This is a genomic window from Streptomyces sp. NBC_00209, from assembly GCF_045206345.1.
Classification (GTDB): Bacteria; Actinomycetota; Actinomycetes; order Streptomycetales; family Streptomycetaceae; genus Streptomyces.
Window position 1 is genome coordinate 2115767 of record NZ_CP108121.1, and the last position, 57671, is coordinate 2173437.

Below are 57671 nucleotides of genomic sequence, written 5' to 3' on the forward strand. Positions count from 1 at the left end.
CTCCGTGGTGAGCGGTCCCTGCGTCACGTGCGCCTCCTGCGTCGTTTCCGCACGTCATGCCGTCATGCCGTGCCCGCGTCCGGCCTTCCTGTCCTCCGGCCGACGCCGTAAGCGATCCTACATTGGACAAAGTCCAAGTCAACTAAGCATCCAAAGTCGCACCTATTCAAGACCTGGCCCGTGCGCTGCTAGAATGGCGCCCATGAGTGACCTGCTGGAACGACTTCGAGGACGCGGCTGGCGCATGACCGCGCAGCGGCGCGTCGTGGCCGAGGTCCTCGACGGGGACCATGTGCACCTGACCGCCGACGAGGTCCATGCCCGGGCGGTGGCCAAGCTGCCCGAGATCTCCCGCGCCACCGTCTACAACACGCTGGGCGAGATGGTGAGCCTCGGCGAGGTCATCGAGGTCTCCACCGACCGCCGCGCCAAGCGCTACGACCCCAACGCGCACCGCGCCCACCACCACCTGGTGTGCGCGCAGTGCGGCGCCATCCGCGACGTGCACCCGTCGGGCGACCCGCTGGCGGACCTGCCGGCCGGCGAGCGCTTCGGCTTCACGATCTCCGGCGTCGAACTGACCTACCGGGGCGTCTGCCCGGACTGCGCCGCGGCGGCCTGAACGCCGAACCGCCCCCTGCCGGGGGCGGTTTTTTTGCGCGCGCATACGACTGAGGGCCGGATCTTCGAAAAGATCCGGCCCTCGGCCTTCAGTAGCGGGGACAGGATTTGAACCTGCGACCTCTGGGTTATGAGCCCAGCGAGCTACCGAGCTGCTCCACCCCGCGTCGTTGTGTTCACAACCTTACGGGACGGCTCCGACCAGTGCAAATCCGTTCGGGCGGCCCCGGTCGCCCCGGGCTCACGCCGTCAGCTCCTGGTGCAGCGCCTCGCGCAGACGGGCCGCGCGTTCCGCGACCTCCGCCGGGCCCAGCTCGACCGCCCGGGCGCACCAGCGCTGCCCCTCCGCCAGCTCACCGCGGCGCGCGGCGAGCAGGGCAAGGCGCAGCGCCGCCCGCCCGTGGCCGTCGGCGGCGGCGCGAGTCCACCACAGGGCGGCCTCGCGCTCACTGCCCTCGCGGGCCAGGAGCAGCCCAAGGTTGAACGCGCCGTTGCGGCTGCCGGACTCGGCCGCCGCCCGATACCAGTGGCCGGCGCTCTCCACGTCGCCCCGGGAGGCGGCGAGCATGCCGACGCGGACCTGGGAGCGGCGGTGCCCCTGCTCGGCGGCCCGCTCGTACCACTCCTCGCACTCCGTCTTCTCGGGCAGCTGCTCGCCCAGCGCCGGCGGCCCGGGCGGCGGCTGCCGGGCGTCCAGCAGCCCGGCCAGCCGGAAGGCCGCCTCCGCACTGCCGCCGCCCGCCGCGCAGCGCAGGTGGCGCTCCGCCTCCTGCTCCTCGCCGTGGTGCAGGAGCGCCATGCCGACCTGGAGCGCCGCCTCGGTGTGCCCGGCCGCTGCGGCCCGCTCGTACCAGAGCAGGGCGGTGCGGTCCTCGTCGCGCCCGGCGTAGAGGATGCCGAGGTTGAAGGCCGCGTCGACGCTGCCCGCCTCGGCCGCCTTGGAGAACCAGGGCTCGGCGCCGGCCGGGTCGCCGGCCTGGAGCAGGAGCACGGCGAGCGCGTTGGCGGCCTCGCGGTGGCCCGCGTAGGCGGCGCGGCGGTACCACTGCTCGGCCTGGGCAGTGCGGTCCTGGGCGGCGCAGAGCAGCCCGAGGTTGTACGCGCCGTTGACGTCGCCCGCGTCCATGGCCGCGCGGTACCAGCGCTCGGCGGTCTGCTGCTCGCCCCGGGCCGCGTGCAGCGCGCCGAGGGCGTTCGCGGCGTTGCCGTCGCCGTCCTGGGCGGCGCGCAGCCACCACACGGCGGCGCTCTCCCGGTCGCCCGCGTCGCGCAGCAGGAAGCCGAGCGCGCAGGCGGCACGGGCCTCGCCCGCCTTGGCCGACATGAGGTACCAGCGCCCGGCCTCCTTGAGCTCGCCGCGCTGTTCGAGGATCGCGCCGAGGTGCAGGGCGGCGCGCCGGTGACCGCGCGCGGCGGCCTGCCGGTACCACTGCTCGGCCTCGCCGCCGCGCGCGTGGTCGGGGCCGGCGACCGGTCCGTCGCCCTCGGCGGTGCGGCGGGGCGCGACGGGCTCCACAGGCTCGGCGCCGGTGCGCGGGCCCAGGCCGGGGCGAACGAACACCTCGTGCGCGGCGTCGGTGGCATGGCGCTCCACGAGGCGCGCCAGCCGGTAGGCCGCCTCGCGGTGGCCCTGTTCGGCGGCGGCGCGCAGCCAGCGCTCGGCGCCGACGTCGCTGCGGTGCTCCAGGAGGTCGGCGAGGGCGTAGGCGCCGAGCGCGTGGCCCTGCTCGGCGGACTGGCGGAGCCAGTACTCGGCGGCGGGCTCGTCCCCGCGCTCGCGGAAGTGCCGGCCCAGGGCGTGCGCGGCCGCGGCGGAGCCGGCCACGGCGGCGGTGCGCCACCAGCCGGCCGCCTCGTCGGGGTAGCCGCGCTGGTGCAGCAGGACGCCCAGGTTGTTGGCGGCGGCCCGGTCGCCGTCGGCGGTGGCGCCCCGAAGGTAGGGTTCGGCGCCGGCGAGGTCGCCCCGGCGCAGGAGCAGCGCGCCGAGCACGCTCATCGACGCGGTGTCACCGGCGTCGGCCGCGCGGCGGTGGCGTGCCTCGCTCTCCGCTCCGTCCGCGCTCGCCTCGGCCTCCGCCCGCTCGGCGTTCTCCACGCCGTCGGCGGTTTCGATGGTCTCTGCGGTCTCGGCGGTCGCGGCACTCTCCGCGTTCTTGGCGATCTGGGCGGTCTCGGAAGTCTCGGCGCTCTCGATGGTGTCTTTGTACTGCTCGGCGGCAGCGGCAAACACCTCATCCACCAACTTTTCCGCCGGATGGACGTGCCCCCGCGCAAACCGCCCTGTCTTCAACAGAGTTGACCTGTCCCCCATAAATACCATCGTCGCACCACCTGTAACCCGCGTACACCTGGTATATCGCGGTCAGTGACGTCACTTCAGCGTTTTGTCGACATGCCCACAGAGAGACAAGTCAAACACGTCCCCGGCCAACTCGTGCCCCCCGAACCGCACTTCACGCCCACCTCGCGAAACGGGCCGCCACGGCACGACGAAGGCCCGGATCCCCTGGAGGATCCGGGCCTTCGTCTTTCAGTAGCGGGGACAGGATTTGAACCTGCGACCTCTGGGTTATGAGCCCAGCGAGCTACCGAGCTGCTCCACCCCGCGTCGTTGTGTTCAAACCGTACCACGACGCGGAGGTGGAGCTTTACCGGGTTACTCAGCCCCCGCCCTCATCGCCCGCCTTGTCCGAAGCGCTGGCTTGGCTGGCCTTGTCGGCCTTGTCGGCCTTGTCGGGCTTGGCCGCCTTGTCGGGCTTGGCCGCCTTGCCGTCGTCGGACTTGTCGGCCTTGCCGTCGTCGGCCGCCTTGGACTGGGCCGCGGCGGCCCGCTCCAGCGCGTCCTGGAGATCGGTCTGCGCCTTGCCGTAGGCCGTCCAGTCCTGCTTCTTCAGGGCCGCCTCGCCTTCCGTGTACGCCTTCTGGGCGTCGGCGATGGCCTTCTTGAGCGCGGCGTCACCGGTGGCCGGCGGCTGGCTGGTGTCCGGCGGCTCGGTGGTGTCGCCCGGTGGCTCGCTCGTATCGGAACCCTCGGCGCCGAACACGGCGTTCAGGGCCTCGCCGAGGCTGTTCTCGAAGACGATCTTCGAGCCGTACGAGGCGGCGACCTTGCGCAGCAGCGGGTAGTTCTGCGTGCCACCGCGCGTGTAGACCGGCTCGATGTAGAGGAAGCCCCCTTCGAGCGGCACGGTCAGCAGGTTGCCGTACTCGATGTCGGAGTCGGTGCCCTTGAGGTTTCTCACGAACTCGGCGACGTCGTCGTTGCCGTTGAGCTCACTCTGCACCTGCCCCGGGCCCTTCACCGCACCGGTGACTCTCAGGAGCCTTATGGTGCCGTAGTCCTTGCTGGCCGCATCGGCGTCCACCGCCATGAACGCCCCGAGGTCGGGCCGCCCCTTCGGGGTGAACGTCGTGGTGAGCGAGAACTTCTGAGCCGTCTGACCCGGCATCTTTATGCTCAGGTAGTACGGCGGGACGGAGCCGGACTCCTTGTTGGTCGGGTCGTCCGGGACCTGCCAGGCGTCACTGCCGCTGTAGAACTGGGCGGGGCTCGTGACGTGGTAGCGGGTCAGCAGCTCGCGCTGCACCTTGAACAGGTCCTGCGGGTAGCGCAGGTGGTCCATCAGGTCCTGCGGGATGTCCGCCCTGGGCTTCACGGTCCCGGGGAACGCCTTGCGCCAGGTCTTCAGGACCGGGTCCTTGGTGTCCCACTCGTACAGCGTGACCGTGCCGTCGTACGCGTCGACGGTGGCCTTCACCGAGTTGCGGATGTAGTTGACCTGGTTCTGCTGGGCGACGACCGCGCGCTGGTTGGTGGTCAGCGAGTCGGCCGTGGTGTCACCGAGCGTGGTGCGCGAGGCGTACGGGTAGCCGTTGGTCGTCGTGTAGGCGTCGACCACCCACTGGATGCGCTTGTTGACCACGGCCGGGTAGGCGTCGCCGTCGATGGTGAGCCAGGGGGCCACCGCCTCGACGCGCTCCTTGGGCGTGCGGTTGTAGAGGATCCGCGAACCGTCGCCGATGGCACCCGAGTACAGGATCTGCGGCTCGCTGAACGCCACGGCGTACGCGGCGCGGTTGAACGTGCTGGAGAGACTGACCCCACTGTCGCCCTTGTAGCTGGTGGTCTTCTCGCCGTCCTCCTCGTAGTCGAGCTCCTTCTGGGGCCCGCCGACGATGGAGTACTGCTCGGTCTTCTCGCCGTAGTAGATCTCCTGCTTGTACGTGCCCAGGTCGCCGGTGGTCGGCAGTCCGGACTCGGTGAAGTCGGGAGATCCCTTCGGGTTCTTACCGGTCGTGGTCCCCCGGGCGGCGATGGCGCCGTAGCCGTGGGTGTAGGTGAAGTGGTCGTTGATCCAGTTGCGCTTGGGGATGCCCTGGATGTTGAGCTCGCGCAGACCGATGACCGTGTCCTGCTCCTTGCCGGCGGCGTCCTTGTACCGGTCGACGTCCAGCGTCTTGGGGAACTGGTAGTAGTTCCTCTTCTGCTGGAGCTGCTGGAAGGCCGGCGAGACGACGTTGGGGTCCATCACCCGGTAGCTGGCCGCGTCGTTCGCCGCGGCCCGGAGCTTGGCGTCGTCGTCCTCGGTGGACTTGCCCGTGTAGTCCGAGACCTGCGCGTCATCGATGTCGTACGCGTTGCGCGTGGCCTCGATGTTCTTCCGGATGAACGGGGCTTCCTTGGCCTGCTCGTTCGGCTGGACCTGGAACTTCTGCACGATCGCCGGGTAGAGGCCGCCGATCAGGATGGCCGAGAGCACCATGAGCCCGAAGCCGATGACCGGGAGCTGCCAGGTGCGCCGCCAGAGCGTCGCGAAGAACAGCACGGCGCAGATCGCGGCGATGCAGAACAGGATCGTCTTCGCCGGAAGGTACGCGTTGGCGTCGACGTACCGCAGACCCGTCCAGTTGTCCGTGGCCTTGAAGTCACTGGACTTCACCGCCAGGCCGTACCGGTCGAGCCAGTACGCCACGGCCTTCAGCGTGACGAAGACCCCGAGCAGGACCGACAGGTGGCCGGTGGCCGCGCCCGTCGCCCGCGCGCCGGGGCTGGTGACACGCAGCCCGCCGTACAGGTAGTGGGTCAGTGCGGCGGCGATCAGCGAGAGCACCGTGGCCGCGAAGCCGAAGCCCAGCAGGAAGCGGTACCAGGGCAGGTCGAAGGCGTAGAACGACACGTCCAGATGGAACTGGGGGTCCTTCTGGCCGAACGACACGCCGTTCACGTACATCAGCCACGTCCGCCACTGACCCGAGGCGGAGGCGCCTGCGATCAGCCCGACCAGCGCGGTGACCGCGAGCAGCACCCACTTCTTGTACGGGGCGAGGCTCATCCGGTAGCGGTCCAGGCTCTGCTGCTCCAGCGACATCGCGCTCAGCGGCGGCCGGAGCCGGTGCGCGAGCCAGATGTTCAGGCCGACGGCCAGGGCCATCAGCAGTCCGAAGACGAGGAACAGCCCGATCTTGGTCCACAGGGTGGTGGTGAAGACGGACGAATACGCGACCGACCGATACCAGAGCCAGTCCGTCCAGAACCCGGCGAACATGACGAACGCCATGGCGAGAATCGCCAGGACGCCCAGTGTCATGAGCAGGGTTCGGGCGCGCCGGGACGGGCGGCCGACTCTGATCCGTGGCCCGGTCGGGCCTCCGCCGCGGTCCGGCATCTGGAAAGCCAACGTGCGCACCTCGAAGTTCGCGGGTCGTGTGGAGCGGGCCCAGCGATCGTAGAGCCCTTCCCTTCAACTTACTGATGCTTTACCTAGTTCCCGTTCCGGGGGCGGAAGGAGGCAGGATGTTGCCCATGTCCAACGTTTCCCCCTCAGGCCCTCCGATGGCCGCGAGCCCGCTCACCGTCGCGGTGCTCGAAATCGATGAGTACGTTTCCACCCTCGGCTGGGACCAGCCGGCCCGCCTCTTCGCCCTGGTCGACACCGCGCGGCTGCGGGCCCAGGAACCCGGCCTCGCCACCCAGCTCGGCCTTGACGACAGCGGGGCGAAGGCCGCCGCGCTGACCCCCGTCGAGCAGGAGGAGCTGCCCCCGGGCACGGCGCTGGACGAGTTCCTCGCCACGATCGCCTGGCCCGGCGCGGTCGCCGGGTGCGCCATGACGGTGGAGCGCCTGATGCTGCCGCCGTCCGCCGAGGCGTCCGTGCCGGACGGGCTGGACGACAAGCGGCTGACCAAGTGGGTCGCCGAGCACCCCGACCGGCAGGAGGTGCGGATGACCGTGGCCGTCCTGCGGGACGGGGCGCGCGAGTCCGCCGTACGCCTGCGGGAGAAGGACTCGGCCAGCGAGGTGCTGACCGGTGCCGGTCTCGTGCCGGGGCTGGCCGAGGCGCTGGCGGCCACCTTCGAGTCCTGACCGTCCGCAGTGAGTCGCGGGGGCGCGGTCAGCCTGCCGAGCAGCTCGGCAGCCCGGCCGTGTCCCCCGCCCGGAGCTTGTCCAGCGACTTCTTGGCGTCGTCGATGTTCTTGACCCGGATCAGGGTGAGCCCGTCGGGGGTGTCCGCCGCGGCGGACTCGCAGTTGTCGTCGGGGGTCAGGAAGTAGCGTGCGCCCGCGTCGCGCGCGCCGACCAGCTTCATGGTGATCCCGCCGATCGGGCCGACCTTGCCGTCGTCGTCGATGGTGCCGGTGCCGGCGATGAACTTGCCGCCCGTCAGCTGCCCCGGGGTCAGCTTGTCCACGATGCCCAGGGAGAACATCAGCCCCGCACTCGGGCCGCCCACATCGGCGAGCTTGATGTCGATCGCGAAGGGGAAGGTGTGGTCGGTCCCCGCCTGGATGCCGACGATCGCGCGATTCTCCTTGGGGGCCTTCACGGTGGTGAGGGTGACCTTCTCGGTGCCCCGGGGCTCCTTGCCGGCCTTCTCGGCCGCCGCCGCGGTCTTGGCCGGGATCACGGTGAAGGTGACGTCCTGGCCGGGCTTGTGCTTGGTGACCAGCTTCGCGACGTCCTCGGGCTTCTCGACCGCGGTGCCGTCGACGTTCTTGATGAGGTCGCCCGCGTGCAGCTTGCCCTGCGAGGGGCTGTCCTTGACGACGCTGGAGACCACGACGCGTGAGGTGACCGGGATCTTCAGCTCCTTGAGCGCCGCGACCTTGGCGCTCTCCTGGGACTGGCTGAACTCCTCGGCGTTCTCCTGCGTCGACTGCTCCTCGGTCTTGCCGTCCGGGTAGAGGGTGTCGTGCGGTACGACGACGCTGTCATGGCCCAGCCATCCGGAGACGGCCTCGACCAGATTCATGCTGTAGTCGGCGCCGGTGACACGGACCGTCGTCATGTTGAGGTTGCCGGACGTCTTGTACGTCTTGTGGCCGGTGATCCGCAGGACGGGGTCGCCCTCGACGTCACCGAGCGTGTTCACCGTCGGACCGGGAGACATCTCCGCGTACGGCACTTTGATCAGCACGCCCGCGCAGAGCAGCGCGATCAGGATCAGCGTGGAGGCGAGCATCGTCGCGGTGCGGCGTGGCATGGAACGACAGTACGGGAAGGGTCTGTCAGTGCACCGCCGGGGCCGGTCCGTACGGGGCCAGGGGCGGGCGGGGTGAGGACGCGGGACGCGGCCTCAGACGTTCGATATCTGCTCCACCGGTTCGGAACCGGAGTGGGACTTCTCCATGGCTTCGCGGAACCTCGCGTACCCGGCGAGCTCGGTGACGTCACCGGTGGTGCGGTTGCGGGCGGCCCAGCCCCCCCATATCGCCGCGCCGAACGCGGCGAAAACCGGAATCAACAACCAGGCGAGCGCTGCCATGCCGACCTCCCTACCCCCTGATGCGGCCGACTGGCCGATCAGCAGATTAACCATCTGGAAAACCAACGCTCGTGGCAGGGGTGCGGTTACGCAAATCGGGGCGGATGCCCGCCGTTCCGGTTTGCGCTCAGCAGGCGCCGACCCACTCCTCCGTGCCGTCCGAGAAGTGCTGGTGCTTCCAGATCGGAACCTCGTGCTTGAGGTCGTCGATGAGCTTGCGGGAGGCCGCGAACGCCTCCGCGCGGTGGGGGCAGGAGACCGCCACGACGACCGCGATGTCGCCCACCCGCAGTTCACCCACCCGGTGGACGGCGGCCAGTGCCCGGACCGGGAAGTCGGCGACGACCTTCTCCGCCACCCGGCGCAGCTCCTCGGCGGCCGAGGGGTGGCACGAGTAGCCGAGGCCGTCGACGTCCTGTCCGCCGTCGTGGTCACGCACGGTGCCGACGAAGAGGGTGGTGCCACCCGCGGCGTCGTCACCGACCGCCCGGAAGACCTCGTCCACCGACAGCGGCGTGTCACGGATGTCCAGCAGCCGGATCGGGTCCCGCGCCGTCTGCTCACCGGGGTGGTCGTACGTGAGTGCCATGACCCCCATCGTGCCGTACCGCACCGACAAGACGGAATTGCCGATTCACCCGGCGGGCCGCGCCCCGTCTTGGAGTCTCCTACAGGCTGCTCAGATGCGGCGGCGGGCCTTGCGGGCGCGGCGCACCAGGGCCGCGGTGCCGAGGAGCGCGACGGTCGCCCCGGCGGCTCCGGCGGCGGTGGCGTCCTTGCGGCCGAGGCGGCGGCCGGCGACGGTATGGCGTCCCTCCACCTCTTCCAGAAGCGCGGCGAGCACCTCCTCGTTGGTCCAGGCCGGGCGCCAGCCCGCGTCGTGCAGCCGGCTCACACTGACCACCCAGGGGTGCATGGTGTACGCCAGGTCGCCCGCGGGCGAGGGGGTGAGGCCGATCCGGTGCAGCCGGGCGGCGGCGCCCAGCGCGACGGCGGAGGGGAGCTCCATCCGGCGCACTCCGCTCAGCTCCTCGACCTCCTCCTGTTCCAGCCAGCCGTCGCAGCCGACCGCGAACTCCCCGTCGATCTTCTCCAGGGCGGCGTACTCCAGCGCCGTGACCAGGTCCTCCACGTGGCAGAACTGCCAGGCGGGCCGGGAACCGGCGACGACGAGCAGCCGGGGCGACTCGAAGTAGCGGGTCAGCGCGGTGTCCGTGCCGCCGACGAGCACGGCCGGGCGTACGACGGTGACGAGCAGCCCGGGATGAGCGCGCGGGGCGCGGCGGCCGAGCCGTTCGATCTCCAGCAGGTCGCCGACGCCGGTGGCCTCGGCGGTGGCCCGCAGCTCGGCGTCCTCGGCGAGTGGGAGGTCGTTGTCGGGCAGCGCCCCGTAGACCATGGCGGAGGTGCACAGGACGACGCGGTGGACGCCCGCGGCCGCGGCCGCGGTCAGCACGGTCTGGGTGCCGCGCACGTTGTAGGCGCTGCGCGCGGCGGGGTCGGTCTCCAGGTCGAGATCGAGCGCCAGGTGGACGACGACGTCCGCGCCGCGCAGCTTGTCGGCGATGGCGGGGTCGCGGACGTCGAGAAGGTGCCAGGTCGCGTCGGAGACCTCGCCCCGGCGCTCGTCGATGGCGATGACCTGCTTGATCTCCTCGGAGGCGGCGAGGCGCGCGGTGAGCAGCTCACCGACGCCCGTCGCGGCTCCGGTGACGGCCACGACCGGACCGCGGCCTCTGGGGCGGCCGGGGACGGATTTCTTCTCGGGTGACGGGTCGGCCAGGTTTCGCGCTGCGCGAACCTGCGGATCTGGGGAACTCACCGGGCGTCTCCAGCGGTTGTCTTCAGTACGTACCCGCGTGACACGTACGTACCAGGTGACGTCCATCCTGCCGCAGGGCCGGACCGGGCGGAGCACTGAGGCCCTGAGCGGACTTGGTGTCTACGCTGGATGGTGATGTCGGGCAGTCGCCGTCGGTTCCCCCGGCGGCCCTACGAGCCGAGGAAACCCGTGAGTGACACCCCATTCGGATTCGGCCTTCCGCCGGAGGAGCCGGACGACGGCGACCAGGGCAAGAAGAACGACCCCACCGGAGGTGGGCAGGGTTCGGGCGGTCCGGCGAACCCGTTCGGCTTCGGCCCCGGCGCGGGCGGTGACAACCCCTTCGCCGCCATGTTCGGCTCGATGAACCCCAACGACCTGGGCGCCGCCTTCCAGCAGCTCGGCCAGATGCTGAGCTACGAGGGCGGACCGGTCAACTGGGACATGGCCAAGCAGATCGCCCGGCAGACGGTGTCGCAGGGCACGCCGGACGGCTCCAAGGACGCGAGCGTGGGCCCCGCCGAGCGCTCGGCGGTCGACGAGGCGCTGCGCCTGGCCGACCTCTGGCTGGACGGGGTGACGTCGATGCCGTCCGGTGCCATCTCCAGCGTGGCGTGGAGCCGCGCGGAGTGGGTCGAGGCGACGCTCCCGGCCTGGCAGCAGCTGGTGGACCCGGTCGCCGAGCGGGTGGGCCTCGCCATGGGCGATGTGCTGCCCGAGGAGATGCAGGCGATGGCGGGCCCGCTGATCGGCATGATGCGGTCGATGGGCGGCGCGATGTTCGGCCAGCAGATCGGGCAGGCCGTCGGCGTGCTGGCGGGCGAGGTGGTCGGCTCGACCGACATCGGGCTGCCGCTGGGCCCGGCGGGCCGCGCCGCGCTCCTTCCGCTGAACGTGGAGCGGTTCGGCAAGGACCTGTCGGTCCCGCAGGACGAGGTCCGGCTGTATCTGGCCCTGCGCGAGGCCGCCCACCAGCGGCTCTTCGCCCATGTCCCGTGGCTCCGCTCGCATCTGTTCGGCGCCGTCGAGGGGTACGCGCGCGGCATCAAGGTCGACACCAGCAAGCTGGAGGACGTGGTCGGCCAGTTCGACCCCTCGCAGCCCGAGCAGTTGCAGGAGGCCCTTCAGCAGGGCATGTTCCAGCCGGAGGAGACGCCGGAGCAGAAGGCGGCCCTGGCCCGCCTGGAGACGGCCCTCGCGCTGGTCGAGGGCTGGGTGGACGCGGTGGTGCACGCCGCCGCGAAGTCCCGGCTGACCTCGGCCGACGCGCTGCGCGAGACGATGCGCCGGCGCCGGGCGTCCGGCGGCCCCGCCGAGCAGACCTTCGCCACGCTGATCGGCCTCCAGCTGCGTCCGCGCCGACTGCGGGACGCCTCGCGGCTGTGGGCCTCGCTCACGGACGCCCGCGGTCTTGAGGGGCGCGACGCGCTGTGGGAGCACCCCGACATGCTCCCGACCGCTCACGACCTGGACGACCCGGACGGCTTCGTCCACCACGAGCAGCTGGACTTCTCCGAGCTGGACAAGATGCTCGGCGAGGCGGCGAACGGCCCGAAGAAGCCCGAGCCGGGTGCGGACGCCCAGGACGACGCCACGGACGAGGGCGACGGCGACGGCAAGGACGACACCGACAAGTGAGCCTGCACGATGACGCCGTCCTCGTACTCAAGGGTCACGGAGCGGGGGCCGGCACTGCCCAGGAGGAGCTGCGCGACGCTTATCTGGAGCACCTCGCGCGCCATCCGGACGGCATGTGGAAGTCCTGCGGGGCCGGGCATCTGACGGCCAGCGCCCTGGTCGTGGACCCGGGGCGCGGCCGGGTGCTGCTCACGCTGCACCGGAAGCTGCGGATGTGGCTGCAGATGGGCGGCCACTGCGAGCCCGGTGACGCCACGCTGGCGGCGGCCGCGCTGCGGGAGGCCGCGGAGGAGTCCGGGATCGCCGGGCTGACGCTGCTGCCGGGCGGGCCCGTGGTCCTGGACCGGCATCCGATCCCCGCGCCGTGCCACTGGCACTTGGACGTGCAGTACGCGGCGGTGGCGCCGGCGGGCGCGACGGAGAGCATCAGCGACGAATCCCTGGACCTGCGCTGGTTCGCCTACGACGAGGTGGCCGGGGTCGCCGACGCCTCGGTGATCCGGCTGGTGGAGCATACGCGCGCGGTGCTGGACGGCGGCCGGTAGGCACCCGTACGACGTGACAACGGTAAGGGGCGGCCTCCTGAGAGGCCGCCCCTTACCTTCGCTGTGTGGCTCAGTTCCAGGCGTTGTTCTGGTTCTGGCCGTGCGCACCCTGCTGGCCCATGCCGTACTGGGCGGCGAGGCCCTGTCCGATCTGGGCGTTCTGCGGCGGCATCAGCTCGCTCGGCTGGACCAGGGCGAAGCCCTGCCCGAGGAAGCTGAGCTCCCAGCCCTCGCCGGTGTTGCCGCGCCGGCGGAAGACGCCCGAGGAGTGCGTCTGGGCCTGCATCTGCACCCGCAGCGAGGTCGACCAGGCGACGATCGCGTCGGCGTCCGCGCTGACGTACTTGTCGGGCGTGACCTGCATCATCAGCGGCTGGCCGGACGTCATCAGGGCGACCTTGCCGGTGCCGGAGATGTTGAGCTGGTACTTGCCGGTGCCCGAGATGCCGTACTGGCTGTCCACCGCGATGACCTCGGTGTGCAGCGAGGAGTCGAGCGCGAGGACGTAGGAGCTGTCCACCGTCAGGCCGTCGCGGTCGACGTCCACGACGTGGACGTACTGCGCCAGGTTGGCGAGGTAGACGGTGCCCTGCCCGGAGCAGCGCATCAGGTCCAGGCCCTCACCGGTGTGGGCGCGGGAACGGCGCTGGGCGTTCGACTGGTACTCGCCGTCGAACTCCATGAGCCCCTGGTAGGCGACCATGGCGCCCTTGCGGGCGAGGACGTCGTCGTGGCCGGTCAGCGCGACCCGCAGAAGCTGCGGGTTCTGGATGGTGTAGCGCTCCTGGGACTGCTGTTCCGTGAGGCCGAAAAGCGAACTCTGCATGGTGTGTTCTCCCTCCCCGTCAGTGCCGGACGCGCAGCCGGTCGGTGCTGTCCTCGCTCGGCTGGACGACGACGATCCCCTGGCCGGAGAAGGCCATCTGGAACGCCTCGCCGCTGCCCCGCCCGATGAGCGAGGACGCCTTGAAGCTGCGCTTGCCCTTCACCTTGAGGTTCGGGGACCAGGCGACCAGCGCGTCCGGGTCGACGTACGTCTCGTCCTCGCCGCGTCCGCAGTCGACCACGAGCGGCGTGCCGCGCGAGGTGATCGCGACCCAGCCGGTCCCCGAGATGCAGACGTTCCACAGGCCCTGGCCGGCGAACTTGGCGAGGCCCTTGACCCGCTCGACCCCCCAGGTGAGGTGGCCGTCGAAGGCGAGCACGTTGGTGCCGTTGACCGAGATCGAGTCGTTGTTGAGGTTGATGACGACGACGTCGGCGCCGTAGTCGGCGAGGTAGAGCAGCCCGTCGCCGGTGCACTTCATGAGGGGCGCGCCCTCGCCGGTGATCCACTGCGAGGCGATCTGGCGGACGGCGGGCGGGTTGGGCTCGTACTGGATGAAGCCCTCGTACGCGACCATCGATCCGGTGCGCGCGTAGAGGTCCTGGCCGGTCGCCATGGCGACCTTCAGCATGGAATGGCCGTGGTTCTCCATCCGTGCCGTGACGGGGGTCGGGGCGTAGCCCGCGAGTTGCTGATTCATGACGGGCTCCCTCAGACCTCGTAGGGCTGGACGACGATGAAGTTGCCGGGCGCGCCCCGGAACTGGAGGTTCACGGTCTCCCCGCTGTGTCCGGGATACGCGTTGCGGCGCAGCCGGACCTGGCTGGAGATGATCACCTGGGACGCGGACGACCACGCCACGACGGCGTTGCAGTCGGCGAAGGTGGTCGGGGTGACCGGCAGCACGACGGGCACACCGTGCGTCTTGACGACGAGGGTGCCGGTGCCCTGGAACTGCATCGTGAACAGGGCGCCGCCGGGGATGCCGTGGCCCTCGATGCGGCGGACCTCGTACTGGAGCGACTCGTCGAAGGCGAGCACGTTCTCGGCGGAGACGCAGACCCCGTCGCCCTGGAGCTCGATGGAGTGCAGATGGGCGCCTTCCTCGGCGAGGAAGACCTGGCCACGGCCGGTACAGCGCATGAGCTGCATCTCCTGGCCGGTGGCGTTGCCCACCATGCGGCCGGCGAAACCCGCGCCCTTGTAACTGAAGTCGACCTTGCCCTGGTACATCACCATGCTGCCCTGCCGGGCGAGCACTCCCGTACCGCCCATGGTCAGGTCGACCCGCATGAGCTGCTGGTTCTGCGGGGTCCAGCGCTGTCCGGTCGCGGTCTCCTTGTACGGCTGGAGCGCCGCCTGCAGACCGGCGCCGGCGGCCTGCGGAACACCGCCGGGCATGCCGTGCCCGCCGGGCGGCATGCCCGGCGGCTGCTGGCCGTACGGGGACGGGGCCTGCTGTCCGTAGGGCGCGGATGCCTGTCCGGGGACCTGCCCGAACTGCTGCTGGGGCTGGTGGGGCTGCTGCCCGAAGTGCTGCTGCGGCTGCTGGCCGGGCTGTCCGTACGGGGCCGGAGCGGGCGGCGGGGGCACGGTGCCGCCGGGCGGCGTCATCGGGGCGACGATCGTCGGCGCGGCGTGCATCTGCTGCTGCGGGGTCGGCGCCGGGCCGGGTGCGGGCGGCGGGGTCCCGAAGGACGGCGCGGGCTGCGGGGCCTGAGGCGCCTGCGGGGCCGCCGGGGCGCCGAAGGACGGGGCCGGGGCGGCCTGGGCGGGCGGAGCGAACGACGGGGCGGCGCCCTGCGGCGGCGCCGCGGCGGGCGTCTCCTCGGCGACCTCGCCGCCGAAGTTCTTCAGCAGCGCGTCCAGACCGCCGTCGAAGCCCTGGCCGACCGCGGCGAAGCGCCAGACGTCCTTGAGGTAGAAGTCGCCCAGCATGACGGCGCGCTCGGTGCTGAACTCCGAGCCGTTGAACGCGTACCGGACGACTTCCTCGCCGCCGGCCACGATCCGGATGTACCCGGGCCCGACCTGCGACATCTGCCCGGAACCGTCCACGGTCGCGGTGAACGACAGCTTGTGGATGTTCGCCGGAATGCGGTCCAGGGTGACACGGAACGACTCGGTGTCACCGCTCTGGGCACCGAGGAGCTGAATGGACTCCTCGGGGGATTTCGGCTGATTGAAGAAGATGAAATACCGGTCGTCGGAGAGCTGCTCATTGGCATCGAGCCCGAAGCAGCTGATGTCAAAGCTCAGCCCCGGGCCGGCGATCTGCACACCTACGTACAGGTCCGTCCCCGGCGTGAGATCACTGATCTTGGCCTTGTGGCCGCGTTGGAATTCCCTGGCCATGCGTAACGACCGTCCCCCATCCGGAAGGTGAATGCGTCGCGTCAGGCTATCCGCAAACTCCGGCATCGGGCGAAGCCGGTACAGACCCGGTACAGAAACACCCGACTCCGCTCACCCGGCGGCACCACCAGTCACTCGCCGCGTGCGGCCGGCAGGTGCGGCAGCCGGTCGGCGGCCACCACACCCTCCAGATAGCCGCGGGCCCGCTCGGTACGGGGATAAGCGTCCAGCAGCCGCCAGAACCGCGGCCCGTGCCCGGGCACCAGGAGGTGGGCGAGTTCGTGGACGAGCACGTAGTCCACGACGTACTCCGGCATGCCCTGCAACCGGTGCGACAGCCGGATGCTGCCCTCGGACGGGGTGCACGAGCCCCACCGGGTGTTCTGGTTGGTCACCCACCGCACGGATGCGGGCCTGGCCCGGGCGTCGAAGTACTGGGCGGACAGGCGCTCCGCCCGCTCGGCGAGCTCGGTGTCGCCGAGGACGCGCCTGCTCTCCTGGGCGGCGAGCTTGTCGAGCATCACATCCACCCAGCGCCGCTCCTCGGCCTCGGACATCCGGGCGGGGATGAGCACGATCGTGCGGTCGCCCTCGCGGTAGGCGGAGACCGTTCTGCTGCAGCGGGCGCTTCTGCGGACCTCGACCGCGCTCGTCGCCAGGGCGCGGCGGGCAGGGTCCGCACCGCGCCGGCGGGGTCCGGCGCCGGGCACGGCAGGCTCCCCGGCGGAGCCGGGCGACGGGTCGGCGGGCACGCCTCGACGTTACCCGCTGTGTATGGGGGAAGTCCCGCCTCCGGGACGGTTCTCCATGATCGGCTCCACGCCTTGCACCATTTGAACGACTAATACCCTCGCCTGTGGATAACTTTCCGCACGTCTCGGCGCCCCGCTGCATTCTGGCAAAGGAACACGCACGGCAAGTCGCGCCCAGCAAGTCGTGCACAGCGGAGTCACAGACACACAGACCGGGGGAAGCCGTGCATCCGATGTTGAAGCCCGCACTGCGCCGCGCTTGGCGGGGCGGGGACACCGTGCAATTCGGAGTGACACCCGCACATGCGGTGAAGGTCGGCCCGATGGATATCGCGACGAGCTGTTTCATGGAACTGCTCGACGGCACCAGAGGCATGCCACTGCTCCGCGAACAGGCCAGGGCGATGGACTTGAGCGAGCGTCATGTGGACATGCTGGTGACGCGGTTGACGGACGCCGGACTCGTCGACGACGTGCGGGCGGGCGGTCCGGCGGCGGAAGCGCTGCGGGCCATGTCCGACGTCCTGGAGCGCCACCGGCCCGACCTGGCCTCGCTCTCCGTCGTGCATCCCGAGCCCGGCGGCGGGATGCGCAGACTCGCGGCCCGCCGCTCGATGCGCGTTCAGGTCCGGGGCGCGGGCAGGGTCGGCGCGACCGTCGCGGCGGTGCTCTCCGGAGCGGGGGTCGGCCGGGTGGAGATCATGGACGGCGGGTGTACGGAGCCGGGGGACGTGTCCCCGGGCGGGCTGCCCGCCTCCGCAGTCGGGGAGCGCAGGGACCTGGCGGCCCGGCAACTGGTCCGCCGGTCGGCCCCCGGCCCGGGGCCCCGGGCGCCCGGGGCGGCGGGCTGCGGTCCGGCCGGGCACGAGCCGGGACTGTCCCTCATCGTGGTCGCCCCGCGCGACGGACTCTCGGCGTACGTCCCCGATCCGGGCACCGCCGAGCCGTGGATCTCCTCGGGCACACCTCATCTGTACGCGGGGGTGATGGAGGCCACCGGGTTCGTCGGGCCCCTGGTACTGCCCGGCGGCACGGCCTGCGCCGGCTGCCTCCAGCTGCACCGGCGGGACCGGGATCCGCAGTGGCCGCGCATGCTGGCGCAGTGGCAGTCCGGGCGGCGCGGCGCCGCGCAGGCGTGCGACCTGGGCCTGGCGACGGCGGTGGCGGGGCTGGCGGCGGCACACGCGCTGGCCTTCCTGGACGGCGAGCTGCCCGTGAGCACCGGTGCGCGGTGGGAGGCGGCGCTGCCGCTGTTGGACTGGAGGTCGGAACGGATCGGGGCGCACCTCGACTGTTCCTGTGGCGCCGCCGGTCACACTGAGGGGGTCCGCGCCTCCGAAGCCGGCACGGCGCACGACACAATGGCCGGGTAACCGCCGCACGCAGCGCGGCAGTCTGGGAATTGGAGGGGCCTATGTCTGATCTTCCCCGGAAGGCGGTCACTCGTACCGCCAAGCTGGCCGCGCTGCCGTTGGGTTTCGCCGGCCGTGCCACCTGGGGGCTGGGCAAGCGCATCGGCGGGAAGTCGGCGGAGCTGGTGGCCCGCGAGGTGCAGCAGCGCACCGCGGACCAGCTCTTCAAGGTTCTCGGGGAGCTGAAGGGCGGGGCGATGAAGCTCGGCCAGGCCCTGTCCGTCTTCGAGTCCGCGCTGCCCGAGGAGGTCGCGGGGCCCTACCGCGCGGCGCTCACCAAACTCCAGGAGGCCGCCCCGCCCATGCCGAGCGGCACGGTGCACGCGGTCCTGGCGGAGCGGCTCGGCGAGGACTGGCGGGAGCTGTTCCTGACGTTCGAGGACAAGCCCTCGGCCGCGGCGTCGATCGGCCAGGTGCACCGGGCGGTGTGGCACGACGGCCGGGACGTGGCCGTGAAGGTCCAGTACCCGGGCGCGGGCGAGGCGCTGCTCTCGGACCTGACCCAGCTCAGCCGGTTCGCGCGACTGCTGGGCCCGCTGGTTCCGGGCATGGACATCAAGCCGCTGATCACGGAGATGCGGGACCGGGTCTCCGAGGAGCTGGACTACGAGCAGGAGGCGCGGTCCCAGCAGGCGCATGCCGAGGAGTTCGCGGATGATCCCGATGTCGTGGTCCCGGAGGTGGTCCACGGGTCGGCGCAGGTGCTGGTCACCGAATGGATGGACGGGGTCCCGCTGGCCGATGTGATCACCAACGGGACGGCCGGGCAGCGTGACCGGGCCGGCCAGCTGCTCGCGAGGTTCCTCTTCTCGGGCCCCGCGCGCACGGGCCTGCTCCACGCCGACCCGCACCCGGGCAACTTCCGGCTGCTGCCCCCGGACCCGGAGGCGGACGTGTCCGGCGACGAAGGTGCGGACGAGGCACCGTGGCGGCTGGGGGTGCTGGACTTCGGGACGGTGGACCGGCTGCCGGGCGGGCTGCCGCAGACCATCGGGGACGCGCTGCGGCTGACGCTGGGGGGCGACGCGGACGCGGTCTACGAGATGCTGCGGGCGGAGGGCTTCGTCAAGGACTCGATCGACCTGGAAGCGGACGCGGTGCTGGACTACCTGCTGCCGATCATCGAGCCGGCCGAGGCGGAGGAGTTCACGTTCAGCCGGAGCTGGATGCGTCATCAGGCGGCCCGGATAGCGGATCCGCGCTCCCCGGCCCATCAGTTGGGCAAGCAGCTGAACCTGCCGCCGTCCTACCTGCTGATACACCGGGTGACGCTGAGCACGATCGGGGTGCTGTGCCAGCTCGGCGCCACGGTCCGCCTCCGCGACGAACTCGATTCCTGGCTACCGGGGTTCCTGCCACCGGAGGGCGTCGAGGACGTGGAGGACACGGAGGATCTGGAGGTCCCGGAAGCCTTCGCGGACGACGCGGACCGGGACGACCTGGGCCCGGACGACCTGGGCCCGGAGCACGTGCCACCGGCACCGAGGTCCGCCGAAACGGTGGACGCCGGCTAGCCGGGCGGGACCGGCCGTTCGGGGCCGACCGATCTGGCCCCACCCCGCCCCGACCCCGAAACGCCCCCGGGGCCGGTCCGTTGGACGGATCGGCCCCGAGGTGGGGTGCTGCTGCGCGGGTGACGCTGGGAGGCGTGGCCCGCCGGGCGCAGAGAGCGGCTGCGTCCGGGCGGGGCCTCCCTGTCCGGCCGGGCCGGGTCAGTGCATGACGGCCATGGCCAGCGCGCGGCGGGCGCGCATCGAGGCGCGCTCGGCGCGGCGCTGCATCCGCCGGGCGGAGATCAGGCGCACGGCCTGACGGTCCGCGTCGGCTTCGCGCATGCGGTCGTGCATATGCGCACGGGCCATGGCTTCTGGGATGAGTTGCATTTCGCGGGTCCTGTTCTGACGCGAGTCGTTCGCGCCGATGATGATGACGTCTGGGGTCGCGGAGCCGGCGGGCTCGGACGCGGGGGTGGGGATGGTCATTGGAGCCTGGTTTCGGGGATCGTGGGTCAGGGGACGGTCGATGGTTCCGATGCGCTTCATGGGCTTGGGGGCCGGGAACCCCACGGCGGTCACGCGGCGACCGGGTTCTTGCGCGGACGGCCACGCGGCCGCTTCCGGGCGACGACGACGCCCTGGATGAAGAGCTCGCCACCCCAGACACCCCACGGCTCGCGGCGCTCCTTGGCGCCGGCGAGACACGCCTCGACCAGCGGGCAGGTGCGGCAGAGGGACTTCGCGTACTCGACGTCGGCCGGCGACTCGGCGAAGAAGACCTCCGGGTCGTAGGCGCGGCAGGGGACGGGTACGCCGAGGTTCTCGATGGCGTCGTCGAGCGCGGTGAGCGCGGTGAGGGGGGTCAAGGTGGAGTCCTCCGTGAGGCCGGGCGGGGAGATCGTGTCGGAAGGCGGTACGGACGGGGCGTGCGCTTCGAGTTGCACGGTGGTGGTGTCCTCGTCTGGTCGTTTCCGGCCTGTTGGCCGGGGGGCGGCTGGTACCAGGTCCTGCTTGTCCCGAGGCCCCTTCTCGTTGTCTCGCCCGTTGAGGCAAAACAAAAGGGCCGCGGATCCCGAGTGGGGTTCCGCGGCCCTGAAGGCGCCGGCCTGATGCTGGATCAGGCTGGATCACTCCAGGGTTCAGGCCCACGGAAGGCCCACATCGTGTGGTGGTGCTTCGTCTGCTCGGTGACGCCGGCTTCCGCTCCCGCACCGACGGCCGCAAAGGCATAGGCCGTGGCCTGTCCCTTCGCTACTGCTGCTGCCGGTGCCTGGGTCGGTCGCTCATTGCGCTCCCGCACGGGAAGGCCGGCCAGGGACATCGGAATGACGGCGGAGACGCCGGACATACCGGTGGCGCGCAGGGAGGACTTCGGGGCACGGGCGAGAAGGCCGAGCGAGCAGGCGGAGACGACCGAGAGATCGGTCATTTTGTTGGTCTCGATGATGCTGATCACTTCAATCGCCTCCTCTCGGCGTCTCGGGGGGACCGGCGGGCCGGTCCTGCGTATTCGGATAAGTACAGCACGGATCCAGGGCTTCAGAGAAGCCGCTGTTTCCGTGGTTAAGAACCTATGGTGATGACTGGGGCGTGCGCAAACTATTTTTGGGACGAGTTTTTCTCACATCTCCCCGACGGCCTCCGCCTCGCCCTCGCATCCGTCCCCACCTGCGCAGATGTCGAGAACGGCGGCGCCGAAGCGGCCCAGCTTCCGCGCGCCGACCCCGGGGATCCCGGCCAGTTCGCCCTCGCTGCCGGGCACCGCCTCCGCGATGGCCATCAGCGTCCGGTCGGTGAACACGCAGTAGGCGGGCTGGCCGATCTCCCGCGCCCGGGCCGCCCGCCAGTCGTGCAGCCGCTCGTACAGCGCCTCGTCCATGTCGGACGGGCAGTCGTCGCAGCGCATCAGCTTCATCTCGCCGGCGTCCGTGAGCGTCTTGCCGCAGACCCGGCATCGGGCCGGCGTCCGGGGCTTCCGCCTGGCCGCCGCCGGCCGCCCCTCGCCGCCGCCACCGCCGACCGCCCCGCCCTCGCCGCTCCGGAAGCCGTCGCCGGCCCAGACGCCGCCCGGGCCGGCAGCCGCCGCGCTCCGGCCGCCGGGGCCCGTGGAGCCGGGGCGGAGCCCGTTCAGGAAGCGGGTCGGCCGGCGCCCCGGGCGGCCGCCGGGCGACCGGGAGAGCGACCAGGACAGGGCGAGGTGGAAGCGGGCCCGGGTGACGCCGACGTACAGCAGCCGGCGCTCCTCCTCGATCTGCTCCGGCGTCTTGGCGTAGGTGATCGGCATCATGCCCTCGGTCAGCCCGACCAGGAACACCGCGTCCCACTCCAGGCCCTTCGCCGAGTGCAGCGAAGCCAGAGTGACGCCCTGGACCGTGGGCGCGTGCTGAGCGGCGGCCCGCTCGTCCAGCTCGGCGACCAGGTCGGAGAGCGTCGCCCCCGGGTGGGCCCGCTCGAAGTCCTCGGCGAGCCTGACGAGCGCGGCCAGGGACTCCCAGCGGTCGCGCACCGCGCCGGACCCGGTGGGCGGCTCGCTGCGCCAGCCCGTCGTGGAAAGCACCGCGCGCACCTCGGCGGGGAGGTCGTCCGCGTGGTCCAGGAGGGAGTCGTTGCCCCCTGCCCGGGCCGCGCCGCGCAGGGCCACACCCGCCTCGCGGACCTCCGCGCGCTCGAAGAACCGCTCGGCGCCCCGGAGCTGGTAGGGCACACCCGCGTCCGCGAGGGCCTGCTCGTAGACCTCGGACTGGGCGTTGATCCGGTAGAGCACCGCGATCTCGCCGGCCGGGACGCCCGCCGCGATCAGGTCGCGGATGCGGCGGGCGGTGCCCTCGGCCTCGGCGGGCTCGTCCGCGTACTCCACGAAGGCGGGCTCGGGGCCGCGCTCCCGCTGCGAGACCAGGTCGAGGCGGTGCTCGGCGGCCCGGCCGGTGGCCTGGGAGAGCAGCCCGTTGGCCAGGTGGACCACCTGCGGGGTGGAGCGGTAGTCCCGGACCAGCTTGACGACGGTCGCGCCGGGGTGGCGGGTGCGGAAGTTGAGCAGGTGGTCCGGGGTGGCCCCGGTGAACGAGTAGATCGTCTGGCCGGCGTCGCCGACGACGCAGAGGCTGTCCCGGTCGCCGAGCCAGAGGTCGAGCAGCCGCTGCTGGAGCGGGCTCACGTCCTGGTACTCGTCCACGACGAAGTGCTGGTACTGGCGGCGGACGTGGGCGGCGATGTCGTGCCGGTCCTGGAGGATGCCGACGGTGAGGAGCAGCACGTCCTCGAAGTCGATCACCGTGCGCTCGCGCTTCAGCTCCTCGTAGGTCTCGTAGACCTTGGCGATCTCCGCCGGGTCGCGCGGGGCGTCCCGCTGGGCCTTGGCGACCACCGCCGGGTAGTCGGCGGGGACGGTCTGGGTGACCTTGGCCCACTCGATCTCGCTCGTGACGTCGCGCAGTTCGTTGCGGTCGAGCCGCAGGCCGCTGCGGGCCGCCGCCTCGGCCACCAGCTGGACCTTGCGCTCAAGGAGCCGGGGCAGCTCGCCACCGACTGCTTTCGGCCAGAAGTACTGGAGCTGGCGCAGGGCCGCGGAGTGGAACGTGCGCGCCTGCACCCCGCCCGCGCCGAGCTGGCGCAGCCGGCCGCGCATCTCGCCCGCCGCCCGGTTGGTGAAGGTGACGGCCAGGACGCTCGACGGCTGGAGGATCCCCGCGCGCACCCCGTAGGCGATGCGGTGCGTGATGGCCCGCGTCTTGCCCGTACCGGCTCCGGCCAGCACGCACACCGGCCCCCGCAGGGCCACGGCCACCTCGCGCTGCTCGGGGTCGAGCCCGTCGAGGACGGCGTCCGCGGTGTCCGGGACCCGGGGGAAGAGGGTGGAGTGCGTTGCTGATGTCACCCCGCCATGCTGCCAGGTCGCCCGGGGCGCGTGCGGCGGTTGTCCACAGGGGTGAGGTATTCGTCGTACTGATGCGGGAACGGCCCCGGGGCCGTTCCCGTACGCCGTCCCGCAAGGGCCCCGGGGGCGGGAATGGCGGCCGGGTCGCATACGTTCACCTGGCGTGCGGCAACGCACGCCCCGGCCCCGTGTGACGTACCAGACGCGTGGGCGCCCCTCCGGGCGTGACGGATCTGCCGGGACCGAAGAGACAGAGGAGCGCGAAGACATGCCGGGCACTGTGACGATGTACAGCACCACCTGGTGCGGCTACTGCCGTCGGCTGAAGGGGCAGATGGACCGCGAGGGCATCGCCTACACCGAGATCAACATCGAGCAGGACCCGGAGTCGGCCGCCTTTGTCGAGAAGGCCAATGGCGGAAACCAGACGGTCCCGACCGTACTGGTGGTCCCCGAGAGCGGCGGCGAGGACGTCGTGATGACGAACCCGAGCCTGGCCCAGGTGAAGCAGGCCCTCGGGGCCTGATCCCCCGGGCACCCCGCCCCCTCCGGTCCGCGTACCGGTGGGGGCGGTGCCATGTCCGGGCCCGGGTCAGGCGCCCGCGCGCACCGGCTTCGGGAGCGGCTTGCCGTACCAGAGCTCGATCAGCCGGGAGGCGATCGAGATGCCGAACGGGGGCAGCATCTCGCCCGACTCGAAGGCGGCGGTCAGCTCCTCGCGGGAGAACCAGCGCGCTTCCTCGATCTCCTCGCCGTCCACGTTGATGTCGAACGTCGAGGCGCGGGCCATGAAGCCCAGCATCAGGCTGGACGGGAACGGCCAGGGCTGGCTGGCGACGTACTCGACCTCGCCGACCGTGATACCGGCCTCCTCGAAGACCTCGCGGGCCACGGACTGCTCGATCGACTCGCCCGGCTCCACGAACCCGGCGAGCGTGGAGAAGCGGCCCTCGGGCCAGTGCACCTGGCGGCCGAGCAGCGCCCGGTCCTGGTCGTCCGTGACGAGCATGATGACCGCCGGGTCGGTGCGCGGGTAGTGCTCGGCGCCGCACGCCTGGCAACGGCGGATGTGTCCGGCCGCCGCGATCACCGTGCGCTCGCCGCAGCGGGAGCAGAAGCGGTGCAGCCGCTGCCAGTTCTCCAGGGCCACCGCGTGCACCATCAGGGCGGCGTCGCGCGGACCGAGCAGCATCCCCGCCTCGCGCAGCCCCGCCGGGCGGGCCGACTGGTCCATGCGGCCGGGCAGGGTGTCCTTCTGGAGGGCGAAGTAGCTGACGCCGTCCGCGTCGGCGCCGAGGAAGTAGCGGTGGGTCTCGGTGACGGGGGCCTCGAAGGCGGGCGTCATCACGAGTTCGGTGCCGTCGTCGGTGTCGTCGATCAGCACCTGGCCGCCGGAGACGACGAAGACCCGGGTCGTCGGGTGGCTCCACGCGGCGGACAGCCACGCCTCGTCAAGGCGGTGGTGCGCCGCGCGGTCGATGCCGCTCGGCGCGGTCAGACCGATGGGCCGGTCCGTGGTGGCGTTGTCGAAGGTGCTCACAAGTGCTTCCTACTCCCCCGGGATGGATCGGGCGTTCAGAGAATTCAGCGGAGGGCGGCCGCCAGGTCGCCCCAGAGGTGGGCGGCGGTCTCGACGCCCTTGAAGAGGAGGTCCAGTTCGACCTTCTCGTCGGGGGCGTGCCAGCCGTCGGACGGTACGGAGATGCCGAGGAAGAGGACGGGCGCGCCGAGCACGTCCTGGAGGTCGGCGGCGGGTCCGGAGCCTCCTTCGCGGGTGAAGAGGACCTTCTTGCCGAACGCCCGGCCCATGGCGCGGGCCACGGCCTGGAGCGCCGGGTGGTCCAGGGGCGTCAGGCAGGGCCGGGTGGCGGGGAGGAAGGTGATCCGGTGGCTGATCCCGGCGGGGACGCGGGCCTCGGCCCAGGTCCGTACGGCCTTCTCGATGTGGTCCGGGTCCTGGCCCGCCACCAGGCGGAAGCTGATCTTCGCGCGGGCGGAGGAGGGGATGATCGTCTTGCTCCCGGCGCCCTGGTAGCCGCCGCCGATGCCGTTGACCTCGGCGGTCGGGCGGGCCCAGATCCGTTCCAGCGTCGCATACCCGGTCTCTCCGGAGGCGGCCCGGGACTTGGCGGTGTGCAGCCAGGCGGCCTCGTCGAAGGGCAACTCGGCGAAGAGCGTGCGTTCGGTCGCGGTGAGCTCGGCCACGCCGTCGTAGAAGCCGGGAACCGCGACCTTGCCGTCCGGGTCGTGGAGCGCGGCCACGAGGCGGGCGATCTCGGTGGCCGGGTTCGGGACGGCGCCGCCGAAGGAGCCGGAGTGGATGTCCTGCCCGGGTCCGCGGAACTCGATCTCGCACTCGGCGAGGCCGCGCATCCCGGTGCAGACGGTCGGGGTGGTCTCGTTCCACATACCGGTGTCCGAGACGATCACCGCGTCGGCGGCGAGGCGCCCGGCGTGGCGCTCGACCAGGTCGCGGAAGTGCGGGGAGCCGGACTCCTCCTCGCCCTCCACGACCAGCTTGAGGTGCACAGCGGGGGCGGTGCGGCCGGTGGCGGCGAGGTGGGCCCGGACGCCGAGGGTGTGGAAGAACACCTGCCCCTTGTCGTCGGCGGCGCCGCGCCCGTACATCCGGCCGTCGCGGATCACCGGCTCGAACGGCTCGCTGCTCCAGCCGTCCTCGCGGGCGGCGGGCTGGACGTCGTGGTGTCCGTACACCAGGACCGTGGGCGCCGACGGGTCGTCGGAGGGCCATTCGGCGAAGACGGCGGGTGCGCCGTCGGTCTCCCAGACCTCGGCGACCGGGAATCCGGTCTCCTTCAGCTTGGCCGACAGCCACTCGGCGCTGCGCCGTACGTCGCCCTCGTGCTCCGGCTGAGCGGATACGGAGGGGATGCGCAGCCACTCGGCGAGGTCTTCGAGGAAGGCCGCGCGGTGCTGCTCGGTGTACGTGCGGACGGCGCTGTCCGGGGTGTCGCTCATGACCTTCAGCTTATCCGTCCGACGGAAGTGGCTCGTCCAGGAGGATGCGCTCCAGCTCCGGACGGCCCGGCAGGGAGGCCGGGCGGACGGCCTCGCCGCTGCGGACGAAGAGGAAGGTGGCCGTGACGTCGGTGAGCGGGAGTCCGTGCAGCTCGGCCCAGGCCAGCCGGTAGACGGCGAGCTGGAGCGGGTCGGCGTTGTGGGTGCGGCCGGTCTTCCAGTCCACGATCTCGTACGTGTCCCCCGTGCGGTACACGGCGTCGATACGGCCCCGGATGACCCGCCCCGCCAGGGTGATCTGGAACGGCGTCTCCACGCGGTACGGGGTGCGGCGGGCGTACGGGGTGCGCTCGAAGGCTTCCTTCAGGTCGGCGAGGTCGCGCTCGTCGGCGATGTCGGCGTCGCCCTCGTCGCCCCCGGGCAACTCGTCGGGGCCGAGCATGGGCAGCGGCAGCTCCTGGAACCGGGACTCCACCCAGGCGTGGAAGCGGGTGCCCCGGCGGGCGGCGGGCTGCGGCGGGCGGGGCATGGGCCGGGCCAGCTCCCGGGCGAAGGCGTCGGGGTCGTCGGCGAGGCGCAGCAGCTGGGTGGCGGAGAGCGAGGCGGGGACGAGGACGTCGCGCACGGTGGCGCGGGCCCGGCGCAGCTCCCCGGCCAGCGCGTCGAGGTCCCGGTCCCAGGAGGCGAGGGTGCGCGTCTCCTCGGGGGTGAGACGGGCGGGGGTGCGGGGGGCCGGGACCTCCGGTGCGTCCGCCGGGATCGCCGGGGGCTCAGTGGGCTCCGGCCGGGCCAGCAGCTCCATGACCGTGTCGGCGGCGGCCCTGCGGCGGGCCAGGGCGGTGTCGTCCAGCGGGAGCGGCCAGGCGTGGTCGGCGGACGCCTCGGCCAGGGCCGGGTTCTCGTCGCTCTCCTCAGGGGCGTCCGCCCACACCTCGATCTCGCCGTACCCGGCGGCGCAGTGCTCGTACAGCGCGTGCAGGAAGGGGGACGGGCCGCGCGGCTTCTTCTGGGTGGGGCCCCACCAGTGGCCGGAGCCGAGCAGCAGTGTGCGGGGGCGCGTGAAGGTGACGTAACCGAGGCGCAGCTCCTCCGTGTGCTGGTGCTCCTTCATCTCCTCCTTGAAGCCCTTGAGGCCCTTGGCGTCGTAGCCGCGGAGGGCGGGCAGGGTGGCGGTGTCGCCGCGCAGGGCGTGCGGGAGGACCTTGGCCTGGGAGGTCCAGGCGTCCCGGGACTGGCCGCTGGGGAACTGGCCGGTGACCAGGCCGGGCACGGCGACGACGTCCCACTCCAGGCCCTTGGACTTGTGGGCGGTGAGGACCTTGACGGTGTTCTCGCCGCCGGGCAGCGCGTTGTCGAGGCCCTTCTCGTACTGGACGGCGGTGCGCAGGAAGCCGAGGAAGGCGAGCAGCGTGGCCTCGTTGTCGACGGCGGCGAAGCGGGCGGCGACGTCGAGGAAGTTGCCCAGGGTCTCGCGGCGGCGGGCGGCCAGGGCCTGCGGGGACGCGGAGAGCTCGACCTCCAGGCCGGTGGCGGCGAGGACGCGGTGCAGGACGTCCATCAGGGGGTCGGCGAGCGAGCGGCGCAGGTCGCGCAGCTCGGCGGCGAGGCGGGCGAAGCGGACGCGGGCCTCGGCGGAGAACGGAAGCCGGTCGTCCTCCTCGCCTCCCCCGTCCAGGAAGGTGTCCAGGGCGTCGGCGAGGGAGATCACCTCGGCCGGGTCGATCCCCTCGACGGCCTCGGCGAGCCTGCGGTCGGGGTCGTAGTCCTCGTCGTCGCCGTGGGCGGCGCGGTGCACCAGGAGGCGGGCCCGGCGGCCGAGCAGGGCCAGGTCGCGGGGGCCGATCCGCCAACGGGGGCCGGTGAGCAGGCGGACCAGGGAGGCGTTGGCCCCCGGGTCCTGGAGGACCTCGCAGACGGCGACGAGGTCCGCGACCTCGGGGAGGTGGAGCAGCCCGGAGAGGCCGACGACCTCGACCGGGATGTCGCGGGCGACCAGCGCGGCCTGGATCTCCGGGAAGTCACCGGCCGTGCGGCACAGGACGGCGATCTCGCCGGGCGCCCTGCCGGTGCGCACGAGGTGGGCGAGGGAGTCCGCGAGCCAGGCGATCTCCTCGGTGTGCGTGGGCAGCAGGGCGCAGCGGACCAGGCCGTCGCGCTCGGCGCCGGGGGCGGGGCGCAGGGCCTCGACGCCCTCGTGCATGGCGCGCAGGGGCGCGGCGAGTCCGTTGGCGAGGTGGAGGAGGCGGCCGCCGCTGCGGCGGTTCTCACTGAGGGCGTAGCGGGTCGCGGGGGTGCCGTCGGCGTGCGGGAAGTGGCTCGGGAAGTCGTCCAGGTTGGCGACGGAGGCGCCGCGCCAGCCGTAGATGGCCTGGCAGGGGTCGCCGACGGCGGTCACGGCGTGCCCGGTCGGCCCGCCGGTGCCGGGGCCGGTGCCGAAGAGGGCGGAGAGCAGGAGGCGCTGGGCGACGGAGGTGTCCTGGTATTCGTCCAGCAGGACGACCCGGTACTCGTCGCGGAGGATCGTGCCGACCTCGGGGCGGGTGAGGGCCAGCTCGGCGGAGAGGGCGATCTGGTCGCCGAAGTCGAGGAGGTCGCGGCTCCGCTTGGCCTCGCGGTAGCGCCGGGTCAGCGCGAGCAGTTCGCGGCGGGCCTCGGCGGTCGCGGGGATCTTGCGCAGCTCTTCGTTGCTGAGCTTCGCGGTCGCCAGCGCGCTCAGCAGTTCGGTGTCGTACGTGTCGAGCTGTTCGGGGCGTACGAGGTGTTCGGCCAGCTCGGCGTCGAGGGCCAGGAGGTCGCTGACGAGGGTGGGGAAGGACCTGGTCAGGGCCGGGTAGGGGCCGGGGGCCTCGCGCAGCACGCGGGCGGCGAGCTGGTAGCGGGTGGCGTCGGCGAGGAGGCGGGTGCCCGGTTCGAGTCCGATGCGCAGTCCGTGCTCGGTCAGCAGCCGCCCGGCGAAGGCGTGGTACGTGGAGATGCCGGGCTCGCCCGGGGGGTTGTCCGGGTCGATCACGTCCGGGTCGGTGATCCCGGCGGCGACGAGTGCCTTGCGTACGCGCTCGGCGAGCTCACCGGCCGCCTTGTTGGTGAAGGTGAGCCCGAGGACCTGCTCGGGCGCGACCTGGCCGGTGCCGACCAGCCAGACCACGCGGGCGGCCATCACCGTGGTCTTCCCCGACCCGGCTCCGGCCACGATCACCTGCGGGGCGGGCGGCGCGGTGATGCAGGCCGTCTGCTCCGGGGTGAAGGGGATGCCCAGCAGCTCCTTGAGCTGCTCGGGATCGGTGAGGCGCGGGGACACTCCACAGAGGCTAACCGGCGCCACTGACAACCGGCGAAGTCGTGGAGACGGCTCACCTCTTCGCCTCCTGGTGGCGTCCGTCACACCCGGGCGGGTCTAAATTATCTGCTTGTCGCACCAACAGCCTTATGAGGACGGTCATATGAGCGCCGACGCACCCGCCCCTGACGCCACCGGGCTCAGGAAGCGCATCGACACGACGAAGGCGCATCCCGCGCGGGTCTACGACGTCTTCCTCGGCGGCAAGGACAACTACCCGGCCGACCGCGAGGCCGCGGCCATGGCGCTGGCCGCCCATCCGCGCGGCTACCTCACCGTGCGGCACAACCGGGACTTCATGCGGCGGGCGGTCACCCTCACCGCGAACGAGGGCATCCGGCAGTTCCTGGACATCGGCACCGGACTGCCCACGCAAGCGAACGTGCACCAGATCGCGCAGGCCGTCGCGCCCGAGTCGCGCGTGGTCTACGTGGACAACGACCCGGTGGTCCTGGTCCACGCGCAGGCCCTCCTCACCAGCGGTCCCGAGGGCCGCACCGACTACATCGAGGCGGATCTGCGGGACCCGGAGCGCATCCTGGAGGCCGCCCGCCGCACGCTGGACTTCGACCGCCCGGTCACCCTGGTCCTCGCGGCCGTGACCCACTTCATCGAGGACGAGACGGCCTACCCGGTCGTGAGGCGGCTGCTCGACGCGCTGGCCCCCGGCAGCGTCCTCGTCCTGAGCAATGTCGGCTCGGACCTCAACCAGGAGCAGGTCGGCAGCATCACCAAGGGCTTCAAGGAGCGCGGCTTCGCCATGGTGCGCAGGTCGTACGCCCAGATGGAACGGTTCGTCACCGACAACGGCCTGGAACTCCTCGAACCGGGCATCGTCCCCGTGCACCGCTGGCGCCCCGAGCGGGTCGTGGACCTGCCGGAGGCCGAGAAGCCGGACCCCGAGTTCGTGGCGGGCCTGGACGAGCTGGACCGTACGCGCTACCAGGACATCAACGACGTCACCGACGCCGACGTCAGTGTGTACGGCCTGGTGGCCCGTAAGCACTGACCCCCTGGGCTACTCCAGGACGTGCCGTCCCTCCGGCTGCGCGCTGCACGACGCCTTGAAGGAGCAGTGGCCGCAGTGCTGGCCGGTCGTCGGCGTGAACCGTTCATCCAGGACCCGGCCCGCCGCGGTCGCCAGCAGGTCGGAGACCCACTCGCCGTCCGGCGGCGCCTGCGCCTGCACCTTGGGCGCGGCGTCGCCGCCCTCCTTCTTGGGGGCCGCCTGGCGCAGCTGTACGAGTTCGGCGCCGCCCGGCTCCGGCCGCGTACCGCCGAAGGCGTCGTCGACCGCGCCTTCCCGTACCGCCAGCTGGTAAACGGCGAGCTGGGGGTGACGGTGGACCTCGTCCCTCGTCGGGGACTGCTTGCCGGTCTTGAAGTCGACCACGTAGGCCCGGCCCTCGGCGTCCCGTTCGACGCGGTCCATGGAGCCCCGGATGCGCACCTCGTACTCCCCCGCCTCCAGCGTCACGTCGAAGTCGTGCTCACTGGCGACGGGGGTGCGTCCGGCCCGGGCCATGACGTGCCAGCGCAGGAAGCGTTCGAGGGCCGCGCGGGCCTGCTCCTTCTCCTGGCGCGACTTCCAGGGGGCGTCGAAGACGAGCCCGTCCCAGACCGAGTCGAGCCGCTCCATGAGGACGGCCAGATCGGCGGGCGTACGGCCGGAGGCCACCTCGTCGGCCAGGACGTGGACGACGTTCCCGAACCCCTGGGCGGCGGTCGCGGGCGCGTCGGCCTTCACCTCGCGGCCCAGGAACCACTGGAGCGCGCAGGTGTGGGCGAGCTGGTCGAGCGCGCTGCCGGAGAGGGTGACGGGCTGGTCCCGGTCGCGCAGCGGCACGGCCGAGCGGGTCGGCTCGTACAGGCCCCACCAGCGGTACGGGTGCGCCGACGGTACGAGCGGCTGGCCGTCGTCGTCGGTGAGCGCCGCGAGCCGGGCGAGGCGGCGGGCGGCCTCCTCGCGCAGCGCGTCCGACGCGGCCGGGTCGACGGTGGTGGCGCGCAGCTCGGCGACGAGCGCGGCGACGGACAGCGGGCGGCGCGGGCGGCCGGTCACGTCGCGGGGTTCGACGCCCAGCTCGGCGAGGAAGCGGGAGGGCTGGTCGCCGTCGTCGGCGGGGGCCTTGACCGCCGTGACGACCAGGCGCTCGCGGGCGCGGGTCGCCGCCACGTAGAACAGCCGCCGCTCCTCCGCGAGGAGGGCGCCGGGCGTCAGCGGTTCGGCGAGCCCGTCGCGGCCGATCCGGTCCGCTTCGAGGAGCGAGCCCCGGCGGCGCAGGTCCGGCCACAGCCCTTCCTGGACGCCCGCGACGACGACGAGGCGCCACTCCAGGCCCTTGGAGCGGTGGGCGGTCATCAGACGGACGGCGTCGGGGCGGACCGCGCGGCGGGAGAGGGTGTCGGCCGCGATGTCCTGGGCGTCGACCTCTTCCAGGAAGTTGAGGGCGCCCCGGCCGCCGGTGCGTTCCTCGGCGCGGGCGGCGGTCTCGAACAGCGCGCACACCGCGTCGAGGTCACGGTCGGCGTTGCGTCCCGCGGTGCCGCCGCGCAGGGCCGCCCGCTCCAGCCTGCCCGGCCACGGGGTGCCGGACCACAGCGCCCACAGGGCCTCCTCGGCGGTGCCGCCCGCCTCAAGGAGCTCGCGGGCGGTACGCAGGAGCGCGCCGAGGCGCTGGGCGCCCCGGGCGTACGCCGGATCGTGCGCGACCAGGCGTTCCGGCTCGGCGAGCGCCCGGGCCAGCAGCTCGCCGGAGGGGGCGGGCACCTTGTTCCCGGCGGCACGCTCCTCGTCCCGCAGGGCGCGGCCGAGTCGGCGCAGGTCGGCGGCGTCCATCGCGCCGAGGGGCGAGGCGAGCAGGGTCAGCGCGGTCTCGGTGTCGAGCCAGGGCGCGGGGCTCTCCGGGGCATCGGCGTCCCCCGGGGCCTCTCGGGCCTCGGCCGCCTCCGCCGCCCCAGCTCGCACCGCCGCCTCCGCCACCGCGCGCAGTGCCGTCAGGAGCGGGCCCGCCGCCGGTTCGTGGCGCAGGGCCAGGTCGTCGCCGTCGACCTCCAGGGGGACGCCCGCCGAGGTCAGGGCCCGGCGCAGGGAGGGCAGCGTGCGGCCTCCGGCGCGGACGAGCACCGCCATCTCGGACCACGGGACCCCGTCCTCCAGGTGCGCCCGGCGCAGCAGGTCCGCGATGTTGTCCAGCTCCGTGGAGGCGGTCGGGTAGGTGTACGCCTCGACGGAGCCGCCCTCGCGGACCGCGCCGAGTTCGCGGTGGGCGCGGACCTTCGCCGACGGCAGCCGGGTGAGCGGCATCCGCCGGGTGAGCAGCCGGGTGGCGGCGAGCAGCCGGTCGCCGGAGCGGCGCGAGGTGGTGAGGACGCCGACGGGGGCGGGGGCGCCGTCCGCGCGCCGGAACATCTCCGGGAAGTCGAGGATGCCGTTGACGTCGGCGCCCCGGAACGCGTAGATCGACTGGTCCGGGTCACCGAAGGCGACCAGGTCGCGCCCGCCGCCGCCCGCCGGGGTGCTGCCCCGGTTTCCGGCCAGCGCGTGCAGCAGCCGTACCTGGGCGGGGTCCGTGTCCTGGTACTCGTCCACGAAGACCGCGTCGTACGCCCCCGCCAGCTGCGCCGACACCTCGGGGCGCTCCGCGAGCAGCACCGCGCGGTGCACCAGCTCCGCGTAGTCCAGCACGCCCTGGGCGTCCAGCACGTCGAGGTATTCGGCGAGGAAGCGGGCGGCGGCGCCCCAGTCGGGGCGGCCGGTGCGCCGGGCGAAGGCGGCGAGGGCGTCCGGGCCGAGGCCCAGCTCGCGGCTGCGGGCGAGCACCGCGCGTACCTCGTCGGCGAAGCCGCGCGTGGTCAGGCAGGCGCGCAGCTCGTCGGGCCAGCTGATGTGCGGGCGCCCCTCCTTCTCCAGGTCGAGCTGCCCGGCCAGGAGGTCGCGGACGGTCACGTCCTGCTCCGGCCCCGAGAGCAGCCGCAGCGGGTCCGCGAAGAGATCGGCGTCCTGGTGGGCGCGGACGAGGGCGTAACAGAAGGAGTGGAAGGTGGTGGCCTGCGGGCCCCGGGCGGCGCCGAGCCGGGCGGCCATCCGGTCGCGCAGTTCGACGGCGGCCTTGCGGCTGAAGGTGAGGACCAGCAGGCGGGCCGGGTCGGCGCCCCGGGCGATGCGCGCGGCGACGGCTTCGACCAGCGTCGTCGTCTTGCCCGTACCGGGTCCGGCGAGGACCAGGAGCGGGCCGCCCGGGTGGTCGACCACCGCGCGCTGCGCCGCGTCCAGGAGAGGGGGCTCCACCGAACCCGGCAGGGTGCGCACCAGCCGGTACGGGCCCGTGGTCCCCGGCCGTGCGTGACGGTGAGGACTGTGCCGGGTGGTGGAGGAGGTGCTCACGTGGGTTCGCCGGTCCTGGTGGGTGTACGGGTGCTGAGGGCGCGGCGTCCGCCGCGAACTGAAGACGCTACTCCGGCGCGCCCCCCGAATGCGGCGGGACGGCTGCGGGGATCGTCACGTTCTTCCGGCCGCGCCCCGCGCGCACCGTACGGACGCGGATCCGCCCGTTCCGCCGCCCCATGGCCGAAGCTGTCAGGTGTGAGCTCCCCCACCGCCGCCGGCCGCCGCCGGGCCGCCCGTCACGCCGTCCCATCGCGCGCGCCGCATGTCCAGGCGCGGGAGGTGGCCCTCCGCGCTCGCGGGGGCCTCGCGCAGCGGGGTGTTCTCCGCGCGGTAGTGGTCCAGGGCGCGCAGCTCGTGGCCGGGCAGCAGCCTGCCGTCGGAGCGCACCACGCGCCACCACGGCGCCGCGCTCCCGTAGAGCGCCATGACCCGGCCGACCTGGCGCGGGCCGCCCTCGTCCAGCCACTCCGCGACATCGCCGTACGTCATGACGCGGCCGGGCGGGATCAGGTCGGCGACGTCGAGCACGCGCTCCGCGTACTCCGGCAGCGCGTCGCCCGTCGGGTGTTCGCTCATCCGCCCCATCCTGCCGCACGCCACCGACAGTCCCGGCCTAGGACGAAAGGCCCTCACCGTGTTCGCGCGCACACGCAGCGTGCGCGCGGCGGGAAAGGAGCGTATGTTGCGCATCGCACGCCCCCGCATCGCACCCTGATGCCCCCTTGCGCCCATCGGCCGTGCCACCATCATGCGGGCGGTGACCGGTGATACGAGAACACGAAGACCAATCAGAGGCGACGAAGGAGCAGGGCGTGCAGAAGGCGGCCGACGACGCCTCCGATGCCGAGCCGCGTCCGGACAGTGACCGGCGACAGCCGGAGACGGACGCGGAGTATCCGGCAGGCTCGACGCTCGCCACCGCCGACGAGGCACTCACTGAGCGCGTCTCCGGGGACGAACCCCTGCTGCCCGCCCGGGTGCACCGCCCCTCCGACCTGCTGCGCCTGCTCATCGGGGTGCTGGCGGTCGTCGTGCTGTTCTCCGTCGCCGCCTTCGCCCACGGCACCACCACCGGCCTCGAACAGGACATCAACAAAGGCACCGGACAGGCCCCCGACCTGCTGATCAAGCTCGCCGGGCTGGTCTCCAGCATCGCCGTGCTGCTCGTGCCGGTCGCCTTCGCCATCGAGCGGCTGATCAAACGCGACGGGCTGCGGATCGCCGACGGGGTGCTGGCCGCGGTCCTGGCGCACGGGGTGACGCTCGCCACCGACCTGTGGGTCGCCAAGTCCGCCTCCGGCACCATCCAGGACGCGCTGACCCAGCCGCAGCCCGGCGACGCGGTCACCGATCCCGTACACGGCTACCTCGCGCCCGTGATCGCTTACATGACCGCGGTGGGCATGGCGAGACGGCCGCGCTGGCGGGTCGTGCTGTGGATGGTGCTGCTGCTGGACGCCTTCGCGATGCTGGTCGGCGGCTACACGACCCCGTTCTCCATCGTGCTCACGGTGCTCATCGGCTGGACGGTGGCGTACGGCACGCTGTACGCGGTCGGCTCGCCGAACGTCCGCCCGACCGGCCAGCACCTGATGGCCGGTCTGCGGCACGTCGGTTTCCGGCCGGTCACCGCGATGCGGGCGGACGACGCGCCCGACTCCGGCGACCAGAGCGACCGGGGACGCCGCTATCTGGTCTCCCTGGAGGACGGGCCACCGCTCGACGTGACCGTCGTGGACCGCGAACAACAGGCCCAGGGGTTCTTCTACCGGGTGTGGCGCAGGCTCACCCTGCGCGGCATCACCCAGCGGCGGTCCATCCAGTCGCTGCGCCAGGCGCTGGAGCAGGAGGCGCTGCTCGCGTACGCGGCCATCGCCGCCGGGGCCAACGCGCCCAAGCTCATCGCCACCTCCGAGCTCGGCCCGGACGCCGTGATGCTGGTCTACGAGCACATCGGCGGCCGGTCCCTGGACGCCCTGGAGGACTCCGAGATCACCGACGATCTGGTGCGCGGGGCCTGGGAGCAGGTGGAGGCCCTCCAGTCGCGCCGGATCGCGCACCGCAGGCTCACCGGCGACGCCCTACTGGTGGATCGTTTCGGCACGGTGTTCGTCACCGATCTGCGCGGCGGCGAGATCGCGGCCGGTGACCTGGTCCTGCGGATGGACGTCGCGCAGCTGCTCACCACCACCGGGCTGCGGGTGGGCCCCGAGCGGGCCGTGGCCGCCGCGCTCGCCGTGCTCGGCCCCGACGCGGTCGCCGACTGCCTGCCCCTCCTCCAGCCGATCGCGCTCAGCCGCTCCACCCGGGCACAGCTGCGCAGGCTCGCCCGGGAACGCTCGCAGCGCGAACGCGAGGCGGTCCTCGAAGCGTCGGACGCGGCCAAGCGCGCCCGGGCCGAGGACGCGGAGCTGTCCAGGAACGGTGACCGCAAGACCGCCCGCAAGTCGATGCGCGCCGAGAAGCGGGCCATGGACGACGCCCTCGAAGAGGCGCGCGAGGAGGACCTGCTCTCCCAGATCCGCCGGGAGGTCCTGCTGATCCGGCCGCAGGCGCCGGTCGAGCCGGTCCGGCTGGAACGCATCAAGCCGCGCACCCTGTTCAGCTTCATCGCCGGTGCCATCGCCGCGTACTTCCTGATCTCGCAGGTCACCGAGGCCGACTTCGGAGCGGTCGTGGAGCAGGCGGAGTGGGGCTGGGTGGCCGCCGCGCTCGGCTTCTCGGCGCTGAGTTACGTGGCCGCCGCGATGAGCCTGCTGGGCTTCGTGCCCGAGCGGGTGTCGTTCGGGCGGACCGTCCTGGCGCAGGTCGCCGGGTCGTTCGTGAAGATCGTGGCACCGGCGGCGGTCGGCGGGGTGGCACTGAACACCCGGTTCCTCCAGCGCTCCGGGGTCCGGCCCGGTCTCGCGGTGGCGAGCGTGGGCGCGTCCCAGCTGTTCGGCCTCGGCTGCCACATCCTGCTGCTGGGCGCCTTCGGCTATCTGACCGGCACCGAGAAGACGCCGTCCTCGCTCACCCCGTCCAGGACCGTGATCGCCGGGCTGCTGACGGTCGCCGTGCTGGTCCTCGTGGTCACCGCCATCCCGTTCCTGCGGAAGTTCGTGGTGACCCGGGTGCGGTCGCTGTTCGCCGGGGTCGTGCCCCGCATGCTCGACGTGGTGCAGCGCCCCCAGAAGCTGCTCACCGGGATCGGCGGGATGCTGCTGCTGACCGGTCTCTTCGTGATGTGCCTGGACGCCTCGGTCCGGGCGTTCAGCGGTCCGGACACCCCGCACCTCAGCTACGCGAGCATCGCGGTGGTCTTCCTCGCCGGCAACGCGCTCGGCTCGGCCGCGCCGACGCCGGGCGGCATGGGCGCCGTCGAGGGCGCGCTGACGCTGGGTCTGATCGCGGTCGGGCTGCCGAAGGAGGTCGCCGCCCCGGCGGTGCTGCTGTTCCGGCTGATGACCCTGTGGCTGCCGGTCCTTCCCGGCTGGCTGTGCTTCAACCACCTCACGCGCAAGGGGCAGATCTGAGACCCGGGCGCTGAGCGGGAGGGCCCGGGTGCGCGGGATGACCTGCGTGCACGGGCCACCCACTTGGACCGGCACCCCGTGCGCGCGCCCCGGCGCCACCGCAGCATGGAGCGATGAGGACCTCCCCTGCCCTGCGCGCCGCGGCCCTCGCCGCCACCGTGACCGTGCTGCTCCCCCTCGCCGGCTGTGCGGACGGCGGTGACAGGGAAGCCGCCGGCCCGACGAGCCAGGCCCGCGCGGCGAACGCCGCCACCGGCAGCCCGTCGTCCGGCCTCGCCGCCCAGAAGCTGACGTGGAAGAAGTGCCCCGCGCCTTCCCAGGCCCAGGGCGGCGGAAAGCCGCCGTCCCCGTTGCCCGGCGGGGCGAACTGGGAGTGCGCCTCCATGAAGGCCCCCCTCGACTACGCGAAGCCGGACGGCGCCACCATCGAGCTGGCGCTCATCCGCGCGAAGGCGATCAGCCCGAAGAAGCGGATCGGCTCGCTCATCTTCAACTTCGGCGGCCCCGGTGGCTCGGGCGTCGCCACCCTGCCCGCATTCGGTACGGCGTACGACAAACTGCGCGCCCGGTACGACCTGGTGAGCTTCGACCCGCGCGGAGTGGGGAACAGCGACGGCGTCGAGTGCGAGACCGACAAGCAGCTGGACGCCCGCTACCAGGAGGACGGCACCCCGGACGACGCGGCGGAGGAGAAGGCGTTCGTCCAGGACACCAAGAGGTTCGCCGCCGCCTGCGAGAAACGGTCCGGCGAGCAGCTTCCGCATGTCGGCACCACCAACGCGGCCCGCGACATGGACCTGATGCGCCAGGTGCTCGGCGACGACAAGCTGCACTACTTCGGCATCTCATACGGCACCGAGCTGGGCGGCGTCTACGCGCACCTCTTCCCGAAGGAGGTCGGCCGGGCGGTCCTGGACGCGGTGGTCGACCCCACCGAGGACGCCGAGCAGTCCTCGCTGAGCCAGGCCAAGGGCTTCCAGCTCGCCCTGGAGAACTTCACCAAGGACTGCGCGGACCGGGGCGACGCCTGCAAGCTGCCCGGCTCCGACGCGAAGGAGATCGAGAAGGGCATCGCCTCCCTGCTGGACCAGCTGGAGAAGAAGCCCGTCAAGGGCATCGGCGCCCGCAAGCTGACCGAGACCCAGGCCACCACCGGCATCGCGGCGGCCCTCTACTCCAAGGAGACCTGGCCGCTGCTGGAACAGGGTGTGGACGAGGCCGACGGCGGGAACGGCTCCCTGCTCCTGGCGCTCGCCGACTCCCTCAACGGCCGCTCCGACGACGGGCGCTACGACAACTCCGCCGCCGCCTACTCCGCGATCAGCTGCGCCGACTCGCGCGAGCGGTTCACACTGGAGCAGACCAGGGCGAAGCTCCCCGAATTCCGCGACGCCTCGGCGGTCTTCGGGAACTACCTGGGCTGGGGCCTGATGGGCTGTACCGACTGGCCGGTCAAGGGCACCTGGAAGACCCCCGACGTCAGCGCCCCCGGCTCCGCCCCCATCCTCGTCATCGGCAACACCGGCGACCCGGCGACCCCGTACGAGGGCGCCGAGGCGATGGCCGACGAGCTGGGCGAGGACGTCGGCGTACAGATGACGTACAAGGGCCAGGGCCACGGCGCGTACAACAGCGGCGACGCCTGCGTGCAGAAGGCGGTCGGCGGCTATCTGCTCGACGGCAGGACCCCGGAGGCGGGCACGGTCTGCGGCTGAGGGCCCGCGCGGAGCCCCCCTACGATGAGCGAACTGCCGTACGGGCAGCGCTCGACGGGGAGGGAACGCACACGTGGTCGCACACGCACGGGCCGGCGCGCTGGCCGCCGCCGCACTGCTGCTGACGGGAGTGCTCGCGGGCTGCGAGGACGGTACGGACGACAAGCCGGGCGAACGGGCGGACGGCGGCACCACCTCGTCGTCCGCCTCGCAGCGCCTGGCCTGGAACCGTTGCGAGGCCCCCGAGGGCGGCGAGCAGCCGGGCTCCGAGTGGCGGTGCGCGACGGTGAAGGTGCCGCTGGACTACGCGAAGCCCGAGGGCGACACGATCGGCATCGCCCTGATCCGCAAGGAGGCCACGGACACGTCCAAGCGCCTGGGCTCGATGCTCTTCGACTTCGGCGGACCCGGCGGCTCAGGCGTCTCGATCCTGCCGCGCGCCGCCGCCGGGTACGCCACCCTCAACTCCCGTTACGACCTGGTGGGCTTCGACCCGCGCGGGGTGGCGCAGAGCGCCGGGGTGCGGTGCCGCGACGACAAGGCGCAGGAGAAGGCGTTCCAGAGTGTGGACATGACCCCGGACACGGCGGCCGAGGAGGCGGCGTTCATGGCGGACGGCGCCGACTTCGGCGCCGGCTGCGCCCGCCTGTCCGGCAAGGTCCTCCCGTACGTCGGCACGACGAACGCCGCCCGCGACATGGACGTGATCCGCCAGGCCCTCGGGGACGAGAAGCTGACGTACTTCGGAATGTCGTACGGCACCGAGCTGGGCGGCACGTACGCCCACCTCTTCCCGGAGAACGTAGGGCGTACGGTCCTCGACGCGGTGGTCGACCCGACCGCGGACACCACCGGGCACGCGCGCAACCAGGCGACCGGCTTCCAGCGGGCCCTGGAGAACTACCTCAAGGACCGCGGCCAGGACCCGAAGGCGGGCGCCCGGCGGATCGCGGCGCTGCTGAAGCGGATCGACGCCGAGCCGCTGCCGACCGGCACGGACCGCGAGCTCAACGAGTCGCTGGCGATCACGGGCATCGTGACCCCCCTCTACTCCAAGGACAGCTGGCCCACCCTCACCCGTGCCCTGGACGAGGCGGAGGACGGCAGCGGCGCCCTGCTGCTCCAGCTCGCCGACTCGTACAACGGCCGGGACGAGAACGGCCACTACGACACCCAGAACCACTCGCAGCGGGCCATCTCCTGCGCGGACGGAACGGCGCGGCCCACGGCGGCCGAGGCGAAAGCGCTGCTGCCGGAGTTCGAGAAGCTGTCCCCGGTCTTCGGCCCGTTCCTGGCCTGGGACACGGCGGGCTGGTGCTCCGGCTGGCCGGTGGAAGGCGAGCACGACAACCCGGAGGCGAGCGCTCCGGGTGCCGGTCCGATCCTGGTCGTGGGCACGACGGGCGACCCGGCCACGCCGTACGAGGGCGCTCGCCGGATGGCGGACGAGCTGGGCGAGGGCGTCGGCGTGCTGCTCTCCAACAAGGGCGAGGGGCACGGCGCTTACGGCGGCAACAGCTGCGTGACGTCGACCGTGGACACGTACTTCCTGGACGGGAAGGTCCCGGAGGACGGCACGACCTGCTCGTAACGCCACCCGCGAACGCCGAAGGGGCCGGCCCGCGCGATGCGGACCGGCCCCTTCGAGGTCTTCTAGTAGACCGGCTTCTCGGGCTCGATCTGGTTGACCCAGCCGATCACGCCGCCGCCCACGTGGACCGCGTCGGCGAAGCCCGCCGACTTGAGGACCGCGAGGACTTCCGCACTGCGGACACCCGTCTTGCAGTTCAGCACGATGCGCCTGTCCTGCGGGAGGTCCTGGAGGGCGTTGCCCATCAGGAACTCGTTCTTCGGGATCAGCCGGGAGCCCGGGATCGCGACGATCTCGTACTCGTTCGGCTCACGGACGTCGATGATCTCGATCTTCTCGTCCGCGTCGATCCACTCCTTGAGCTGCTTCGGAGTGATGGTCGAACCGGCCGCCGCCTCCTGGGCCTCCTCCGACACGACGCCGCAGAACGCCTCATAGTCGATGAGCTCGGTGACGGTGGGGTTCTCGCCGCAGACCGCGCAGTCGGGGTCCTTGCGCACCTTGACCTGGCGGTACTGCATCTCCAGGGCGTCGTAGATCATCAGCCGGCCGACCAGCGGGTCGCCGATGCCGGCGAGCAGCTTGATGGCCTCGTTGACCTGGATCGAGCCGATGGAGGCGCAGAGCACACCGAGGACGCCGCCCTCGGCGCAGGACGGAACCATGCCCGGCGGGGGCGGCTCCGGGTAGAGGCAGCGGTAGCAGGGACCGTGCTCGGACCAGAACACGGACGCCTGGCCGTCGAAGCGGTAGATCGAGCCCCAGACGTAGGGCTTGTTCAGCAGGACCGCGGCGTCGTTGACGAGATAGCGGGTGGCGAAGTTGTCCGTGCCGTCCACGATCAGGTCGTACGCGGCGAAGATCTCCTTCACGTTCTCGGCTTCGAGCCGCTCCTCGTGAAGAACCACGTTGACCAGGGGGTTGATGCCCTCGACGGTCTCCTTGGCCGACAGGGCCTTGGACTTGCCGATGTCGGACTGGCTGTGGATGATCTGGCGCTGCAGGTTCGACTCGTCGACCTCGTCGAACTCCACGATGCCGAGCGTGCCGACACCGGCCGCGGCCAGGTACATCAGGGCCGGCGAACCGAGGCCGCCGGCGCCCACGACGAGCACCTTCGCGTTCTTCAGCCGCTTCTGCCCGTCCATCCCGACATCCGGGATGATCAGGTGGCGGGAGTACCTGCGGACCTCGTCGACGGTGAGCTCAGCAGCTGGCTCGACCAGGGGTGGCAGCGACACAGGAACCTCAACAATGCAGGTGGTCGGTTTCTACGTACTTCGACTACGTACGGTTGTTCTTCCCGTAACACTGCCACGCCCCCTCTCATTCCGAGATACCGGGTCCGATCCGCGAGACGATTTCGTCCCAGTACCTGGGCAGTGCCGCGAATGGATCGCTTTGTCCGCAGCCGTTCCGGTCGTTCCCCGGGCCGGACCGTCCGCCGCGGTCGGTGAAGAAGATCGTCCCGGCGCCCTGCCAGCGGGCGACGCGCATCGCCTCCTCAAGATGCGTGCGCGGAACACCGTGTACGAAGTGTGCGAAGCGGCCGGGCGGGTAGGCCGCGGTCCACTCCGCCACCTGCGACCAGCGGTAGTCGCTCCACGCCCCCCGGAACGTGACGAGTTGGTCCCCCGTCTCCGCGTACCCGGGATACGGGTGGGTGTCGTGCCCCAGCACGAGGTGCCCGTCGTCCTTCCCCAGGAAGGCCCGCAGGGTGCCGGTGAGCCGGCGGACGACGGGCAGCTCGGCGCGGCCGGCCGGGCAGCGGTCCAGGTAGAAGCCGTCCACCCGGTACCAGTCCAGGTACGACCGGGCGTCGGCGAGGAGTTCCCCGAACGGCCGGGTGCCGTGGGCGAGATCGAGCTGCCCGAGCAGCCTGCCGCCGGAGGCCCGTACGGCGTCGAGCGGGCCCCCGTCGCGCAGCGCGCGGGCGCGGGCGTTGCGGAGTCGGCCGGCCGCCTCCAGGCAGTGCGGGTCGGGCCTGGTGCCGGGGCCGTTGTCGATGTTGAGGACGGCCCAGTGCAGCGGAGTGCCGGGACGGCTCAGCTCGGCCCACTCGGCGGGGGCGAGCAGCGGGTGGGCGTAGCCGGGAACGCCGAAGCCGAGCCGGTCGGCGCCGCTGGCGCGCCGGGCGGTGCCGGTGCTGGTCAGATACGGCACGCCGCCTCCATCCAGATGTCGGCGAGCGATTCCTCCAGGTTGATCCGGGGGCGCCAGCCGAGCCGGTCCCGCGCGGTGCGCACGTCGGCCTGCTGCCAGGCGCCGCAGCCGTCCGGGTACGGGGACGGGGTGGCCGAGAGGTGTTCGATGACCGACTCGGTGGAGGTGCGGGGCGCGCCGATGGGGAGGCGGGCGGGGGGCGTGTCCAGCTCGTGGAGCGCGCCGGCGTATCCGGCGACCTTGGCGAGGACGGCCGCCGCGTCGCGCAGCCGGACGGCCCGGCCGGTGCCGATGTTGACGACGCCCTGCGCGGCGGAGAGCGAGGCGGCGTGGACGGCCCGCGCCACATCGCGTACGTCCACGAAGTCCCGCTGCACGCCGAGGCCGCTGAGCTTCAGCTCGCCGTCGCCGGCCTGCATGGTGCGGCGCATCGCCTCGGCGAGCCGGCCGAGCGGGGAACCGGCCGGGGTGCCGGGCCCGACCGGGGAGAAGACCCGCAGGACGACCGCGTCGAGCCCGGAGCCGAGGACCAGCTCGGTGGCGGCGAGCTTGCTGACGCCGTACGGGCCGCCGGGGCGCGGGATGGCGTCCTCGGCGGTGGACGACCCGGGCTGCGAGGGCCCGTACTCCGACGCGCAGCCGACCTGGACCAGGCGGGCGGTGCAGCGGCTGCGCCGCATCGCCTCGCAGACGGTGGCGACGGCGACGGTGTTGTGCCGGGTGAGGTCGCGCGCGCCGCCCCGGGTCGCGCCGGCGCAGTTGACGACGACCCCGGGGTGGACGGCGTCCAGGAAGCGGGTGAGGGCTCCGGGGCTGCCGGTCGCGAGGTCGAACCGGACGTCGGCGTCGTCGCCGCGGCCGAGGGCCGTGAGGTGGACGGCGGGGTCGGCGAGCAGCCGGTCGGCCACGAACCGGCCGATGAATCCGTTGGCTCCGAGCAGCAGCACCCTCATCGCGCACCGCCCCGGCCTGAGGGCCGACGGCGGGCTGCCGGTGCGGGGGATTGGCGGGTCATGTCGGTGTCTCCTTGAGGGCTGTCCCGTGCGCAACGCTGCGTACGGTTCGAGTGGTGACGGCCCGCGGCGTCGGCTCCGCGGGGGAATCGGGGGACCGCCTCAGGGGGCGGCGTGGGCGGAGGCCCGGGAGAGGGCGAGGACGGCGGTGATCAGCAGGCCGAACGCGGCGGTGCCGCAGGCCAGTACGGGCACGACCCCGGGGCCCGCCGCCTCGATGAGGGCGTCGACGGGGCGGGCGACCGCGTGGAGCCCGGGCAGCCGCCCGGCCAGGATCAGGGCGGGGGCTGCGGCCTCCATGGCGCAGGCGGCGGCGAGTCCGGTGGCGGCCGGTTCGGGGAAGCCGTGGACGGTCAGCAGGCGGGCCAGCAGGAGCAGCATCCCGAGGGCGGCGGCCCCGGCCGGTGAGCCGCCGGTGCCGAAGCCGAGCCGGGCCAGGTAGAGCAGTGCGGCGAGGGCGCAGGCGAAGAGCGCGACGACACCGAAGAGCAGGGGGCGCACGCCCGCCCCGAACTCCTCCAGCGCATGGCTGCCGTGCAGCCGGCGGTGCGCGGCGAGGGCGAAGAGGTGGGCGCACCAGGCGGCCGGGGCCACCGCGACGGCGAGCCCGAGCAGGGGTGCCGGGGTCAGCGTCCAGGGGCCCTCGGGGCCGCCGCTGAGGACCTGGTGGAGCAGGTCGTCGCCGTACAGGACGTAGCCGAGCAGCCAGCAGGCGCCGAGCGCGGCGGCGCCGGACGACCCCGCCCCGTCCCGGGCGCTGAGCGGTCCGGTGCGCAGGGCGAGGGCGAGGCCGGTGAGCGCGAGGAGCGTCCCGGCGGAGCCGAGGGCGAGGCGGGCGTCGCCGCCGAGCACCCCGCCGGTCAGCCCGAGCGCGACGAGGGTCGCGAGGCAGGCGGCGCCGGGCAGCAGGGCGCGCAGGGACCAGGCGGCGCGCGTGGTGCCGTCGCGCGCCGGAGCGGGGCCCGTCGCCACGGGCTCCCCCGCGACCGCGGGGACCCGTGCGAAGAGCTCCTCGGCGAGCGAGAACACGTCCCGGTGCCGGTAGCGGGCGGCGGTGCGGTCGGTGACCCCGTGGGCCTCCAGGCCGGCGGCGATCTCCAGCGGGTCGACGGCCCGTTCGCACAGCTCCCGGTGACGGTGCATGAGCGCCCGCACCGGGTCGGCGGTCCCCCGCCGCCCGACGGCGGCCTTGCGCAGGGCGGAGGCGGGGTGTGCGTGCGCCACTTCGGGGGCGCGCGCGGGCGCGTCCCCGGGCGCGAGCTCCCCCGCCGAGGCGGCGTCCCCCTGGTGGCCCTCGCGGCTCATCGTCGTTCCTCCGTGGTGCTGTTCGCCCGGTGCCTGGGCTGCCGTCTCGTGGCTACGCATCGCCGCTCCCGGCGCCGGCCCAGCTGGGGGTGCGGTCCGCGCGCTCCGGTCCTGCCGGCTCCGGCCAGTGGCCAAGGACGTGGGCCTCCGGCGGGGTGGCGAAGGGGCGCGGGCCGTCGTGCGGGGCGGGGTGCGGCCTCTCGCGTACCGGCGCCCGGACGATCAGCTCCAGGTAGATGCCGTGGAAGGCGGCGAGATTCTGTTCGACGGTGAAGAGTTCGAGCGCCCGGGCGCGCGCCGCCGCACCCAGGCGTGCACGGCGCTCGGGGTCGCGCAGGAGCGCGACGCAGGCGTCCGCGAGCGCCCGGGGGTTGCGCGGCGGGACCACGAGCCCCGTACCGCCGATGACCTCGACCACCGCGCCGACGTCCGTGGACACCGTGGCCCGGCCGCAGAACATCGCCTCGACCAGGCTGATCGGGAAGCCCTCGACCACGCTGGAGAGGACCACGACCCCACCCGCCGCGTACGCCTGGGACAGCTCCGGGACCTCGGGTCCGCCGATCTCCTCGAAGCCGACCGCGTCCGCCTCGGGGAAGAGCTGGGCGGCCAGGGCGCGGCAGCGGGCCAGGTAGGCGGCGCCCGCCGGGCCCGGGGCCGGGGCTCCGATGATCCGCAGCCGGGCGTCCGGCTCGGCGAGGCGCACCTCGGCGAAGGCGTGCAGGAGGCCGATCAGGTCCTTGGCGGGCTCGATGCGGCCGACCCAGACGAGCGTGTCGGGCCCGCCGTCGTCCTCGCTCTCGCCGAGCGCGGCGAACCGGGCCGCCTCCATGCCCGGGTACACGGTCCGCAGCTTCGCGGGGTCGGCCCCGCAGCGCTCCTGCCAGCGGCGGGCGTGGGTGTTGCCGGGGGTGATGAGGTCGGCCTGCCGGTACACCTCAGCGGCGAGCCGTCCGTGCAGGTTGGCGAGGAGGGCGCGCACCGGCGCGCTCACCGGCGCACCGCCCGACGCGAGGTAGTGCGCCCGGACCCGGACGGCGTGCTCGGTGACCAGCAGCGGCACCCCGAAGAAGCGTTTGGCCAGCAGGCCCGGCAGGGCGGCGGCACCGCCCGCCGTCGCGTGGCAGAGGTCCACGGCACCGAGGCCGTCCTCCTCGTACCAGTCGAGGGAGAGGGGGCGCAGCACCCGGTCCAGCTCGGCGGTGAAGGCGAGCAGGTCGGTGACGGCGGCGGTCTGCACGGTGCGTCCGGTGCCGGGGGCCCGGCAGGCGGCCTCCAGGATGCGCACGGCCGTCTCGGAGCGCAGGGCGGCGGGCAGTCCGCCGTGTTCCCAGGCGAGTTCGGCCAGGCCGTAGAGCCCGCGGGTGAACCGCTCGTCCGCGAGCCGGGATGCGGCGCCGCCTTCCGTGCGGCCCGCGTCCGTACGGCCTCGCTCCGGGGCCGCGGCGGCGCAGACGGAGGCCACGAGGTCGGCGAAGTGCGCGGCGAAGCGCCGCCGTTCGCGCCGGGCGTACGTCCGCGCGCCCCCGCCGGTCAGCAGCCGGGCGAGCGGTCCCCGGGGGGCGTGCAGGCCGAGGGCGTCCTCGTCGGCGGTCCACAGGGGCGCGGTGCGGACGCCGGCGACCTGGGGAGGGAGCCGGACCCAGCCGGCCGCCTCCTGTTCGGCGGAACGGCTGAGCGCGAAGAGGTCGAACTCGTGCTGTGCGAGCCCGCGTACGAGCCGGTCGCACCAGAGCCTGGACTCACCGGTCGCGTACGGATAACCACCGTCGGTGAGCAGTCCGATCCGCACGAGCGCACCCCCGTTCTCCCTTGTGAGCGGCCGCCGTTCCTTCGGCGACTCGCGGCGGGACGACCGTAAGCGGATACGCCGGTGGCGCGACGGACGGTTGTCCATCGCGCCACCGAAAGGGGTGAACCGGCGTAACTTTCCCGGCGGAATAGCGTTCTGTCGCGCTATAGAAACTGAGGGTTACTCAGAGGTGGGGTGGACCCACGGGTTGGGGCGGCACTTGATGCCGTCGAGGTCCAGCGTCTTGGTCTGCTGCTGCATGACCGGCGCGAGCGCGCCCTCCGTCCGGCAGCTCACATGGTTGTGGCCGAGCCGGTGGCCGACCTCGTGGTTGATGAGCATCTGCCGGTACGCGTACAGCTTGTCCGGTCCGAAGGTGGCCGAACCCTGCGCCCAGCGGTAGGCGTTGATCATCACGCGCTCGGTGGCGGCCGAGTCGCAGGAGACGTTGTCCTCCATGGTGTCCAGGCCGGACTTGGCGCACCACGCGCCGGTGGTGCCGGGGCTGGCCAGCGTGATGACGAAGTCCGGCTTTCCCTCGGAGACCCGTTCGAAGGTCATGGCGCCGTCGTGCGCCCAGCTCCGGTCGTCGTTGAGGGTCTTCTGAACGGCCTGGGCGAACAGCCGGGCGTCGAGACCGAGGCCCTTCTCCACGTCGATCCGGTAGCGGTGGACCGTCCCCTTGCCGGGCGCCTTGGCGGAGCCGGGCACGGTCTCGAACTTCCCCGAGCCCGTCAGCGCCGGCGAGAGCGGATAGGGCTTGGCCATCTTCTGTTCGTACGTCAGGGGCTTGACGGCCGCCGCCTTGGGCGAGGGGGTCGTACGGCTGTCCGAACGGGAGGCGTTGTCCGCGCCGTCCCGGTCCACCCCCGCGGCCTGCGCGGCGCCGTTCCCCGAGGTGCCGTCGTGGGCGACCTGCCCGGCCACCACGACCGCGAGGACGGTGGTCACCGCGGCGGCCGCGATCCCGGTGAACGTACGGCCCTTGCCGCCCTTGGCCTCCCTGGCCGGGGCCGTGCCCTCGTCGCGCGGGGTCTCCGGCTCGCGGGTGTCCCAGTCGGCGACGGAGCGGTACGGGTCCTCGGCCACCGGGCCGCGCCGGCGCGGGGCGGGCGGTGCGGGCGGGCTGTCGAAGGCTTCCACGAACTCGCGCCGCGGACCCGGTATCGGCGGCCGGGTGCCGGCGGCCTGCTGACGGTGCGGGGGGCGCGGAGCGCCGGGGCGCGCGCCGGGTGCGGGCGCCTGGAGGCCGGGGCGGGAAGGGGCGCGCAGGGGGCCCGCGCCCCAGCCGCCGCCCGCTTCACGCTGTTCGGGGTGGCCGCCGCGCACCTCGGGCGCCCCCGCGAAGGGTGCGGGTCCCGCCTGCCGTCTGCGCCGTCCGCTGCCGGCGACGGGCCGGGCGGCCTCGCGCCCCGCTTCGTCCGGCTCCGCCTGCCCGGTTGCCGGCGCGCTGGGCGCAGGGCCCTTCCGGCTGTGTCGTCCCACGCCCTGGATCAGCTCCCGCCGCATTCGTCGAGCAATTCCCGGAACGCCTGGGCGACCGTCTCCGGGTACTCCATCATCGCCACGTGCCCGGCATCGGGCAGTGTCAGCAGGCGCGCGTCGCGGAAGGCCGCGGACGCCCTGCGGGCCATCCGGAACGAGACGAGCTGGTCTCGTCCGCCGTACACCAGCTGGGTCGGCGCGAGCACCCGCTCGGCCTGGCGCCACAGCCCGTGCTGTCCGCCCAGCGTGTACGCGTCGACGATGCCACGGGCGGAACGCGCCATGGCGTCCCAGAAGTACGGCAGTTCCAGCCGGCGCTCCATTTCGGCCACCGCGTCGCGGAAGCCCGCCTCGGAGACCCGTGCCGGATCGCCGTAACAGAGTGCCATGACTCCGCGGGTGCGTTCCTCCGCGGTCCAGTCCCGGGACAGCCGGGCGAACAGGGAGGCGACGCCCGGCAGTGCGAGCAGGGCGGTCGGGGCGGCCGTGCGCTGGACCCGGATCTCGGGCAGCGCGGGTGAGATCAGCGTGAGCGTACGCACCAGGTCGGGGCGGACCGCGGCGACCCGGGTGGCGACCGCGCCGCCCATCGAGTTGCCGAACAGGTGGACGGGGCCGCGCTCCTGGGCATCCAGGAGGCGGATGACCGCGCGGGCGTGTCCGGTGACCGAGTAATTCCCGTCGTCCGGGGGCGGCGAGTCGCCGAAGCCGGGCAGGTCGACCGCCTCGCAGTCGGCCAGGTCCTCCAGGAGCGGCATCAGGGCCGACCAGTTCTGCGAGGAGCCGCCGAGGCCGTGCACGAAGAGGGCGGACGGCAGCCCGGGCCCCCGGGACGGCCGCGAACGGATGGTGAGCGTCAGCCCGGGCAGCTCGACGGAGCGCAGCCGCTCCCCCTCCGCGACCCGGACGGCGCTCACCGTGGGGGACACCGCCGCGGCGGCGGCGCGGACTCCCGGCAGCTCGGTCGAAGACATGCGGCAATGTTACGAGATGATCACACCGGGGTTCATGTGTTCGCCGTCACACGATCGCATAGCGGCTTTACCGGGTACCTCATAGGCTCGAACCGAGGAAGGGAGTCACCATGACGGTCGACCCGAGGGAGCCGGAGACCTTCGAGGACGTCCAGCCGGACGAACCCGACCAGGAGACGCCCGAGGCGGACGCCGCCGAGCAGCACACCGGCCTCCGTCCGGAGAGCGACGAACCGCTCACGGACCTCGACCGCGGCGGCGCCAGCGAGGCGGACGCGGCGGACCAGGCCCGCGTGGTTCCACAGGATGAGGACGATTACCGCTGATACGTCCCGCTCTGCGCACAGGAAGGGGCGATCTGCGGCTACCGCAGTCGTCCGGTCCGTGAAATTCTGCGTCCGCGCCGCGCATACCGGGGTTACCCAAAAGTACGATGTCGGTATGGCGCGGCACGTACGGAACGGCTGTGTCGGACCACGAATTTGGGAGGCGGCGTGACAGCCATCGAGCAGACCGAGGCGGCGCGCCCGCGGGGCACTCGCCTGCCCCGCCGCGCCCGACGCAACCAGCTGCTGGGAGCCGCGCAGGAGGTCTTCGTCGCGCAGGGCTACCACTCCGCGGCGATGGACGACATCGCGGAGCGCGCCGGAGTCAGCAAGCCGGTGCTCTACCAGCACTTCCCGGGCAAGCTGGAGCTCTACCTGGCCCTTCTCGACCAGCACTGCGAGTCGCTGCTCCAGGCGGTGCGTACGGCGCTGGCGTCGACCACGGACAACAAGCTGCGCGTCGCCGCGACGATGGACGCGTACTTCGCGTACGTGGAGGACGAGGGCGGCGCCTTCCGGCTGGTCTTCGAGTCCGACCTGACCAACGAGCCCGCCGTGCGCGAGCGCGTGGACCGGGTCTCGCTCCAGTGCGCCGAGGCGATCTCCGACGTGATCGCGGGTGACACGGGCCTGTCCAAGGACGAGTCCATGCTCCTCGCGGTGGGCCTCGGCGGGGTGTCCCAGGTGGTCGCCCGCTACTGGCTGTCGAGCCGGTCGGCCATTCCGCGCGACACCGCGGTCCAGCTGCTCACCTCGCTGGCCTGGCGCGGCATCGCCGGCTTCCCCCTGCACGGCATCGATCAGCACTGACCGCCCGGCGGCCGCCCGTGTTCGCTGCGGGCGTGGCCGGGGGCGCCCTGACGAGTCCCTTCAGCGGGCTAATGTGTGCTGCGTACGGCGCGGTTCGCCGCGCAGGGACTGACCGTCGGAGGGACATAGCCGTGGAGGTCAAGATCGGGGTGCAGCACTCGCCCCGGGAGATCGTTCTGGAGAGCGGGCTTTCCGCCGAAGAGGTCGAGAGCGCGGTGTCCGAGGCTCTCGCCGGCAAGGCGCAGCTGCTCAGCCTCACGGACGAGAAGGGCCGCAAGGTCCTGGTGCCGGCCGACCGGATCGCCTACGTGGAGATCGGCGAGCCCAGCACCCGACGGGTGGGGTTCGGCGCGCTGTAGAGCGTACGAACGCGAGGAGCGGCCCGGCGGGATTTCCCGCCGGGCCGCTCCTCATTCGGTGCCCGTACCCCGGGGCCGGCTGTGCGGCGGCTGGGCGAAGCCTGTGCGCGGGAGGGTTGTGAGCGGCCGCTCACGGGTAGTACAGCAGGACCGAAGCGCCCGTTCCGTATAGCTGCGAGGTGATCGTCCGTGATCCTGGAAACCGTGAGCGCCGTCGTGCTCGGAGTGGCCCTCTCCTGGGCGGCACTGCGCTCGCTCCCCGGCCGGCTCCCGGCCCGCCGGACCGTGTTCGGCACGGGGGCACTCGGCGGCCTGTTCGGCGCGTCCCTGATGCACTCGGTGCTCGGCCCGGGCCATGCGGCGGCCGTCGTGGTGGGCGCCGTACCGATCGCCGCCGTGACGGTGTCCCTGCTGATCCGGCCCCGCAGCCGCCGGCTGCGCCGGTCGGCCGCCGCCTGACCTCCCGGCCTGTTACGCGGCCAGGCCCAGGGCGGCCATGCGCTTGGTGTGCGCCTCGGTGATCCGGGAGAACATCCGGCCCACCTCCGCCAGGTCGAAGCCGTCGGCGACCCCGCCGACCAGCATGGTCGACAGCGCGTCGCGGTCCGCGACCACGCGCTGCGCCTGCGACAGCGCCTCGCCCATCAGCCGCCGCGCCCACAGCGCCAGCCGGCCGCCGACCCTCGGGTCCGCCTCGATCGCGGCGCGCACCTTCTCGACGGCGAAGTTGCCGTGGCCCGTGTCGTCCAGCACGGCCAGGACGAGCGAGCGGGTGTCGGAGTCCAGGCGGGCCGCGACCTCCCGGTAGAAGTCGCTGGCGATCGAGTCGCCGACGTACGCCTTGACCAGGCCCTCCAGCCAGTCCGACGGGGCGGTCTGGCGGTGGAAGTCGTCCAGCGCCCGGGCGAAGGGCTCCATGGCGGCGGTCGGCTCGACCTCGATGTCGGTCAGCCGGTCGGTCAACTGCTCGAAGTGGTGGAATTCGGCGGACGCCATCTTCGCCAGCTCCGCCTTGTCGGCCAGCGTCGGCGCCAGCTTGGCGTCCTCGGCCAGCCGCTCGAAAGCCGCGAGCTCCCCGTAGGCGAGGGCGCCCAGCAGATCCACGACGGCGGCCCGGTACTGCGGCTGCGCGGACGCGGTGGCCCAGTCCTGGTCGGCGATTCGGGTCGTCGCGGGGGCTTCATTGGCGTTGTCAGGCGTCTCCATGCAGCGCAGAATAGCCGCCCGGGCAGCGGCGGAAGGGCCCGCCCGACGACCGACGTCACACCGTTCCGACGAATTCGCCCCACACAGATGCGCGGATCCGGGGTACAGTGGTATTGCGCTTACTGAGCACTTTGCATCCGCTCGTGGCGCGAAATTGAATGAGGATGCCCGGTCGGTGGCCCGATCGGCTCCGACCCGACAGCCCTCCACGCGGTGTGTGCACACGTACGACCGCAGATGAGGGGCCCCCTCAGCGGCACGAGCGCTCGAGCGACGGCAGTGGTCCCGCGCCACCCGGCACATCAGCCGGATGACCAACCCCGGCACGGTACGACCCCCTTCGTTCGCCTCGGACCGCGTCTCACAGAAGAGGCAGCACCCTGACTACGTTCCGAGACCTCGGGATTCTTTCCGAGACGGCCGAGGCCCTTGAGGCCGTCGGCATCACGTCCCCCTTTCCCATCCAGGAGCTGACGCTCCCGGTCGCCCTCTCCGGCTCCGACGTCATCGGCCAGGCCAAGACCGGCACCGGTAAGACGCTCGGCTTCGGCCTTCCGCTCCTTGAGCGCGTCACCGTCCTCGCCGACGTCGAGGCGGGCCGCGCGAAGCCGGAGGAGCTGACCGACTCCCCGCAGGCACTCATCGTCGTGCCCACCCGCGAGCTGTGCCAGCAGGTCACCAACGACCTGCTCACCGCCGGCAAGGTGCGCAACGTGCGGGTCCTCGCGATCTACGGCGGCCGGGCCTACGAGCCCCAGGTCGAGGCCCTGAAGAAGGGCGTCGACGTGATCGTCGGCACCCCCGGCCGGCTGCTCGACCTGGCGGGCCAGCGCAAGCTGGACCTCTCCCAGGTCCGCGCGCTCGTCCTCGACGAGGCCGACGAGATGCTGGACCTGGGCTTCCTGCCCGACGTCGAGCGCATCATCACGATGCTGCCGGCGAAGCGCCAGACGATGCTGTTCTCGGCGACCATGCCGGGCGCGGTCATCAGCCTCGCGCGCCGCTACATGTCGCAGCCCACCCACATCAACGCCACGTCGCCCGACGACGAGGGCACGACCGTCAAGAACACGGTGCAGCACGTCTACCGTGCCCACTCGATGGACAAGCCCGAGATGGTCTCGCGCATCCTTCAGGCCAACGGCCGCGGACTCGCGATGATCTTCTGCCGCACCAAGCGCACCGCGGCCGACATCGCCGAGCAGCTGGAGAAGCGCGGTTTCGCCTCCGGCGCGGTCCACGGCGACCTCGGCCAGGGCGCCCGTGAGCAGGCCCTGCGCGCCTTCCGCAACGGCAAGGTCGACGTACTGGTCTGCACCGATGTCGCCGCCCGCGGTATCGACGTCGAGGGCGTGACGCACGTCATCAACTACCAGTCCCCCGAGGACGAGAAGACCTATCTGCACCGCATCGGCCGCACCGGCCGCGCGGGCGCCAAGGGCATCGCGATCACGCTGGTCGACTGGGACGACATCCCGCGCTGGCAGCTGATCAACAAGGCCCTGGACCTGAAGTTCCCGGACCCGCCGGAGACGTACTCCACCTCCCCTCACCTGTACGAGGAGCTGGACATCCCGGCCGGCACCAAGGGTGTCCTGCCGCGTACCGAGCGCACCCGCGCCGGTCTGCGGGCCGAGGAGATCGAGGACCTGGGCGAGACGGGCGGCCGCGGCCGCAAGTCCGCCGCGGCCGCGGCGCCGGCCCCCCGCGAGGAGCGGGCCCCGCGCACCCCGCGTCAGCGCCGCCGCACCCGCGGTGGCACGTCGCTCGACGAGGGCGCCGCGACCGTGCCCGCGCCGGCCGCCGAGGCCGATGCGGAAGCGGCGGCCGACGCCCCGCGCACCCCGCGCCGCCGCCGGCGCACCCGTGCCATCGCGGCGGAGGCCGTCGCGGCGGAGGCCGTCGCCGCCCAGGCCGCGGTCGCCGTGGCCGAGGCCCCTGTGACCGAGGCCCCCGCAGCCGTGGTGGCCGAGCCGGAGGCCGAGGCCGCGCCGAAGAAGCGCGCCCGGACCCGGAGCGCCAAGCCGAAGACGGAGGCCGTGGCCGCCGAGGTCGTCGCGGAGACCGCGCCCGCCGAGGACGAGGCCAAGCCGCGTCGTCGCCGGGCCCGCGCGGCCAAGCCGGTGACCGAGGAGGCCGTGGTCCAGGCCGCGCCGGTGGCCGAGCCGGAGGCGCCCGCCGTCACCCGGCCGCGCCGTCGCCGGGTGATCAAGCCCGTCGAGGACGAGGTCGACTTCCAGATCGCGCCGATCTCGGAGCCCGAGCCGGTCCGTCGTCGTACGCGTACGGCGTCCAAGCCGAAGACGGAGGCCGTGGCGGACACCGCGACCGCCGAGGCCAAGCCGCGCCGGCGCCGGGCACCGCGCGCCGCCGCGAAGGCCGAGGGCTGAGCGGACCGCGCAGCACCTGACGGGCGGCCCCGGGGATCCTTCCCCGGGGCCGCCCGTCGTTCGCGGTCGCGCGGAACGAATTAACCTCGTTCCATGAGCAGGCCACCCACCTTCATCCCACCCTCCTGCGCCCGCGCCCGTGCGCTGCCCACCGCGCGCGGGGACTTCGCCGTGCTGGACGCGGCCCCCGCCGGGATCCCGCGCGGCACCGCCCTGCTGGTGCCCGGGTACACCGGCAGCAAGGAGGACTTCATCGCGCTGCTCGAACCGCTCGCCGAGGCGGGCTACCGGGCCGTCGCCGTCGACGGGCGCGGGCAGTTCGAGAGCCCGGGGACGGACGACCCCCAGGAGTACGCGCAGGAGGAGCTGGCCCGTGACGTGCTCGCGCAGACGGCCGCGCTCGGCGCCGGCGAGGGCGGGGTGCACCTGCTGGGGCACTCGCTCGGCGGACAGCTCTGCCGGGCCGCGGTCCTGCGGGACGCGGCGCCTTTCCGCTCGCTGACCCTGATGTCCTCGGGGCCCGCCGAGGTGGTCGAGGCGCAGCAGGTCAAGCTGAAGATCCTCGGTGACGCGCTGGCCACCATGACCATGGACGACGTCTGGGCCGCGATGCGCGCCTTCGACCCGCCGGCCGAGGCGGAGACCGGTGGCGAGGACCTGCGGCGGCGCTGGCTGCTCCACCGTCCGGCCCAGTTGATCGCGACGGGCCGTCAGCTGGCCACCGAGCCGGACCGGGTGGCCGAGCTCGACGCGACCGGACTGCCGGTCCATGTCATCTCCGGCGAGGTGGACGACGTCTGGCCGGTGCCGGTGCTGGACGGGATGGCGGTACGCCTCGGGGCGCGCCGGACCCGGATCGAGGGCGCCGAGCACTCCCCCAACACGGGCCGGCCGGAGGCGACCGCCGCCGCGCTCGCCTCCTTCTGGGGCAGCCTGTAGCCCGTCCCCGTACCGGCCGGTCTCAGTACTGCGACTGGAGGTGCTGCCAGAAGCCGTCACGCAGCGCCCGGCGCAGCGGGGGGTGGCCGCGCAGGGAGCGCTGGAGGAGGCGTTCTGCCTCGTGCAGCAGGTCCTGGTCGACCGAACCCGGCAGGAAGGGGTGGCCGGGCAGCAGGTCGACCAGGGATTCCCGGCCGCGCGCGGCGAGCCAGGCCGCCGCGATCTGGGCGCCGACGAAGTGGACGTCGTCGCGGGAGGGCACGGGGGCGTCCTCCTCGTAGGTGGTGACGGGGCGTCTGGTCACGTAGGGGCGGCAGAAGTCCAGGTCGAAGGTGCGCTGACTGTCCACCTCCCAGAGCAGCGGCTCCGCCTGGTTGCGTCCCTCGCCCGCCTCGATGCCCCAGAGGTGGACGCGGGCGCCGTAGCCCTGCGCGGCCTCGACGGCCGAGACGAGGTCCTCGTCGCCGCCGACGAGCGCGGCGTCGCTGATGGCCCGGTGGCGGGCGAGCGATTCCAGGTCGGTGCGGATGAGGGAGTCGACGCCCTTCTGCTGGTTGTTGGCGTTGAGGTTGCCGAGCCTGACCTTGACGTCGGGGAGTTCGGCGATGGTCTGCTGCTCGGTGGTGTGGATGCGGCGCCGGGCCCCGTCGTACCAGTACACGCGCAGCAGCCTGCTGTCCGCGAAGATGGTGCGGGCCTTGTCGATGAACGCCTCGATCAGCCCCTCGGCGTCGAGGTCGAAGGAGCGCCGGTCCTCGGTGCCGGTGACGAGCAGCCCGGCGGCGGCGTACACATAGCCCGCGTCCACGAAGATCGCGTGGGTCGAGGGGGTCTTCGAGACCTCGGCGAGCACGCGTTCGAGCAGGGCGTTGGTGCGGTCCAGCCGCTCGCCGATCTCCACGTTGTTCATGCGCGTCCCGTCGCGCCCGCACACGTGATTACCAGCCGGTACTTAGACATCCGAAAAATTTCCTTAGCGTAGGGAATGATTGCAGGAGGCAAGCCGTTGTACCCACCGTGGGGCGCACGACAGGCATGCCTGGCGCTCCTCATCCTTGCGGACGGGACACCGTCCTCCCAGTAGTTCTCCAGCAGGAGGATCAGACGAAGGGAAGCCCTATGCGCTTCGAGATCACGCGACTCGACGATGTCGACGGTACCGCCGTGGACAGCACCGTCGTGGACGCCGCCTCCGTCAAGCGGATCGTGCAGCAGGCCGCGGCTACGGGCCAGCGCATCTATATCCGCCCGGCCGAAAGTCCGGCTTCGTAACACCTTGCCGATGTGAGTTGCCGTCGTAACGAAGACGAAGCGCCCCCGCACGGAACGATCGTGCGGGGGCGCTGTTGCGTCCGGATCCGGGTCAACTGCCCTGGATGACCTGGGTGACGCCGTTGATGATCTGCTGCACGGCGATGGCGGACAGCATCATGCCGGCCAGCCTGGTGACGAGCACGACGCCGCCGTCCTTGATGACGCGGATGATCAGCAGCGAGTAGCGCATGGTCAGCCAGAGCACGACGTGCATGGCGAGGATCGCCGTCCAGACGGAGACCTGGCTCGCCACGCTGTCGGCGTGCTGCACGGCGAGGATCACCGAGACGATCGCGCCGGGCCCTGCGAGCAGCGGCATGCCGAGCGGTACGAGGGCGACGTTGACGTCCTTGGTCTGCGTCGGCTCGTCGGTCTTGCCGGTCAGCAGGTCGAGCGCGATGAGCAGCAGGAGCAGCCCGCCGGCGATCATCAGCGCCGGTACGGAGACGTGCAGGTAGTCCAGGATCTGCTGGCCGAGCACGCCGAAGACGGCGATGACGCCGAAGGCGACGGCGACGGCCTGGAGGGCCATCCGGCGCTGCACCTTGGCGGGGCGGCCGGCGGTGAGGGCGAGGAAGATCGGGGTGATTCCGGGCGGATCCATAATCACAAAAAGGGTGAGAAAAAGGGATCCGAAGACAGCGACGTCGAACACGGGTGAGCCTTGTGGGGAGTGAGCGGGTGTGCGGCGGGTGACCGCGGGGAAGAAAGGCGCACCGCACCGCCGCCCGGACATGCCGGACGGCGGCGGGGTGCAAGGAGGAACGAGCGGGCGGGGCCCTGGTGCCGTTACGCGGGGACGGGTCCGCCGGCGCCCGGCACCGGGAAGGCCCCCGTGGCGCGCCGGGTGATCTCGCCGTAGATCTCGGGGTCGGTGGTGTACGTGCCGAGCTCCACGGTCTTGCGGCTGCCGTGGTAGTCGCTGGAGCCGGTCGTCAGCAGCCCGGACTCGCGGGCGAGTGCG

At 72.6% G+C, this 57671-nt stretch carries 49 protein-coding genes and 2 tRNA genes (2 of these 51 running past the window's edge); 18 read left to right on the top strand and 33 right to left on the bottom strand.

Annotated features, from left to right (window positions below; all coding sequences use genetic code 11):
• Positions 1-27, bottom strand: partial view of a catalase gene (locus OG867_RS09225; protein ID WP_406284199.1) — the 5' portion only. It extends 1425 nt beyond the left edge of the window; only the first 27 of its 1452 coding nucleotides appear in the window; it begins with the start codon at positions 25-27; its stop codon lies off the left edge, out of view.
• A 175-nt stretch (positions 28-202) separates the two neighbouring features.
• Here OG867_RS09225 and OG867_RS09230 point away from each other — a divergent pair, with 175 nt between their 5' ends.
• Positions 203-622 carry a Fur family transcriptional regulator gene (locus OG867_RS09230; RefSeq protein ID WP_328902223.1) on the top strand — a complete coding sequence of 140 codons (420 nt, stop codon included), beginning with the start codon at positions 203-205 and terminating at the stop codon, positions 620-622.
• Between the two features lie 92 nt (positions 623-714).
• Here the strand turns inward: OG867_RS09230 and OG867_RS09235 are convergent.
• From OG867_RS09235 to OG867_RS09250, 4 genes are all read right to left on the bottom strand, one after another.
• Positions 715-788 (bottom strand) — tRNA-Met (locus OG867_RS09235).
• A gap of 74 nt (positions 789-862) precedes the next feature.
• Positions 863-2941, bottom strand: coding sequence for a tetratricopeptide repeat protein (locus tag OG867_RS09240; RefSeq protein ID WP_328902222.1), 2079 nt, complete (start codon positions 2939-2941; stop codon positions 863-865).
• 214 nt (positions 2942-3155) lie between these two features.
• A tRNA-Met gene (locus OG867_RS09245) sits at positions 3156-3229 on the bottom strand.
• A gap of 52 nt (positions 3230-3281) precedes the next feature.
• The gene (locus OG867_RS09250; RefSeq protein ID WP_406290853.1) at positions 3282-6287 is read right to left on the bottom strand and encodes a UPF0182 family protein; all 3006 of its coding nucleotides are present in this window, start codon (positions 6285-6287) and stop codon (positions 3282-3284) included.
• A 137-nt stretch (positions 6288-6424) separates the two neighbouring features.
• Here OG867_RS09250 and OG867_RS09255 point away from each other — a divergent pair, with 137 nt between their 5' ends.
• Entirely contained in the window at positions 6425-6985 is a 561-nt protein-coding gene (locus OG867_RS09255; protein ID WP_328902221.1) for a PPA1309 family protein, read from the top strand.
• A gap of 28 nt (positions 6986-7013) precedes the next feature.
• Here OG867_RS09255 and OG867_RS09260 read toward each other — a convergent pair whose 3' ends face one another.
• The 4 genes from OG867_RS09260 to OG867_RS09275 all read right to left on the bottom strand — a co-directional run bounded on the left by OG867_RS09260 (position 7014) and on the right by OG867_RS09275 (position 10206).
• Entirely contained in the window at positions 7014-8102 is a 1089-nt protein-coding gene (locus OG867_RS09260) for a PDZ domain-containing protein (protein ID WP_406284202.1), read from the bottom strand.
• A 93-nt stretch (positions 8103-8195) separates the two neighbouring features.
• Positions 8196-8384 carry a hypothetical protein gene (locus OG867_RS09265; RefSeq protein ID WP_018520835.1) on the bottom strand — a complete coding sequence of 63 codons (189 nt, stop codon included), beginning with the start codon at positions 8382-8384 and terminating at the stop codon, positions 8196-8198.
• Between the two features lie 127 nt (positions 8385-8511).
• Positions 8512-8973, bottom strand: coding sequence for a molybdenum cofactor biosynthesis protein MoaE (locus tag OG867_RS09270; RefSeq protein WP_161208426.1), 462 nt, complete (start codon positions 8971-8973; stop codon positions 8512-8514).
• 90 nt (positions 8974-9063) lie between these two features.
• On the bottom strand, positions 9064-10206 hold the full coding sequence (locus OG867_RS09275) for an SDR family oxidoreductase (RefSeq protein WP_406284204.1): 1143 nt from the start codon (positions 10204-10206) through the stop codon (positions 9064-9066).
• Positions 10207-10395: 189 nt separating this feature from the next.
• Here OG867_RS09275 and OG867_RS09280 point away from each other — a divergent pair, with 189 nt between their 5' ends.
• On the top strand, positions 10396-11844 hold the full coding sequence (locus OG867_RS09280; RefSeq protein ID WP_406284206.1) for a zinc-dependent metalloprotease: 1449 nt from the start codon (positions 10396-10398) through the stop codon (positions 11842-11844).
• Positions 11841-12389 carry an NUDIX hydrolase gene (locus OG867_RS09285; protein ID WP_406284208.1) on the top strand — a complete coding sequence of 183 codons (549 nt, stop codon included), beginning with the start codon at positions 11841-11843 and terminating at the stop codon, positions 12387-12389. The genes OG867_RS09280 and OG867_RS09285 overlap by 4 nt, the downstream gene beginning before the upstream one ends.
• Positions 12390-12459: 70 nt before the next feature.
• On the opposite strand, the gene OG867_RS09290 is transcribed toward OG867_RS09285, so the two are convergent.
• From OG867_RS09290 to OG867_RS09305, 4 genes are all read right to left on the bottom strand, one after another.
• The gene (locus OG867_RS09290) at positions 12460-13215 is read right to left on the bottom strand and encodes an AIM24 family protein (protein WP_328902216.1); all 756 of its coding nucleotides are present in this window, start codon (positions 13213-13215) and stop codon (positions 12460-12462) included.
• 19 nt (positions 13216-13234) lie between these two features.
• Entirely contained in the window at positions 13235-13915 is a 681-nt protein-coding gene (locus OG867_RS09295; RefSeq protein ID WP_018105538.1) for an AIM24 family protein, read from the bottom strand.
• Positions 13916-13926: 11 nt separating this feature from the next.
• Complete coding sequence (locus OG867_RS09300; protein ID WP_406284210.1) at positions 13927-15570, bottom strand: TerD family protein; 1644 nt, start codon at positions 15568-15570, stop codon at positions 13927-13929.
• A gap of 131 nt (positions 15571-15701) precedes the next feature.
• Positions 15702-16322 (bottom strand): M48 family metallopeptidase, encoded by a 621-nt coding sequence (locus OG867_RS09305; protein WP_406284212.1) that lies wholly within the window; start codon positions 16320-16322, stop codon positions 15702-15704.
• A gap of 224 nt (positions 16323-16546) precedes the next feature.
• Between OG867_RS09305 and OG867_RS09310 the strand changes: the two genes are divergently transcribed.
• Together OG867_RS09310 and OG867_RS09315 are read left to right on the top strand one after the other, a co-directional pair.
• Positions 16547-17695 (top strand): ThiF family adenylyltransferase, encoded by a 1149-nt coding sequence (locus tag OG867_RS09310; protein WP_406284214.1) that lies wholly within the window; start codon positions 16547-16549, stop codon positions 17693-17695.
• Between the two features lie 41 nt (positions 17696-17736).
• Positions 17737-19248: an ABC1 kinase family protein gene (locus OG867_RS09315; RefSeq protein ID WP_406284216.1), complete on the top strand. Its 1512-nt coding sequence runs from the start codon at positions 17737-17739 to the stop codon at positions 19246-19248.
• Between the two features lie 198 nt (positions 19249-19446).
• Here the strand turns inward: OG867_RS09315 and OG867_RS09320 are convergent, their stop codons facing one another.
• The 4 genes from OG867_RS09320 to OG867_RS09335 all read right to left on the bottom strand — a co-directional run bounded on the left by OG867_RS09320 (position 19447) and on the right by OG867_RS09335 (position 23104).
• Positions 19447-19776, bottom strand: coding sequence for a hypothetical protein (locus OG867_RS09320; RefSeq protein WP_406290854.1), 330 nt, complete (start codon positions 19774-19776; stop codon positions 19447-19449).
• Positions 19777-19805: 29 nt separating this feature from the next.
• Entirely contained in the window at positions 19806-20174 is a 369-nt protein-coding gene (locus OG867_RS09325) for a WhiB family transcriptional regulator (protein WP_018105532.1), read from the bottom strand.
• A gap of 173 nt (positions 20175-20347) precedes the next feature.
• A complete protein-coding gene (locus tag OG867_RS09330) occupies positions 20348-20686 on the bottom strand; it encodes a hypothetical protein (RefSeq protein ID WP_406284218.1) in 339 nt (112 codons plus the stop codon).
• Between the two features lie 165 nt (positions 20687-20851).
• Positions 20852-23104 carry an ATP-dependent DNA helicase UvrD2 gene (locus OG867_RS09335; protein WP_406284220.1) on the bottom strand — a complete coding sequence of 751 codons (2253 nt, stop codon included), beginning with the start codon at positions 23102-23104 and terminating at the stop codon, positions 20852-20854.
• Between the two features lie 268 nt (positions 23105-23372).
• Here OG867_RS09335 and OG867_RS09340 point away from each other — a divergent pair, with 268 nt between their 5' ends.
• On the top strand, positions 23373-23630 hold the full coding sequence (locus OG867_RS09340; RefSeq protein WP_018105529.1) for a mycoredoxin: 258 nt from the start codon (positions 23373-23375) through the stop codon (positions 23628-23630).
• Between the two features lie 66 nt (positions 23631-23696).
• Here the strand turns inward: OG867_RS09340 and nudC are convergent, their stop codons facing one another.
• From nudC to OG867_RS09355, 3 genes are read right to left on the bottom strand one after another with little or no spacing between them, the layout of a single operon-like run.
• Positions 23697-24644 carry an NAD(+) diphosphatase gene (gene nudC / locus OG867_RS09345; protein ID WP_406284222.1) on the bottom strand — a complete coding sequence of 316 codons (948 nt, stop codon included), beginning with the start codon at positions 24642-24644 and terminating at the stop codon, positions 23697-23699.
• A gap of 44 nt (positions 24645-24688) precedes the next feature.
• Positions 24689-26083: a dipeptidase gene (locus tag OG867_RS09350; protein WP_406284224.1), complete on the bottom strand. Its 1395-nt coding sequence runs from the start codon at positions 26081-26083 to the stop codon at positions 24689-24691.
• 10 nt (positions 26084-26093) lie between these two features.
• Positions 26094-29381 carry a UvrD-helicase domain-containing protein gene (locus OG867_RS09355; RefSeq protein WP_406284226.1) on the bottom strand — a complete coding sequence of 1096 codons (3288 nt, stop codon included), beginning with the start codon at positions 29379-29381 and terminating at the stop codon, positions 26094-26096.
• Between the two features lie 142 nt (positions 29382-29523).
• On the opposite strand from OG867_RS09355, the gene OG867_RS09360 reads away from it, so the two are divergent.
• The gene (locus tag OG867_RS09360; protein ID WP_406284228.1) at positions 29524-30429 is read left to right on the top strand and encodes an SAM-dependent methyltransferase; all 906 of its coding nucleotides are present in this window, start codon (positions 29524-29526) and stop codon (positions 30427-30429) included.
• Between the two features lie 9 nt (positions 30430-30438).
• Here OG867_RS09360 and OG867_RS09365 read toward each other — a convergent pair whose 3' ends face one another.
• Together OG867_RS09365 and OG867_RS09370 are read right to left on the bottom strand one after the other, a co-directional pair.
• Positions 30439-33807: an ATP-dependent helicase gene (locus OG867_RS09365; protein WP_406284230.1), complete on the bottom strand. Its 3369-nt coding sequence runs from the start codon at positions 33805-33807 to the stop codon at positions 30439-30441.
• 192 nt (positions 33808-33999) lie between these two features.
• Positions 34000-34386 (bottom strand): MGMT family protein, encoded by a 387-nt coding sequence (locus tag OG867_RS09370; RefSeq protein ID WP_406284232.1) that lies wholly within the window; start codon positions 34384-34386, stop codon positions 34000-34002.
• A 236-nt stretch (positions 34387-34622) separates the two neighbouring features.
• On the opposite strand from OG867_RS09370, the gene OG867_RS09375 reads away from it, so the two are divergent.
• The 3 genes from OG867_RS09375 (at position 34623) to OG867_RS09385 (ending at position 40631) form a co-directional block, all read left to right on the top strand.
• On the top strand, positions 34623-37325 hold the full coding sequence (locus tag OG867_RS09375; RefSeq protein ID WP_406284234.1) for a lysylphosphatidylglycerol synthase domain-containing protein: 2703 nt from the start codon (positions 34623-34625) through the stop codon (positions 37323-37325).
• A gap of 113 nt (positions 37326-37438) precedes the next feature.
• Positions 37439-39040, top strand: coding sequence for an alpha/beta hydrolase (locus OG867_RS09380; RefSeq protein ID WP_406284236.1), 1602 nt, complete (start codon positions 37439-37441; stop codon positions 39038-39040).
• Between the two features lie 73 nt (positions 39041-39113).
• Complete coding sequence (locus tag OG867_RS09385) at positions 39114-40631, top strand: alpha/beta hydrolase (RefSeq protein ID WP_406284238.1); 1518 nt, start codon at positions 39114-39116, stop codon at positions 40629-40631.
• A gap of 62 nt (positions 40632-40693) precedes the next feature.
• Here the strand turns inward: OG867_RS09385 and moeZ are convergent, their stop codons facing one another.
• The 7 genes from moeZ to OG867_RS09420 form a co-directional block, all read right to left on the bottom strand.
• Positions 40694-41872, bottom strand: a complete 1179-nt coding sequence (gene moeZ, locus OG867_RS09390) for an adenylyltransferase/sulfurtransferase MoeZ (protein ID WP_328902199.1) — start codon at positions 41870-41872, stop codon at positions 40694-40696.
• A gap of 85 nt (positions 41873-41957) precedes the next feature.
• Positions 41958-42794 carry a spherulation-specific family 4 protein gene (locus OG867_RS09395; protein WP_328902198.1) on the bottom strand — a complete coding sequence of 279 codons (837 nt, stop codon included), beginning with the start codon at positions 42792-42794 and terminating at the stop codon, positions 41958-41960.
• The gene (locus tag OG867_RS09400) at positions 42782-43747 is read right to left on the bottom strand and encodes an NAD(P)-dependent oxidoreductase (protein WP_073964087.1); all 966 of its coding nucleotides are present in this window, start codon (positions 43745-43747) and stop codon (positions 42782-42784) included. The genes OG867_RS09395 and OG867_RS09400 overlap by 13 nt, the downstream gene beginning before the upstream one ends.
• A gap of 162 nt (positions 43748-43909) precedes the next feature.
• Positions 43910-45112, bottom strand: coding sequence for a hypothetical protein (locus tag OG867_RS09405; protein WP_406290856.1), 1203 nt, complete (start codon positions 45110-45112; stop codon positions 43910-43912).
• Between the two features lie 52 nt (positions 45113-45164).
• Complete coding sequence (locus OG867_RS09410; RefSeq protein WP_406284242.1) at positions 45165-46904, bottom strand: glycosyltransferase; 1740 nt, start codon at positions 46902-46904, stop codon at positions 45165-45167.
• 180 nt (positions 46905-47084) lie between these two features.
• Positions 47085-48413, bottom strand: a complete 1329-nt coding sequence (locus OG867_RS09415; protein ID WP_406284244.1) for a DUF3152 domain-containing protein — start codon at positions 48411-48413, stop codon at positions 47085-47087.
• On the bottom strand, positions 48398-49363 hold the full coding sequence (locus OG867_RS09420) for an alpha/beta fold hydrolase (protein ID WP_406284246.1): 966 nt from the start codon (positions 49361-49363) through the stop codon (positions 48398-48400). The genes OG867_RS09415 and OG867_RS09420 overlap by 16 nt, the downstream gene beginning before the upstream one ends.
• Positions 49364-49473: 110 nt before the next feature.
• On the opposite strand from OG867_RS09420, the gene OG867_RS09425 reads away from it, so the two are divergent.
• From OG867_RS09425 to OG867_RS09440, 4 genes are all read left to right on the top strand, one after another.
• Entirely contained in the window at positions 49474-49689 is a 216-nt protein-coding gene (locus OG867_RS09425; protein WP_328902194.1) for a hypothetical protein, read from the top strand.
• Positions 49690-49857: 168 nt separating this feature from the next.
• A complete protein-coding gene (locus OG867_RS09430) occupies positions 49858-50499 on the top strand; it encodes a TetR/AcrR family transcriptional regulator (protein ID WP_018105511.1) in 642 nt (213 codons plus the stop codon).
• A gap of 131 nt (positions 50500-50630) precedes the next feature.
• Positions 50631-50858 (top strand): DUF3107 domain-containing protein, encoded by a 228-nt coding sequence (locus OG867_RS09435; RefSeq protein WP_328902193.1) that lies wholly within the window; start codon positions 50631-50633, stop codon positions 50856-50858.
• A 189-nt stretch (positions 50859-51047) separates the two neighbouring features.
• The gene (locus OG867_RS09440) at positions 51048-51317 is read left to right on the top strand and encodes a hypothetical protein (protein WP_406284249.1); all 270 of its coding nucleotides are present in this window, start codon (positions 51048-51050) and stop codon (positions 51315-51317) included.
• Positions 51318-51329: 12 nt separating this feature from the next.
• Here OG867_RS09440 and OG867_RS09445 read toward each other — a convergent pair whose 3' ends face one another.
• Positions 51330-52064 (bottom strand): ferritin-like fold-containing protein, encoded by a 735-nt coding sequence (locus OG867_RS09445; RefSeq protein WP_406284251.1) that lies wholly within the window; start codon positions 52062-52064, stop codon positions 51330-51332.
• Between the two features lie 470 nt (positions 52065-52534).
• On the opposite strand from OG867_RS09445, the gene OG867_RS09450 reads away from it, so the two are divergent.
• Both OG867_RS09450 and OG867_RS09455 read left to right on the top strand, forming a co-directional pair.
• Positions 52535-54454 (top strand): DEAD/DEAH box helicase, encoded by a 1920-nt coding sequence (locus OG867_RS09450; protein WP_406290858.1) that lies wholly within the window; start codon positions 52535-52537, stop codon positions 54452-54454.
• 93 nt (positions 54455-54547) lie between these two features.
• Positions 54548-55393 (top strand): alpha/beta fold hydrolase, encoded by an 846-nt coding sequence (locus tag OG867_RS09455; protein WP_406284253.1) that lies wholly within the window; start codon positions 54548-54550, stop codon positions 55391-55393.
• 22 nt (positions 55394-55415) lie between these two features.
• Here the strand turns inward: OG867_RS09455 and OG867_RS09460 are convergent, their stop codons facing one another.
• Positions 55416-56303 carry an NYN domain-containing protein gene (locus tag OG867_RS09460; protein ID WP_328902189.1) on the bottom strand — a complete coding sequence of 296 codons (888 nt, stop codon included), beginning with the start codon at positions 56301-56303 and terminating at the stop codon, positions 55416-55418.
• 209 nt (positions 56304-56512) lie between these two features.
• On the opposite strand from OG867_RS09460, the gene OG867_RS09465 reads away from it, so the two are divergent.
• Entirely contained in the window at positions 56513-56665 is a 153-nt protein-coding gene (locus OG867_RS09465) for a hypothetical protein (protein ID WP_405938703.1), read from the top strand.
• A 91-nt stretch (positions 56666-56756) separates the two neighbouring features.
• Here OG867_RS09465 and OG867_RS09470 read toward each other — a convergent pair whose 3' ends face one another.
• Positions 56757-57362 carry a MarC family protein gene (locus OG867_RS09470; RefSeq protein ID WP_328902187.1) on the bottom strand — a complete coding sequence of 202 codons (606 nt, stop codon included), beginning with the start codon at positions 57360-57362 and terminating at the stop codon, positions 56757-56759.
• A 134-nt stretch (positions 57363-57496) separates the two neighbouring features.
• On the bottom strand, positions 57497-57671 hold the final stretch of the coding sequence (locus tag OG867_RS09475; protein ID WP_328902186.1) for a PHP domain-containing protein. The gene runs 692 nt beyond the window's last position; the window shows 175 of its 867 coding nt (coding positions 693-867); its start codon lies off the right edge, out of view — the gene reads right to left on this strand; it ends in the stop codon at positions 57497-57499.

Coding starts and splice junctions, on each gene's coding strand:
- OG867_RS09465 (WP_405938703.1), top strand. CDS start 56,513: ATGCGCTTCGAGATCACGCGACTCGACGATGTCGACGGTACCGCCGTG.
- OG867_RS09270 (WP_161208426.1), bottom strand. CDS start 8,973: ATGGCACTCACGTACGACCACCCCGGTGAGCAGACGGCGCGGGACCCG.
- OG867_RS09460 (WP_328902189.1), bottom strand. CDS start 56,303: ATGAACAACGTGGAGATCGGCGAGCGGCTGGACCGCACCAACGCCCTG.
- OG867_RS09350 (WP_406284224.1), bottom strand. CDS start 26,083: ATGAGCGACACCCCGGACAGCGCCGTCCGCACGTACACCGAGCAGCAC.
- OG867_RS09295 (WP_018105538.1), bottom strand. CDS start 13,915: ATGAATCAGCAACTCGCGGGCTACGCCCCGACCCCCGTCACGGCACGG.
- OG867_RS09405 (WP_406290856.1), bottom strand. CDS start 45,112: ATGAGCCGCGAGGGCCACCAGGGGGACGCCGCCTCGGCGGGGGAGCTC.
- OG867_RS09240 (WP_328902222.1), bottom strand. CDS start 2,941: ATGGTATTTATGGGGGACAGGTCAACTCTGTTGAAGACAGGGCGGTTT.
- OG867_RS09300 (WP_406284210.1), bottom strand. CDS start 15,570: ATGGCCAGGGAATTCCAACGCGGCCACAAGGCCAAGATCAGTGATCTC.
- OG867_RS09320 (WP_406290854.1), bottom strand. CDS start 19,776: ATGAAGCGCATCGGAACCATCGACCGTCCCCTGACCCACGATCCCCGA.
- OG867_RS09315 (WP_406284216.1), top strand. CDS start 17,737: ATGTCTGATCTTCCCCGGAAGGCGGTCACTCGTACCGCCAAGCTGGCC.
- OG867_RS09230 (WP_328902223.1), top strand. CDS start 203: ATGAGTGACCTGCTGGAACGACTTCGAGGACGCGGCTGGCGCATGACC.
- OG867_RS09260 (WP_406284202.1), bottom strand. CDS start 8,102: ATGCCACGCCGCACCGCGACGATGCTCGCCTCCACGCTGATCCTGATC.
- OG867_RS09425 (WP_328902194.1), top strand. CDS start 49,474: ATGACGGTCGACCCGAGGGAGCCGGAGACCTTCGAGGACGTCCAGCCG.
- OG867_RS09265 (WP_018520835.1), bottom strand. CDS start 8,384: ATGGCAGCGCTCGCCTGGTTGTTGATTCCGGTTTTCGCCGCGTTCGGC.
- OG867_RS09250 (WP_406290853.1), bottom strand. CDS start 6,287: ATGCCGGACCGCGGCGGAGGCCCGACCGGGCCACGGATCAGAGTCGGC.
- OG867_RS09290 (WP_328902216.1), bottom strand. CDS start 13,215: ATGCAGAGTTCGCTTTTCGGCCTCACGGAACAGCAGTCCCAGGAGCGC.
- OG867_RS09370 (WP_406284232.1), bottom strand. CDS start 34,386: ATGAGCGAACACCCGACGGGCGACGCGCTGCCGGAGTACGCGGAGCGC.
- OG867_RS09415 (WP_406284244.1), bottom strand. CDS start 48,413: ATGCGGCGGGAGCTGATCCAGGGCGTGGGACGACACAGCCGGAAGGGC.
- OG867_RS09400 (WP_073964087.1), bottom strand. CDS start 43,747: ATGAGGGTGCTGCTGCTCGGAGCCAACGGATTCATCGGCCGGTTCGTG.
- OG867_RS09455 (WP_406284253.1), top strand. CDS start 54,548: ATGAGCAGGCCACCCACCTTCATCCCACCCTCCTGCGCCCGCGCCCGT.
- OG867_RS09360 (WP_406284228.1), top strand. CDS start 29,524: ATGAGCGCCGACGCACCCGCCCCTGACGCCACCGGGCTCAGGAAGCGC.
- OG867_RS09420 (WP_406284246.1), bottom strand. CDS start 49,363: ATGTCTTCGACCGAGCTGCCGGGAGTCCGCGCCGCCGCCGCGGCGGTG.
- OG867_RS09380 (WP_406284236.1), top strand. CDS start 37,439: ATGAGGACCTCCCCTGCCCTGCGCGCCGCGGCCCTCGCCGCCACCGTG.
- OG867_RS09340 (WP_018105529.1), top strand. CDS start 23,373: ATGCCGGGCACTGTGACGATGTACAGCACCACCTGGTGCGGCTACTGC.
- OG867_RS09445 (WP_406284251.1), bottom strand. CDS start 52,064: ATGGAGACGCCTGACAACGCCAATGAAGCCCCCGCGACGACCCGAATC.
- OG867_RS09255 (WP_328902221.1), top strand. CDS start 6,425: ATGTCCAACGTTTCCCCCTCAGGCCCTCCGATGGCCGCGAGCCCGCTC.